Genomic DNA, 54851 nt, shown 5'->3' with positions numbered 1-54851 from the left:
CCAGCCGCCGTCGGACGGCAGGACGACGCCGTTGAGGTTCGTGCCGTCGTCGCTGAGGAGGAAGGTGATCGATGCAGCGAGCTGCTGTGCCGTGGCGACCGCCGGAATCGTCTGCAGGAAGGGCTGCAGGCGGGCTGCGCCCATCTCGGAGTCGAACCGGGTCGGGATGCCGGTGGCGACACCGCCCGGCGCGATCGCGTTCACCCGGATCCCGCTCGGGCCGTACATGAACGCGCTGCTCTTCGTCAGTCCGACGACGGCGTGCTTCGACGTCGTGTAGGCCATGCCGGCCGCGTTGCCGCGCAGTGCCGCCTCCGAGGCGATGTTGACCACCGAGCCGCGCCCTGCGGCGAGCATCGCCGGCAGGACCGCACGGGTGAGACGGAACGTCCCGGTGACGTTCACGCCCATGACACGCTCCCACACCGCGTCCGAGGTCTCGTGGAGCGGGGACATGGTGTCGGTGATGCCCGCGACGTTGGCGAGCCCGTCGATGCGGTCGCCCGCGGCCTGGACGACGCGCTGGACGTCGTCCTCGCTCGTGATGTCGCCGACGACCGTCACGACGTCGGCGTCGGGAAGTTCGTCGACCAGTGCTCCCAGACCGGCTTCGGCGATGTCGACCGCGATGACACGGCCACCTTCGCGGGCGATGCGGGACGCGGTGGCGCGGCCGATGCCGCCGCCGGCGCCGGTCACGACGACGGTCTGGCCAGCGAAGCGACCCGGCACGATGGTCTCGCCGTTGTCGTCCGATGCCCCGTCGGTGGGCATTTCCCCGCCGTTCGCGGCGAGGACGAGGGCGTCGATGGCGGCCTGGGGAAGCTGGCCGTTCGAGAGCGCGACGAGCTGCTGCAGCGGCAGGCCGCGCGCGGGGGTGAGCGTTTCGGGGTCGGTGCCGCCCTGGGCGAGGAGGCCGCGGATGAGTTCACCGCCGACGGGGTGGTCCAGCCAGGTGCCGACGGTGGAGGAGCCGGTGAGGATGACGTTGTCGTTCGACATGGTTGTGTCCTTTCTCGGGAGGCGCTCGAGAGCGCCCTCATGGACGGCGTGCGTGTGCACGCCGAGTGGTGGTCAGAATCCGACACCGGCGGCCGCGGTCGCGGTCCCGCTCTCGACGCCGTCGGGGGTGCTCGAGCGGCGCTTTCGGGCCACGCGACCGGCCAGCACGGTCAGGACGACTGCGGCGACCGCCCAGATGCCGAGCTGCAGGATCCAACGACCGGCGTTCGCGCCGTCGAAGTAGATGATGCTGCGCATCGCTTCGTAGCCACCTGCGCCGAACCAGCTGTTGTGCACGCCCTGCCAGAACGTCGGCAGCATCGACACGGGGGAACTCCCACCGCTCGAGGGGAAGTTCAGTGCGACGAGGAACAGGATCTGCCCGAAGATCGCCGCGTTGCGGAGGAACGTGTTCAGCACGATGGAGAGCAACCCGACCGTGAGTGTGTAGAGCATGCCCACCCCCAGCACTGCGGCGATCTCACCGAAGGTGCGGTCGTAGTCACCGACGAAGATGGCGAGCATCCCGAAGGCGATGACGGGGACGAGGACCGCCGCGATGGCGGCGACACCCACGGCGGCCCGGGTCGTCGCTCGGGGCATGGCCTGTGCGACGACGGTGATGGTCATGAAGCCGCCGACGGTGCAGGCGACGAGGAGGAAGAACAGCACGCTACCGCCCGGGTCGCCGCTCGTGGTGGGAGCGACGTCCGTCGCGGTGACCGATCCGCCGAGCTCGTCGGCCACCTGGGCACCGAGGTCCTGCACGGCGCCGACAGCGGTCCGGCCACCTCCGGAGGCGATGACCGTGGTCACGTTGCCGTCGTTGTCGATGAGGATCGCGCCGGCGGCGTCGCGGTCCGCCACGTCCTGCGTCGCTGCGGCGGTGCTCGTGGTGCGGGTGATCTCGAAAGCACCCTCGGCGCGGTCGTCGACCTTCGCGGCGATCTGCTTCGAGACGCTGGCCGACCCCGCCACCGTGAGTGGGAAGTCGTGCGGAGCGGGTGCGTGGAGAGCGCTGAGGTAGCAGAGGCTGAAGGTGATGATGAAGAACAGCGGCATCATCACCACGGCGATGATGCGGGTCTTCGTGGACGCTTGCCGGCGTTCATCGACGGAACCGGTGCTGACGACCTGGTCCAGGTGGTTCTCCGGCATCGTCATGAGGTCGCTGTCGCCGGTGGATTGGGGGGCGCGGTGTTCCGCGTGGGCGTTCATCGGGCAGTCTCCTCGGCGGTCAGTGCGGGCTGCGGTGCGGGCTGTTCCGTTGGTTCGACCACCAGGTGGCGGTGCTCCAGCGGTGCGGGGCGCAGCTCGGCGAGTTCGGCCTGCTGGTGTCGGTTGGTCTTGGTGAGGTGGACCACGAGGTTGACCAGCAGCAGTCCGACGGTCCAGGCGGCCAGCTGCGGCAGCCAGCGTCCGACGCCGTTGCCGCCGAAGTAGATCAGGGACCGGAACGACTCGTAGGCGCCGGCACCGAAGTAGGTGTCGTGGACGTGCTGCCAGAACGTGGGCAACATGTCGTGTGGGATGGCGCCGCCCCCCGACGGGAAGTTGAGGAAGACGACCAGGCCCATGATCGCGATGGTCGCCGCGTTCCCGAGGAACTGTTGCGCGAGGATCGCGATGTTGCCGACGGTGAACACGTAGAGCGCGTCGATCGCGAGGACGCCGACAATGGTTCCGAAGGATGCGCCGTAGTCACCGACGAAGATCGAGGCCATGGCGAACGTGAGGATCGGGGCTGCGATGGCGGACGCTCCGATGACGGCGAACCGGGTGGCGAGCTTCGCCTTCGGAGCGACCTGCATGAGCACGATGATCACGAGGTACCCCGCCAGCGACGAGTAGACGAGGAGGTAGAACAGCGACGTGCCGACGCTGTCTTCCTTCGACAGCGGGGCGACGTCGACGGTCTTCGCGGTCGTCCCCAATTGCTTCGCGACCTGATCGCCGACGGCCTGTACCGCTGAGGCGGCGGGTCGGCCGCCGCCGTTGGCGACGTAGGTGGTGACCGCGAACTGCTGCTTCTCCGCAGCGGAGGCCTTGTCGGCAGCAGTGGTGACCGGCTCGATCTTGATCGCTCCCGTCGTGTCCCGACGCTCGACGCTCCCACGTGCTTCGGTGAGGACGTCGGTCTGAGTCGCGGCGAACGCCGCTTGGTCGTCGAGCTTCGTCGTGATGTCGGTGACGACCTGCGCCGGCCCGGCGATCGTCAATGACAGGTCGTTCGGGGCTGGGTTGTGGATGGCGCTTCCGAACGCGAGCGGGAAGAAGACGACGAAGAACAGCGGCATGACGAACGCGGGCAGGACACGGAGGAGAGCGTTGCGCTCCTTCGGTTCCGCGTCGTCCTGCGGGGGGCTTGCTTGGGACATGACTCTCCTGGATCAACGATGTTGACAACAGTCAACCCTGTTGACAGCTTGTCTGTCAACATCGTTGACAAAATCCGGACGATTGCAGGACAGATGGGATGATCGAACGATGGACGACAAGGGAACGCGCCCGAGGGCGGACCGATCGGCGAAGGTCAAGGACGCCATCAGGGCCGCTGCGACGGCGATGTTCGCCGAGGAGGGCTACCACGCCACCGGTGTGCGGGACATCGCGCGGACCGCCGGTGTCGACCCGGCGATCGTCATCCGCCACTTCGGGTCGAAGGAGGGCCTGTTCCTGGAGACCATGTCGTTGCCCCCCGTGTGGCGGGAAGTGTTCGACGGGCCCGTCGACCAGGTGGGTCACGCGATCACGCGCCTGATCATGAGTGGACGAGAGGGCGGTCTCGGTCCGTACGCCGCGCTCATCCGCGCGTCCGACCGGCCAGAGGTGGCCGAGAAGCTCCGGCGAGCGTTGATCGAAGACTTCGTCATCCCGCTCGCTGCTCGTCTGGATGGGGAGGACGCCGAGCTGCGCGCCCACCTCTTCACGGCGCAGGTGCAAGGCCTGATGGACGTCCTCGCGGTGCGGCCGGACCAGTTCCTGTTGGACACTCCAGCGGACGTCATCGTTCGGTGGTACGGCGCTGCTCTGCAGCGCACGCTGACCGGTGCGCCCTGAAGCGCACGCGCAGAACGCACGGCGGAGTCAGTCACCGCCCCGAAGCGATGGTGCCGGTTCAGCCCTGTTCGGACGATGACCTCGAACCGTCTTCGGACTCGAGGTCGCGGAGGTAGGCGGTGAGGTCGAGTGGTTGCGTGTTGAGGAGCGTGATGTCCTCAGGTCGGATGGCTCGTTGCATGGCCTCGTCCTATCGGTTGATGACGCTGCGGGCACCGGCGTCGACGCCCATGGCGGCGAGGATCGTCATGAACCCCGTGAACCGGATGACTTCGGAGAGCCCCTTGAGGGTTCCCCATGCCGCGATCTGTGGCACACGGATGATCGCTCGGCGCTGCGAGGAACGGGTTGAGGCAAGTGGGGGGCGGGTGGTGACGGTCATGATCGAGTCCTTTCCAGAAGCGATACGTCGATCATCGATCGGCTGCGGATCGTGGGCGTCGTCGATCGGGACCGGCCGATGTACTGCGTTCGCAGTACACGTCACCCTGGCGGAACAGCCACACTCGGATGATGACGAGCACGGGCGACATCGCGCTGCCACGGAATCCCTGGTGGTTGCGGTGGCCGACCGTCCTCCCGATGGGTGCCACCGTCGTCGCGATCATCGCTGCCGTCATCGACAGCGTGCGCATCGTGCTGCACGGCGACACCCTGCTGCTGCTCGTCGGGGTCGTACTCGGTGCCGTGGGCGCCCTGATCGCTGGGCGCTGGCCCTGGCTCGGCCTGCTCCTCGCGGTCGCGGGTACCGCGATGACCGCCGTGCAAGCGTGGGATCCGACTGCTGAATGGACCATTGTCGTGTTCGTGCTCTTCGCGATCACGTTGCGAGGAGCTCCTCCCGTCCGCGGCATCATCGCGAGCGCGTTCCCCGTGTACCTCGTCGTGTCAGTGAACACGGGTGGGTACGTCAGCCCGGATGCGTTGGCAGCGTTCGCAGCGTGCATCGCAGGCGGAGCCGCTGGTGCTGGTATCCGCAGCGAACAGCAGTACTGGGCGAGCTTGCGGGCGCACGCCCGGGAAGCGATCGCGACACGAGATGCGGAAGCCAGTCGGCGAGTCGACGAGGAGCGCCTGCGGATCGCCCGCGACCTCCACGACGTGGTCGGCCACCAGATCGCGGTGGCGAGCATGCACCTCGGCGCAGTCGAAGTGACCGTGCACCACAAGCCGGATGCTGCCGCACGGGCAGCCGCGGAAGCACGCGAAGCCCTCCGCGCGGTGACCGGCGAAACGCAGCAGATCCTCGAGCTCCTGCGTTCCCGTGATCGAACCCCTGACCACACAGTCGCGGGCCTGGCGTCGTTGCCTGCGCTCATCGCATCGTTCGAGGGGGTCGGACTGGACATCCACAGCGACATCACCTTGCCGGCAGGTGAGGTGGCGCCCGTGACCGGGATGACCGTCTACCGCGTCACGCAAGAGGCGCTCACGAACGCCCATCGGTACGGCGCAGGCCAAGTCGCCCTCTCCATCAGCACCGACGGAGGCCACATCACGATCGACGCGCGGAACCGTCGCTCGACAGCAGACAATGGACACGGCAGCGGGTTCGGATTGATCGGCATGCGCGAACGCGTCGCCGCTGCCGGTGGCCTCCTTGACGTCGAGGACGACGAGGCGCATTTCACCGTGCGCGCCTCCATCCCGATCACGGAAGGACCACGCTGATGACGACGATCCTGCTGGTGGATGACCAGGCGATGATCCGCGTGGGACTGCGGACCATCCTCGACTCCCAGGACGACCTCACCGTCGTCGGCGAAGCCGGTGACGGCTTCGAGGCCCTGGAAGCACTCCGCACCACACCGGTCGACGTCGTCCTGCTCGACATACGGATGCCGGGCATCGACGGTGTCGAGACCACGCGTCGGATCCGCGCGACCTTCACGGCCGAGCAGACCAGGATCATCATCCTGACCACGTTCGAGCACGACGACATCGTCGTCGCCGCGCTGCGCGCCGGCGCGAACGGATTCTTGGGCAAGACCGTCGGACCGTCCGAGCTCGTCGCCGGGATCCGAGAAGTCGTGCTCGGTGGCGGTGCGCTCTCCGCGGCCGCACAAGCAGCCGTGATCAGCCAGGTGGCTGCGCAGCCTGCGCGGACAGTGGACCCCGACGTGCTCGCCCGCTTCGACGCCCTCACCCCACGGGAACGGGATGTCGTCGTGGCGATCGCGCACGGCGCCGACAACGAGGAGATCGGCCGGACGATGTTCGTCTCCCCGTTCACGGTGAAGACCCACGCCAACAGGGCCATGGCGAAACTCGGTGCCCGTGACCGAGCGCAACTGGTGTCACTCGCGTACCGGGCAGGCCTGGTCGACTGATTGTTTCTACTGCGATCGCAGTAGAGACGCCGCTTCATCGGGACGACGTCCCGCCGACCTGGTCGCCGGAGCATTGAGGAGTACCAGCCGCACGCCCTTGTGCGGCTTCCACTTCTCCACTCCGGGAGCATCATGCCCAAGGTCCTCGCCGCGATCGGACGCTTCAGCGCCCGGCACCGGCTCATCATCGTCGCCGCTTGGCTGGTGATCTTCGCCGCACTCACCGCGGTGACCGCCACCGGCATGAACACCGACGCGACCGGGTCCGCCGGCAACGACACCCCGGCCGCGAAGGCGCTCACCACCGTGCAAAACAAGTTCGACGTGGGCTCCTCGAACAACGGCGACGCGAAAACGTTGCAGCTGGTCCTCGAGACCCGCGGTGGTGCGAAGGTTACCGACCAGGCCACCGCAGCCGAGATCGCACAGGTCCTCACCGACGCGAAGAGCCTGCCGCACGTGAAGAGTGTCTCCGACCCCTTCGACCAGCAGACCCCCATGGTCTCGAAGGACCGCACCACCATCGTGTCGACCCTGACGTTCTCCGGCCTCACCGAGGCGAACCAGGAGAAGACCTACGACACCGTCCTGGACTTCGCAGCCGATCAGCGAACCGACTTCCACGCGGAGGTCGGCGGGCACCTCTTCGGCGACACCTACGCCACCTTCGGCCCCGGCGAGGTCGTCGGCGTCCTGATCGCGTTCCTGGTGCTGTTCCTCACCTTCGGCTCGCTGCTCGCAGCCGGAGCGAACATGCTCGTCGCCATCACCGGCGTCGGCATCGGCACCGTCGGGGTTCTCGCGTACTCCGCCATCAACCCGATCCAGGGCACCACGCTGACGCTTGCGACGATGCTCGGTCTCGCAGTCGGCATCGACTACTCGCTGTTCATCCTCACCCGGTTCCGATCCGAGCTCCGCGAAGGACGCACCGTCGTCGACGCCGTCGCCCGAGCGACCGGAACCGCCGGGACTGCCGTCGTCTTCGCCGGCCTCACCGTCATCATCGCCCTCGTCGGACTCGTCGTGACGAACATCGAGACGATCACCGTGATGGGCTTCGCCGGCGCGTTCAGCGTCCTCATGGCCGTGCTCATGTCCCTCACCCTGCTGCCGGTGCTCCTGAAGACCCTCGGCCTGCGCGCGCTGCCCCGCAAGCAGCGCAAGCTCCTCGCCTCCGGCCAGTCCATCCCGCAGCGCCCCGCGGACCGGAAGAGCTTCCTGAATGGTTGGGCCACCTTCGTCACCAAGCGGCCCTGGCTGGCACTCTTCGGCGCCGTCGTCGTCCTTGGCGTCATCGCCGCACCCGTACTCGACATGAAGACCGCGTCGAACATCCCCGGCGGCTCGGACCCCGCCTCGTCTGAGCGGAAGGCGTACAACCTCATCGTCGACGAGTTCGGAGGCATCCAGTCACCGCTCCTCGTCCTCGTGCAGGGCGACGACGTCACGAGCAACCTCACCGCCGTCGAGGACGAAATCACGGCCCTCGACCACGTCGAAGCCGTCGTCCCCGGCCAGGTCACCAAGTCCGACGACGCCGCGCTCTTGACCGTCATCCCGACCGGCGGCCCCATCGCCGACAGCACGAAGCAGCTCGTCACCGACATCCGCGACGAAACCACCGCCATCAGCGGTGTCAGCGTCGAGGTCACCGGTGAGACCGCGATCGGTCTCGACAACACCGCGCAGATGAACCAAGCACTGATCACCTACATCATCGTGATCGTCGCCCTGTCGTTCCTGCTCCTGATCGTGATGTTCCGATCCCTGCTCGTGCCCCTGTTCGCCACCCTCGGCTACCTGTTCTCCGTCGGTGCAGCCTTCGGCGCATCCGTCGCGATCTTCCAGTGGGGCTGGCTCGACCCGCTCATCGCCGCCCCGCAGGGCGACCCGATGCTCAGCATCCTGCCGATCATCCTCGTCGGCGTCCTGTTCGGCCTCGCGATGGACTACCAGGTCTTCCTCGTCTCCCGGATGAAAGAAGAGCACTCCCGAGGCCTCAGCCCGAAGGACGCGGTGCACTCCGGCTTCACCAAGTCCGGCACCGTCCTCGTCGCCGCAGCGACCATCATGGCCGTCGTCTTCGCCGGCTTCGCCACCAGCGAGATGGCCGTCGCCGCCTCCATCGCCGTCGGACTCCTCGTCGGCGTCCTCGCAGACGCCTTCCTGGTCCGGATGATGATCATGCCGGCACTGCTGTCCCTGTGCGGTGAAGCCGCGTGGTGGATGCCCCGCTGGATGCAGAAGATCATCCCGAACCTCGACACCGAAGGCCACGGACTCGACCGCGCCAGCGAACACGATCGAGCGACGGGCAGCATCCCCGTAGCCGCAAACTAGCTCCCCAGACGAAACGGAGCGTCACGCTGCAGCCACAGCGGGACGCTCCGTTTCCTCACCCGGAAGGGGATCGGGTATCGAAACGCTTGCGGCCGTCTCCGGAGTGGCGTTCGAGCTAGGGACTGTAATGCGGTATGCGGTTTTGGCATGCCTGTTCCAAGGTCTCCGGCCAGCCAGGGGCCTCGCCGCCTTCTCCGTGACGTTGTCTATGAGCAGACGCTCGAGGCGATCGAGAACGGCACGCTTGAGGCTGGGGAGCGCCTGAACGATGAGGAGCTCACCAGCTGGCTCGGCGTTTCGCGCACCCCGGTGCGAGAGGCGATCGCGCGACTCGAGTCGGAGGGTCTCGTGGAGATGGGCCGCGAACCGGCATACGCGCGTCGCGAGCCTCTCTGGACCTGCGCACGATCAGGCGGCCATGCTCGTCGCCGCGCTGCACGCGCGGGTGATTGAGCACGCCCACGAGGCGACCGCTGATGCACGGAAGAGGGCTGCTGCTGCTGCTGCTGCTGCTGCGAGCAAGCTCTCCGCTGATGTCGACGCGCACGACATCGAGGCGTACCGAGGTCTGCAGGACGCGGTTGCTGCGCTCATCGCAGGGTTCGATGACCCGCTCTTCACGGCGACGGAAGCGGCGGTGCGCAGCCGGTGCAGTCCATGCTGCTGCTCCGGACGCGAACATCGACTGGGACGCGGCGACTGCAACGGCGGGCGCACTCGCGAAGATCTGACCGTCGACGTTCGGCGTAGGGGACGTCCCGCGAGCCGACCCTTCAGCGCAGCGGTTTCTGCCTGACCCCGAGGTTCACCGCGGCTGCACCGAGTGCGAAGCCGAGGACCGGGTCCTCAACTAAAACTGAACAACACGAAAACGACGGCGAAGCGCATCAGCTTTGCCGTCATTTTCGTCGTTCTGACCAGTCAGCCCGGAAGGTCTCACGTCTAGTGAGAAGAATCCGGACCGCGTCGATCTGGCCTTCTCGAGCAGCGCGGGTTCGATTCCCGTCACTCGCTCCGTCGGACGTACGCTCGCCGCATGTCCTCCTCTCCCGGTTCCCCCGAACACATCGCACCCGTGGTCGTCATCGGTGCCGGGGTCGTCGGCGCTGCGACCGCGTACGCGCTCACCGCCCGCGGCGAGCGCGTCCTGCTCGTGGAACAGCACGCCCGCGGGCACCACCTCGGTTCGTCACACGGTGCGACCCGGATCTTCCGGCAGGGCTACGCCGACCCGGAGTACGTCGCGCTGACCACGCGGGCGCTCGAACTGTGGGGAGCGCTCGAGGCCGCTGCTGACGAGGAGCTCATCGTCCGCACGGGGGCCGTCGACCACGGTCGGCCCGAGGTCGTCGACGCGATCGCCGCCGCCCTCGCCGACGCGGACATCCCGCACGAGTTCCTGACCCCGGACCAGGCGGCGGCGCGCTGGCCCGGCATCGTGTTCGAGGGGCGCGTGCTGACCCACCCCTCGGCCGGGCGCATCCGGTCCGACCGGACGATCGAGGCGTTCCTCACGCTGGCCGGACGGACCGGTCTCGCCGACCTGCGGTTCGACACGCGGGTCACCGGGCTCGAGGACCACGGTGACGACGTCACCGTGGCGCTGTCCGACGGCAGCGCGGTCCGTACCGCGTCCGTGGTGGCCGCGGTGGGCTCGTGGGCCCCCACGCTGGTCGGCGGGCTGCTCGCCGGACGCGGGTCGGGCCTCCCGGCCATCCGCGTCACCCAGGAGCAGCCGGCCCACTTCCCCAGCCACCTGCCGGACGCGGCCTGGCCGAGCTTCGTGCACTGGGCCGACGGCGACGACGTGTACGGGCTGCTCACCCCGGGCGAGGGCGTCAAGGTCGGGTTCCACGGCACCGGCCCCGTCGTCGACCCGGACCACCGGGACTCCACGCCGGTGCCGGCCGAGGCCGAACGGCTGCAGGCGTACGTCGCGCGGTACGTGCCGGGGGTGGACGCGACGAAGCCGACGTTCATCAGCTGCCTGTACGACAACTCCCCCGACGAGGACTTCGTCATCGACCGGGTCGGGCCGCTCACCGTGGCGACGGGGTTCTCCGGGCACGGCTTCAAGTTCGCGCCGCTGCTCGGTGAGATGCTCGCGGACCTCGTGACGGGCGGAGTGGCGCACCCGCGCTTCGCCCTGCCTGAGCCGGTGCCCGCGCCCTGACGCACCGACGGGTCCGCCGCACGCCGCCGTGTTCGTTCGACGCCGTCATGTCGTCGAGACGCCGCCGAATCCGGAGGCGTCTCGCGGACAACGCGGCGTCCTGCGCACACGCCGGCGTCTCACATGCGCGCACACGCCGGCGTCTGGCGCGCACGCCGTCGTCTGGCGACCGGCCACTACGGTGGGAGCCGTGCGCATCATCGTGGCTCCGGACTCGTTCAAGGGCACCGCGACGGCGGCGGCCGTCGCCGGGGCCGTCCGTGCCGGCTGGCTGACCGAGCGGCCCGATGACGACGTGGTGCTCGTCCCGATGGCCGACGGCGGCGAGGGCACGCTCGACGCCTTCGAGACCGCCGTCCCCGGAGCCGTCCGGGTCCCCGTCACCGTGACCGGCCCGGGCGGCACCCGGGTCGACACACACTGGCTGCGGCTGCCCGACGGCCGCGCGGTGGTGGAGCTCGCGGCGACGAGCGGCCTCCCCCTGCTCGACGCACCGATGCCGGACACGGCGACGAGCCGCGGGTTCGGCGAGGCGATCGCCGCCGCGCTCGACGCCGGTGCCACGGGGCTCGTGCTCGGCATCGGGGGCAGCGCGTCCACCGACGGCGGGCGTCCGGTGCTCGAGGCGCTCGGACTCGACAGCGAAGGCACCGACGGCCTCCGGGCACTCCCCCCGCTCGGCGTCACCGTGCTCACCGACGTGACCTCGCCGCTGCTCGGTCCGAACGGTGCCGCCGCCGTCTTCGGCCCGCAGAAGGGCATCACACCCGACCGTGTGGCGTCCTTCGACGACCGACTCGCCGCCTGGGCCGCGCGCTTCCCCGACGTCGACCCGGACACCCCGGGCGCCGGAGCAGCTGGCGGGGTGGGGTTCGGCCTGCTGGTGTGGGGCGCCACGCTCGCCGGTGGGGCGGTAGCCGTCGCGGAGGTCCTCGGACTGCCGGCACTGCTCGGCGGTGCCGACGTCGTGATCAGCGGCGAAGGGTGCTTCGACGAGCAGAGCGCCGTCGGCAAGGTGCCCTCGGTGGTCCGTGCCCTGGCGGCTGCACACGCTCCCGGTGCCCGCTCGATGCTCGTCGCCGGCGCGATCGAGGCCGCGCTCGACGACTACTCGGCTGCCGCGTCGCTCACCGTGCTCGCGACGCAGACCACCGGCGAGCCCGACGACGCCCTCGCCGACCCGCTGCGCTTCGCCGCGATCGCCGGGCAGCGGCTCGCCCGGCTCGTCTGAGCCGGCGCGGGGCCACGCTGGGCCGCGACCCGCCTGTCGGGAGGGCACAGGGGAGTCCTGGTTGTACCTCCCACCCGCCCGCGGGCTCGCGCACACTGGATCCGGGCCGGAACCGGCCCGCACCACCCCCACGAGGAGATCATTGCGCACCGTCAACGCCTACGCGGCACCGTCAGCCACCGAGCCGCTCGTCAAGACCACCATCACCCGTCGTGACGTCGGCCCGAACGACGTCGAGATCGACATCGCCTACGCCGGCATCTGCCACTCGGACATCCACACCGTCCGCGGTGAGTGGGGCCCCATCCAGTACCCGCAGGTCGTCGGCCACGAGATCGTCGGCCACGTCTCCGCCGTCGGCGAGAACGTCACGAAGCACCAGGTCGGCGACCGCGTCGGCGTCGGCTGCATGGTCAACTCGTGCGGCGAGTGCGAGAACTGCGTCGCCGGCAACGAGCAGTACTGCCTCAAGGGCAACATCGGCACCTACGCGAGTGTCGACGCCGACGGCTCGATCACCCAGGGCGGCTACTCGCAGGCCGTCGTGGTGAACGAGGACTTCGTCCTCCGCGTCCCCGAGTCGCTCGACATCGAGAAGGTCGCGCCGCTGCTCTGCGCCGGCATCACCACGTACTCGCCCCTGCACCACTGGAACGCCGGCCCCGGCACCAAGGTCGCCGTCGTCGGCATGGGCGGGCTCGGCCACATGGCCGTCAAGATCGCCGTCGCGCTCGGCGCCGAGGTCACCGTCCTGTCGCAGACCACCTCGAAGCAGGAGGACTCGCTGCGCTACGGCGCGAAGGCCCACTACGCGACGAAGGACCCGGAGACGTTCGAGAAGCTCGCGAACTCCTTCGAGCTCATCATCAACACCGTCTCGGCGAAGATCCCGATGGGCGACTACCTCGGCCTGCTCAAGGTCGACGGCACGCTCGTCAACGTGGGCGCTCCGGCCGAGCCGCTCGAGGTGCCGGCCTTCGCGCTCATCCCGCGTCGGCTCAGCTGGGCGGGTTCCGCCATCGGTGGCATCCGCGAGACCCAGGAGATGCTCGACTTCTGCGCCGAGCACGGCATCCTGCCGGAGACCGAGCTCATCAGCGCCGACCAGGTCAACGAGGCCTACGAGCGCGTGCTGTCCTCGGACGTCCGCTACCGCTTCGTGATCGACGCGGCCACGCTGGCGTAGTCGTCACCACCTGATCGACGGAAGGCCCGGTACCAGCTGGTACCGGGCCTCCAGTCTGTCGTCTCCGGGCCGTCAGCCGACCTCGTCACCGGACGGCAGCGCGCCGCACCAGTCGACGGAGCCCGCGTCGATGCTCGCCTCGAGCGCGCCGGAGGCCGCGTCGACGATGCTCACGAGCTCGCCGGTCGCCGACTTCGTCGCGACCGCGACGAACTGGCTGTTCGGGGACGGGCAGACCGCGGTGACGCTCGCGTCGTCCGGGATCGTCACGGGCAGCCGGGAGGCACGTCCCCCGTCCACACGCACGATCCGTGCCGCGATGGTGCCGTCCGACCGCACGTCCCCCAGCACCCGCAGGTACGTGTCGTCGGACAGCTGGGCGATGCGTCCGAGGACGGCCGCATCGGTGCTCGCGGCTGGTGCCTGCAGCGCCGACTTCGACCCGTCGGTCAGGTCCAGCCGCTCGATGCCGGTGCCCGTCTCGACGACGGCCGTGGTGCCGGTGCCGACGAAGCCGTGCAGGTAGGTGGCGCTGCCGAGCCGGACCGGGTCGGCACGACCGCTCATGTCGACGAGCACCAGGTCGTCGCTGCCCGTCCGGACCAGCGCGCTCTCGGTCCGCGGCACGAAGGCCCACTGGGCGACCGTCATCGGCACGGCGCCCGTCTTCGGCTTGCCGTTCGCCGCGATCGCCGTGGGCATGTGGGTGCCCGTCATGTCGACCACGTACAGACCGGTGTTCCGGGACTGCCCGGTCGAGGTGTCGGCGTACTCGAACCCGAACGAGGCACCGTCGTCGGCGACGTGGAGCGCCGTGACGCGGCCCTCGGAGGTCGGCAGGGTGAGGTGTTCGACGGGGGCGTCGGCGTCCTGCACCCCACCGCTCAGCGCCACGATGTCGACGGACGAGCTGGCGTCCGTGCCGCTCACGACCACCAGGGAACGGCCGAGCCGGGCGTACTCCGAGATCGCGGTGCCCTCGTAGACGGTGGTGGCACCTCCGGCATCGAGGGATCGCCGGACGATGCGGTCCTTCGCCCCGGCCTGCCCCGGCACGAGTGCGAGCACGTCGGTGCTGCCGGTGCGGATCGCCGCCGTCAGGTCGGACGTGGCGCGCTGCCCGGGTGCCCGGACCCCCGCGACCGTCACGGTGTACTCGCGGTCGTACGCCAGGGGCCCGGCGAACTCGACCGCGATCGTGTTGCCGCTCGAGGTCACGGTGTGCGCCGCAGCCGGGCTGACCCGCACGTCGTCGGCGGCGACCCGCTGCAGCGCCTGGTTCGCCGTCAGGATCACCCGCTGGGCCGGACGGGTGACGAGACCGGTCGCGTCGTAGGACACGTCGCGGAGCCGCGGGCCCTGCTGCGAGCCGACGACCGCGGCGAGCGCGGCGACCACGGCGAGGACCACCACGACGGCGACGTACCGGCGGTGGAAGCGGTGGGCGACGGGGCGGCGCTCGCGGCGCTGGTCTCCGCGGCGCTGGTCTCCGCGGCGTTCAGAACTCATACGGGTCCTCGGGCTGCGCGATGTCGGTGATCTTCGCGGCCTTGACGACGATGCGGGCGTCGGCGGACTGGTCCGGGTTGGCGGCCAGGGCTCCGCGGACGGTGACCCACTGCCCCTCGTCGGGGACGGTCCCGTCGCCGTCGCCGGTCACGACGCCGAGGCCGACCGGTTGCGCGTCCACGGCGCAGCAGCTGATCACGAAGCGGGTGAGGGTGAAGGACCCGTCGTCGCCCGGCACCACGAAGCCGGACAGTTCGACCTGCTTGCCGACGAGGGCCGTGGTGTCGGTGGTCTGCCGGATCAGCGCGGCCCAGTCCTTGACGCCGTACTCCGAGGTGTCGACGCCCTCGCTGCCGAGCAGCTGCACCGCGGACTCCGAGCCGGTCGCGTTGGACAGGGTCGCGGAGTCGACGCTCCGCTGCTGGGCGGTCCGGGCGGACAGGGTCGTCGGGGGCAGGACGAGCATCGCGACGGTCACGCCGATCGTGACGACGGCGGCGGCCCCGCCGAGGGCGAGGCGGACGGCGCGACCGCGGCCGGGGCGCGGCTCGTGGGCGTCGGCGTCGGCGTCGTGCCCGTGGGCATCGGCGGCGTCGTCGTGCTCGTCGGCGTGGTGCTCGTCCGCTTCGTCGCCGTGCGTGTGGCCGTACCCGCGGGCGGTGGCCACCAGTCCGGCGATCGACGCGGGCACCCCGACGGCGGCGAGCACGACCGTGAACACCGAGTACCGCGGGTTGATGTACAGGTCGAGGTGCCCGACCAGCGCGAGCCACAGCGTGCAGAGCGCCGCGGCCAGCACCGACCCGAGACCCAGGTACGCGGCCGCGTTGCTGCGTGCATCAGACGAGGACATTCATCACCAACCCGACGGCTCCGGCGAACAGGACGCACACGACGGACAGCAGCACCAGGAAGCGGACCCGGAACGTCGTGCGCAGCAGGGCGATCATCTTGACGTCGATGATCGGCCCGATGATCAGGAAGGCCGTGATCGACCCAGGCAGGAACGTCGACGCGAACGACAGCGCGAAGAAGGCGTCGACGTTCGAGCAGAGCGACACCGTCATCGCCAGCAGCATCATCGCCGCGACGGACAGCACCGGGTTCGAGCCGACGGCCACCAGGGTCGAGCGGGGCACGGCGACCTGGATCGCCGCGGCGAGGCCGGCACCGACGAACAGCGCCGGCATCATCGTCGCCGTCTCGCCGCCGAACTGCGCGGCGCTCTGCCGCCAGCGGTGCAGGCCGCGGGGCGCTCCGACGGCCGCACGGCACCGTGCCTCGAAGGCGGGGAGCAGCAGGTCGGCCGGACGGCGGTGCGCGGCGACGATCCAGCCGACGAGGTTCGCGATGACGAACCCGCCGACGATGCGCACCGGCAGGATCCACCCCGACCAGCCGAACGCCTGCGCGGTGCTGATGATGACGAGCGGGTTGAGGATCGGGGCCGCGACGAGGAACGTGACGGCCTCGGCGGGGGTGAACCCGCGCATCATCAGGCCGCGGGCGAGGGGCACGTTGCCGCACTCGCACACCGGGAACAGCATGCCGATCAGGGAGATCACGGCGCGACGGCCGAAGGCGTTCTGCGGCAGGACCTTCTCGAGCGCGCCGACCGGCACCCAGACCTCGACGACGATCGACAGCACGATGCCGAGGACCACGAACGGCAGGGACTCGACGACGACGCTGATCGCCAGCGTGAGGAAGTCCTGCACGACGTCCGGCAGCCCGGTCGACCCGATGCTCGGGGAGAACAGCCGGATGCCGAGCAGGATCACGACGGCGAGCAGCACCAGGCCGGGGCCGGTGAGGCTCCGGGTGCGCTGCGGCGGCCGCGTGGTCGTCGTCACCGGGACAGGATAGGTGACGCGTCCTGCCCGCGGCTGCACGCGAGGCCTCGCACGGTGCGAGGGGGGGCCGCGCGATCAGCCCGCGGTGACGCCGTCCAGGTGTCGGTCGAGCACGTCGATCGCCCAGTCGCCGGACTCCCCCGGAGCCAGCCGGACGACCTGCATCGCGAGCCCGTCCAGGAGCGCGTGCAGGCGGCAGGCCTCGTACTCCCGGTCGTCCGCCGGCACGCCGAGCAGCCGGAGGATCTCCTCGCACCACGTCCGCATCGCCGCGACGGTCCGGTCGAGCGTCGGCCGGAGCGCGACGTCGGTGAGCGCGGCGTTGCCGAGTGCCAGGTACACCTCGAGCTCGATGACCCGCTCCTCGTCGAGGGGCAGCAGCTCGAGCACGATCCGGCGTGCGCGTCGGGCCGGTGCCAGGTCAGCCGGGATGGCGTCGATGCGCTCCCGCGTCCGGTCGAACACGAGGGCGATGGTGTGCTCGCGGACGCTCGCCTGGGTCGGGAACGTGTAGCGGACCGTGCTCGGCGGCAGTCCGGCCTCGGCGGCGACGTTCCGCACGCTGAGCGCCCCGAGGCCGTCGCGGGCGAGGACCCGGCACGCCGCCTCGGACACGGTGCGGCGCCGTTCGTCGACGTCCATGCTCCTGGCCACGACGCCATACTCGCACAGTCGTACGAACTCGTGCTACCGTCGGTGTCGTTGTCGCACAGTCGTACGACAACGAGAACGAACGACTCCCGCAGGAAAGGACATCGTCATGGCATGGGCAATCCTCGTGCTCAGCGGCGTGCTCGAGGCCGTCTGGGCCACCGCCCTCAGCGCCTCGAACGGCTTCAAGAAGGTCGTCCCCACGATCGTGTTCGTCGCCGGGATGGCCCTGAGCATGGTGGGGCTGGCGTTCGCGATGAAGAGCATCCCGGTCGGCACCGCCTACGCCGTGTGGGTCGGCATCGGGGCGTCCCTGACCGTGGTCGTCGCGATCCTCCGCCGGCAGGAGGCCGCGTCCTTCGCTCGCCTCGCCCTGGTCTTCGGCCTGGTGGCGTGCGTCATCGGCCTCAAGGTGGTGAGCTGACGTGGCGTGGATCGTCCTGTTCGTCAGCGCCGCGCTCGAGACCGTCTGGGCGACCGCCCTCGGCGAGAGCGACGGCTTCACCGAGCCCCGACCGACGATCGTGTTCGCCGTCACGATCGTGATCAGCCTGGTCGCGTTCGGCTACGTCCTCAAGCACATCCCGATCAGCACGGCGTACGCGGTGTGGACCGGCACCGGCGCCGCCCTCACGGTGCTGTGGGGCATGGCCACCGGCGCGGAGCCCGTCACTGTGCTGCGCCTGCTGTTCATCGCCGGCATCGTCGGGTGCGTCGTGGGCCTCAAGCTCGTGCCGGCCCGCCCCGTCGCGGAGCCCGCTGCCGAGCTCACGCGCTGAGCGACAGCTCACGCACCAGCGACCCCATGAGGTGTCGCTGACCCCGTGACGTCGGCGCAGGCCCGAGAACGCGCGCCGAGACGGACGGGAGGCCCGGTGCCAGCTGGCACCGGGCCTCCCGTCCGCTCGTGGTGGCGCTCACGGCACGCGTCAGACGGACGCGCCCGTCCACTCGTCCTCGGCGGCGACGTGGTCGCTGCCGACGGTGCCGGCCGCCATCGCGGCAGCGGCACGTGCCGCGTGCGACGGCGGGTCCGACGGGACGTCGGCGGGGCGACCCTCGTCGTTCAGCTTGCGCAGCTCCGGCACGATGTCCGTCGCCAGGATGTCGATCTGCTCGAGCACCGTCTTGAGCGGCAGGCCGGCGTGGTCGATGAGGAACAGCTGGCGCTGGTAGTAACCGACGTGGTCCTTCATCGCGGCGTACCGGTCGATGACCTGCTGCGGCGAACCGACGGTGAGCGGGGTCTGGGCGGTGAAGTCCTCCATCGAGGGGCCGTGGCCGTAGACCGGAGCGTTGTCGAAGTAGGGCCGGAACTCGTTGATCGCGTCCTGTGAGTTCTTCCGCGCGAAGAACTGCCCACCGAGCCCGACGATCGCCTGGTCGGCGCGGCCGTGCCCGTAGTGCTCGAAGCGCTGGCGGTACAGGCCGACCATCTGCTCGGTGTGCTGGATCGGCCAGAAGATGTTGTTGTGGAAGAAGCCGTCACCGTAGTACGCGGCCTGCTCGGCGATCTCCGGCGTGCGGATCGAGCCGTGCCAGACGAACGGCGGGACACCGTCGAGCGGACGCGGGGTCGAGGTGAAGCCCTGCAGCGGCGTGCGGAACTTGCCCTGCCAGTTGACGACGTCGTTCTCCCACAGCTGGCGGACGAGTGCGTAGTTCTCGATCGCCAGGTTGACGCCCTGGCGGATGTCCTGCCCGAACCACGGGTAGACGGGGCCGGTGTTGCCGCGGCCCATCATCAGGTCCATGCGGCCGTCGGAGACGACCTGGAGCATCGCGTACTCCTCGGCGATCCGCACCGGGTCGTTGGTGGTGATCAGGGTCGTCGACGTGGACAGGGTGATGTCCTTCGTCTTCGCCGCCAGGTAGGCGAGCAGCGTGGTCGGCGACGACGCCACGAACGGCGGGTTGTGGTGCTCACCGGTCGCGAAGACGTCGAGCCCGGCCTGGTCGGCGTGCTCGGCGATCGTCAGGATGTCGCGGACGCGCTGGGTGTCGTCCGGCGTCGTGCCGGTCGTGGGGTCGGTCGTGACGTCACTGACCGTGAAGATGCCGAACTGCATGATGCGCCGCCTTTCGCGATTTCGATGCGTTTGCATCGACTCGCTGGGTACAACGTAGCGCACGCGTCAGCATTCCCGCCAGGCTCACGCCCGTCGGTCGGGCGGCCTGGAGGCCCGACTCGCCTCCCCCGGGTCAGCGGGCGGCCGGCAGCGTGGCCGGGTCGGTGCGCGCGGCGTGGTGCATCCCGTCGAGGAACCACACGATGGTCACGACCGCCAGGACGCTCGCACTGGACGCCAACCGTCCCGCCACCAGGATCGCAGCGTGGTCGTGCGCGCCGTCGCCGGTCAGGCCGACCACGAGCGCCGCGACACCGATCGCCAGCGTGACCCCGGTCGCGACGAGGAGCACGACGCTCACCACCCGCCGCGGCCCCCGCCGGCCGTCTCGGTCGCCCCGGAGCCCGCGGTCGACCCGGGGCCCGACCGCGCGGACGATCCCGAGCCAGAACATCGCGATCGCGCAGGCACCGATGATGTCGCTGACCCGGTGCCACCCGTAGACCACGGTCTGGTTCGCCACGAAGACCGCGTACCCGGCACCGACGATGGTCACCAGCGGGCGGAACCGACGAGGGGTGACCATCAGGACCGCGAACAGCGCCGCCAGCGCGATCGTCGCGTGCCCGGACGGGAACGAGTTCGGCGTCGTCGACTGAGCGATCTCCGGGCGCACGGCGATACGCTTGACGAGCGTCGAGGTGGCCGCCGACGCGAGCACCACGACCCCCGCGCCGAGCCCCACCGAGAGCCGCCGTCTGGCGAACGCCACGGCGACGATCACGACGACGAGCAACAGGATCACCGGCACCGAGATGACGTTGAGCGCAGTGTCCGAACTGAACAGGTCGGACTCCCGGACCCCGCCGAGCGCGGCGTCCTCCGCTTTCTGACCGACCGGGGTCAGCACCGCGACCCCGTAGACGAGAGGCACGATCACGAACCCCAGAGCCGCCAGCGCAGCCCACCGCACCCGTCGCGAGACCCACGGTCCGCGCGACTCGGATGCACTGCGCTCGGGTGTCAAGGTCACCGGGCTGGTCCTCCTCGGGGTGGTCGTCGTCGGGCTCGTCGCACGACTGGCGGCGGCGCTGCGATTGGGTCGGTCGGGGTCCGACACGATACCGTTGGAGCACCGGCCGGAGGCTGGGAACCGCACCCCCGTCGGCCGTGCACTGCGCGCTGACACGAGGGGATCGGTGATCCCCGCCGGGCCGTCGCACCACGCGGGACCGACGCACGTCGCGTCGGCAGTGTACGAGGAGGAAACCGAAGTGGCCATCAAGGAACCGGGCATCATCGCCTCGCCGAACCGGGGTCTCGCACTCACGGCCGGCAGCGTCCTCGCACTCTGGGGCGTCCTGGGCTTCTTCTTCGCCGCCGACGGCGACCCTGGCTTCTTCAACCGCCAGGGCGGCATGCTGTGGAACGCATTCGGCGTGAACCCGGCGCTCTGCCTGGTGTGGGTGCTGCTCGCCGCAGTACTGCTCATCACCGGCCTCGGCAACACCGTCGGATCGCGCAACGGCAACCTGCTCGTCGGGGCCCTGCTCGTCGTCTTCGCGGTGTACGGCTTCGTCTTCGTCGACACCTCGGCCAACGTCTTCGCCCTGAACACCACGGACAACGTGTTCCACGCGATCGTCGGTGTGCTCCTGCTGCTCACCGCGCTCGGTGCCGACAAGGAGAACCTCCGCGCCCTGCGTGCGGCGCGCGCCTGACGCACCCGCTCGACCGCGCTCCCCGACGCCCGTCTGCCGCTCCGGCAGGCGGGCGTCGTCGTGTGTGCCGGGGGTCCGGCGGTGTGTCGTCCGGTCACGACTCCCCGCTCAGGTCCGCCGGCCGGTCACGAACCGTCGGCCGTGGGACCGCGGAGCGACGAAACACGACCGCTCGAGGCGGGGCCGACGGGGAGTCGTGACCGCTCCACCGCGCCGTGGGGGGCGCTCGAACGGCGGCGTGGGCAGCCGCAGGTCGGACGCCTCAGTAGGCGTCGGGCTGCTTCTTCGGGGCCTCGAGCTCGGTGGCGACGATGCGGGGTGCCTCGGACATGAAGCGCCGGACGTCCAGGTCCACGATGATGTCCTGCGGCCGGAGCGGACGGGTGAGGAACAACCCCTCGAGCGAGGTCAGCCGCGACAGCGCCACGTAGGTCTGGCCCGCGCTGAACACCCGGTTGCCGAGGTCGACCACGGCCCGGTCGTAGGTGCTGCCCTGCGACTTGTGGATGGTCACGGCCCAGGCGAGCCGGAGCGGGAACTGCTGGAACTCCCCGACGGTGTCCTTCTTGAGTTCCTTCTTGTCCGCGTCGTACGAGTACTTGAACTTCTCCCACACCGACGGTTGAACCTCGAACGACTCACCGTCGACGTCGACCCACACGGTGTCGCGGATGGCCGTCACGATGCCCAGGGTGCCGTTCACCCAGCGCTGGTCGGCGTCGTTGCGCAGGAACATCACGTGCGCGCCGGGCTTCAGCTCGAGGGCTTCGTCGGCCGGGAAGTTCCGTCCGCCGAAGTCGCCGTTGACGTCGGCCTTGGCGGTCTTCACCTTGCCGGGCAGCCGCTCGAGGGCCGCCTTGTTGATCCGGGCGACCGTGTCGTTGCGGGTCGCCAGGGTGATGGCGTCGTCCGGGGCCGGACGTGCCCCGGCGGTGTTGAGCTGTTCGGCGATGTCCGCGGTGACCCGACCGTGCCGGACGGCGGTGAGCATCGCGGCGAAGGCGTCGTCGCGCTGCCGGTGCACCGTGGCGAGCTCGATGATGTTGAGCTCGGCCTCGAGCCACACCTTGGCGTCGAAGAACCACATCGACCGGTAGTGGTCGGTGAAGTAGGCGCGCTCGTCGGCGTCGCCGGGTACCGGGGGCAGCTGGTACGGGTCGCCGAACATCACGACCTGGACGCCGCCGAACGCCTCGAACTGCCGACCACGGGCCTTGCGGAGCGACCGGTCCATGCCGTCGAGCAGGTCAGCGTTGACCATCGACACCTCGTCGATGACCAGGGTGTCGATCGTGTTGAGGAGCTTGCGGGTGTCCGGGCCCTGCCGCAGCTCGGCGTCGGCGATGAGCCCGATCGGCAGCCGGAACAGGGAGTGGATCGTCTGGCCGCCGACGTTGAGCGCGGCGACCCCCGTCGGGGCGCAGATGACGACCTGCTTCTCGGTGTTCCAGGACAGGTGGTTGAGCAGCGTCGACTTGCCCGTGCCGGCCCGGCCGGTGATGAACACGTGGTCGCGGGTGTGCTCGATGTACTCGAAGACCGCGCGCTGTTCGTCGCTCAGCTCGATGCTCATCGGGCGTCCGCCCCGGGCGAGGGTTCGAGGTCGTCGCTGCCGTCGTCGAAGTCCAGGTCGTCCTGGTCGACACGGGCAGCGGCGCCGGCGGCGACGGTCTCACCGTTGGCAGCCGCGTCAACGGCGTCGACCGGGTCTCCCCCGTCACGCCGCAGCCGCACGAGCGCCACCACGACCACGACCACCAGGAGCAGCACCCCGGTGATGATCAGCACGAGGCCGGCCCGGGCCTGGTCGACGAGCGGATCCGGCCCCCACGTGCGGCCCATCGCGCCGAACCACGAGGCCTGCAGCAGCCCGAGCGGCCCGCGCATGGCGACCCCGAGGGAGACCGTGCCGGCCGCGATCACCACGGCCCCGACGATCCGGACGACCGCGGCAGCCGTGGTCGGACGACGGTGCCCGGCGGGGATCGGTGTGCAGAGCGTCGGGACGGCCAGCAGCCCGACCAGCAGGAACAGGGCGTCGCTGACGGTGCGGCCGGTGGGGTCGCTCACCGACCACCGGACGGCATCGGTGGCGAAGAAGGCCCACCACAGGGCCGCCGCGAGCAGGAACGCGGGGAACGGCTGCGCCAGGTACCGCACGGACGGGTGCTCGACGATGACGTCGGTCCACTCACGCACGCCCGTGCTGTCGTCGCCCCGGGGGTGCACGGCGACGCGGATCAGTGCGACGGGTGCCGCCGCCCACACTAGGGCGGGGACCACCAGGCCGAGCAGCACGTGGGCACCGACGTTCGCCGAGACGAGGAACCGGTCGTACTGGTGCAGCGAGCCCGAGGTCGCGACCACGAGGGACACGACCGCCAGGGCCGCGGCGATCGAGCGACGCGCCGGCCACCGCACGCCGCTCCGCCGCAGTCGCACGACGCCGGCCGCGTAGGTCGCAGCGAGCAGCACGGCGGCCATCAGCCAGAACAGGTCGATGTTCCACTGGGTCAGCCAGCCCCACGCACCGGGCGCGTGCGGCAGCAGGTCGTCGGTCAGGAGCTCCGCCGGGCTCGGGTCGGTGGTCTTGCTCAGGGCGATCTGGCCGACCGGCGTGGCGGTCCGTCCGAGTGCCGCGGCGAACCCCGACGCCACACCCATCACCGCGAGCTCGACGACGATGAGGGTCCAGAAGGGCCGCTGCCGACCGGGCGAGGTGGTCAGCGCACGGATGGCCCGACGGCGCTGCACCGCGCCGAGGACCCCCATGGCGACGATCGCACCGATCTTCACCAGGACGAGCGTGCCGTACGGGGTGAACAGGTTCGACAGCGCCCCGACGCGGATCTGCGCCGACGCGGTGCCCGAGACGGCGACGAGCACGAAGCAGCCGAGGGCGATGCTCGAGTACCGGGCCACCACCGCGGCCAGCCGGTCACCGGGCAGCACACCGCGCAGCAGCACGAGCATGACGAGCCCACCGACCCACAGCGCCGCACCGACCAGGTGCAGCCCCAGTGCCGTCACGGCGGCGTCGTGGCTGGCGGTGCCGGCGGCGTGGCCCTGCTGCGCGAGCGGGACGAGGCCGATCATCGAGACGCCGGCGGTCAGGGCGACCATGCCCCGCGAACGGACGGCGAAGCAGAGCACCGTGACGGCCGCGGCGACGAGGACGGTCACGAGCCAGGCGAGCCCGAGCTCCGTGCCGGTGAGGAAGACCCCCATCGACTGCCCGAACTGCTCGTCGATGCTGATGCGCGAACCGGCGACGCTGAGGAACGTGCAGAACGTGGCGACGGCCGACGCGACCGTCCAGACGCCACTGGCCCCGGCGGCGACGTCGATCGCGCGGTTCCACTCGGGGCCGGAGCGCGACAGGCCGATGGTCGCCAGCACGAGCCCACCGATCGTGGTGGCCGCGGACAGGTCGACGACGAGTCGGGCGATCGGCAGTCCGAAGCGGACGACGGGTCCCGGGTCGGCGATGAGTGCGGGGTTCGCGCCCCCGCCGATGACGAGTGCCGTGAGCAGCGCCACGAACCCGACGAGCAGGAGCACGGCGGGACCGGCGATGCGCGCGATCCGATTCACCCGTCAAGCCTAGGCGGTGCCCACCCGGCCGACGGACGGGGCAGGCCGATCTGTGCAGACCGGCACGGGCCTCCAGGCAGGACGCGCGCACCTGGCGCACGCACGCGGGCTCGCCCGAGCAGACGTCCACGGACGCACCGGGGAACGACGAAAGGGACGGCCGAAGCCGTCCCTCCCGATGCGTGGAACAGTCTTACTTGACCGCAGCCTTGAGCTTCGAGCCGGCGCTGACCTTGACCGAGTCGCTCGCGGCGATCTCGATGGCGTCACCCGTCTGCGGGTTGCGGCCGGTGCGGGCGGCGCGGTGCGTCTTCTCGAAGGCGATCCAACCGGGGATCGTGACCTTCGTGCCGTCCGCGACGGACGACGAGACGACGCTGAAGAGCGCGTCGACGACGCCGTTGACGGTGGCCTGGCTCTGGCCGGACTCAGCGGCGACGGCAGCGACGAGCTCGGTGCGGTTCAGTGACTTGTCAGCCATGGATGTCCTCCTCGGACTTCTTGCAGTATCGGTCGGACGCACGTGTCGTCCGGCGCCCGGAGCGGTTGCCCCGTGCCACGGTGCCAGTGGGCCGAGGGCCCGGCGGAACCGGAGTTGAACCTACCAGCCGCCGGGGGTGAAAACCGCCGACTCGCCCGGATTTCCGGGGTTGTCGGGGCTCCGAGGGGGTGCTGGAGGGGCAGATGTGACGAATGACGGCTCGCATGTACCCCGTACACAGCGAACGCCCCGCCACCAGGAGGTGACGGGGCGTCGTGTACTGCGAGTGCTTACCAGGAGCTCTTCGTGATGCCGGGGAGCTCGCCGCGGTGGGCCATGTCACGGAAGCGGACACGGCTGATGCCGAACTCACCGAGGTGGCCACGGGGGCGGCCGTCGATGGCGTCGCGGTTGCGGTACCGGATGGGCGATGCGTCGCGGGGCAGCTTCTGCAGGCCCACGCGGGCGGCCTCACGCGACTCGTCGGTGCCGTTCGGGTCCACGAGGGCCTTCTTCAGCTCGAGACGACGCTCGGCGTAGCGCGCGATGATGACGGCACGCTGGTTGTTCTTCGCGATCTTGCTCTTCTTCGCCATGCTTAGCGCTCCTCACGGAAGTCGACGTGCTTGCGGATCACCGGGTCGTACTTCTTCAGCACGAGTCGGTCGGGGTTGTTCCGACGGTTCTTCTTGGTCACGTAGGTGAACCCGGTGCCCGCCGTCGAGCGGAGCTTGATGATCGGACGGATGTCCTGACCCTTTTTCGCCATCAGATCTTCTCCCCACGGGCGAGGAGATCCTTGACGACGGACTCGATGCCACGTGCGTCGATCACCTTGATGCCCTTCGCGCTGAGCGTGAGCGTGACGTTACGACGAAGCGAGGGCACGTAGTACGTCTTCTTCTGCACGTTCGGGTCGAAGCGACGCTTCGTCCGGCGGTGCGAGTGCGAGATGTTGTGACCGAAGCCGGGAACGGCGCCGGTCACCTGGCACACTGCTGCCATGGTTTCCTCCTGAGGTACCGTGCGACCGGACGGCCGCACCCAAGTTCACTTGCCTGGTGCACACGCGCACTGCCACCGGGGTGGCCGTGCGAGGGGGTTGTGTGCACCGCCCAGGTCCGCATCACCTGTCGAAGGAGAGCCGGACACCGCGCGACCGCGGCGTTCGCGACGGTCGGAGGGCTTGGAACAACGGGTCCGCCGCGCGGACGCGGAGAACCAGGGGTCCACGTTACGCGAGGACCGGGCGTGTCGCAAGCCGGGCCTCCAGGCCTGGAGGCCCGTGGCGGCCGGACAGGGCCCCTCACGCACCAGCGTGGTCGCCCTCACCGCCCGCACGACGGCGCGGGAGCCCGACCGGTGCCATGAGCAGGTACCGCTCCCGCCGGATCCAGTACAGGCCCGTCTCCCGCCGCTCCGCCCGGGTGGCGAACCGGTAGTGGAACATCCGCGCACGGACCCAGCGCGGCGGTTCCCCGTCGAACGGGTCGTGGGCGAGCAGCCGCAGCGTGGGCCGGTCGGCCTCGAGCAGCCGCACGACGAACACCCGGAACCACCGGTCGTCGGCGCCGAGGGCCAGGAACCACATCAGCCAGTCGAGCCGCAGGTGGTACGGCGCGAACTGGCCGGGCCGACGCCTCGGGTCGCCCGGCTTGCCGCGGAACTCGTACGGTTGCCAGTCCTCGTCGGACGGGTCCTCGGCCAGGGTCCCCTCGACGACGACCTCGTCGCGCTGCTGCGTCACGCTGCCGAAGGCACCGTAGGCGTTCGCCAGGTGCCACCGGTTGAACGAGGCGTTCATCAGCTGCCGCCGAGACACCAGGTTCTTCGCGGCCGGCCAGGACAACCACGCGAGCAGCACCCCGACGGCGACCGTCACCGCGACGAAGGAGACCGGCGTCGCGGTCGGCCCGGCGTCGACGGAGTCGTGCAGCCAGGGCAGCACCGCCGCCACCGACCGGTCGTCGATCGCGGCGAAGGTCAGGACGAGGGTGATCCAGTTCAGCCAGGCGAAGTTGCCGGAGACCACCAGCCAGAGCTGGGTGAGCAGGACGAGGGCGGCGGCGATCGACGCCACGGGCTGCGGCGCGAAGAGGAAGAACGGCACGACCAGCTGCACGAAGTGGCTGCCGAGCGTCTCGAACCGGTGCACGGGGCGGGGCAGCAGGTGGGCCGTCCGCGACATCGGGTTCGGCATCGGCTGCGTCTCGTGGTGGTAGTACAGCGCCGTCAGGTCGCGCCAGGAGCGGTCCCCGCGCATCTTGATCATGCCGGCACCGAACTCGAGCCGGAACACCAGCCAGCGCAGCGCGACGAGCACGACGATCGGCGGCGCGACGTCGTCGGAGCCGAGGAACGCGACGGTGAACAGCGCCTCGACCAGCAGGGACTCCCACCCGAAGGCCCAGAAGGTCTGCCCGACGTCGGAGATCGACAGGTACGCCAGCCAGAGCAGCAGGAAGCACAGCATCGGCACCCACCACGGGGCCCGTTGCGGGACCCCGACGACCAGGGCGAAGGACACCACCGCTCCCCCGCCGGCGAGCAGCCGCAACCGGTTGTCGGTGTAGCGCCACCACCGCCAGACCACCGGCAGTCGGCGGGCGTACGGGCGCTCCATGAACCGGGGCACCGGGAGCAGGCCGTGTTCCCCGACGAGCACCGGGAACTGGGCGAGGGCGGACAGGAAGGCGAGGCAGGCGATCGCCGCGACGCCGCGCTGCACCACGAACCGGGCGACGTCGTAGTCGGACGCGCCCGCCCACTGCGTCCAGGCTGCGAGGTCCACGGGCGGGACGCTACGCCGGGCGGGCTGCGGCTCGTCTCGGCGTCTCGGCGTCTCATCGGACGCGTCGCCTACGGCGCCTGCGTCGGTTTGGGCGCCAGCGCCTGCACCATCAGCTCCCCGAGCTGCTGCGGCGCCGTGAACATCGGCCAGTGGCCGGTCTCGAGCCCGACGATGGAGAGTTCCTCGGTCGCGACGAGCTCGGCCGCCCAGGCCTGGTGGTCCGCCACCATCGCCAGCAGCTCGGCGGCGGGGATCTCGCAGGTGATGATCGTCGCGGGGATCGTGTGCCGTGCCGCGTCGGCGTAGTGGAACCGGTCCGACGGCACCGAGGCCGGCTCGGGGATCGCCCGGTGCTCGACGTCCTGCCGGACCTCGGGCGTCATGCCCCGGACGGTGGCGGGTTCCCAGATGTCCCACGACGGCAGCGGCACGACCCCGTCGACCACGGGCAGCTCGTCGTTGACGCACCCGCCCTCGGGCCCCGGGAACGTGTCGACGTAGAGCAGGTGCGCGACGAGCGACGGGCGCTGGTCGGCGGCCATGTACGCGATCGGCCCCGCACCCGAGTGTCCGGCGAGCACGACGGGTTCGTCCGCGGACGCGACGTCGTCCAGGATCGCGACCAATGCGGCGACCTGCTCGTCGAGCGTGTCGCCGTCGCGCGTCACCGCCTGCACCGAGTGCCCGGCCTCGCGGAGCACCGGGGCGACGTCGTCCCACGCGCTCGCGTCGAGCCAGAACCCGGGGACCAGGATGACGTGCATGCGGGGCAGGTTACTCGTCGGTGGCGGCGGTCGCGCGGGCTGCCGTGCAGACGGCGCACTCGCCGAAGATGTCGACGACGTGGCTGGCGTTGGTGAACCCGTTGGCGGCGGCGACGTCCTGCGCCCACTGCTCCACCGGGTCCGCCTCGATCTCGACGGTCCGGCCGCAGTTCCGGCAGATCAGGTGGTGGTGGTGCGCGTCCGTCGTGCACGCCCGGTACAGCGATTCGCCGTCCTGCTGCAACGAGTCGGCGTCGCCCTCGGTGGCCAGGTCGGCGAGCGCCCGGTAGACCGTGGCCAGACCGATGGTCGAGCCCTCGTCCCGCAGGTGCTGGTGCAGCGCCTGCGCACTGACGAACCCCTCGGTGGAGTCGAGGGCACCGCGCACCGCTTCGCGCTGCCACGTGTTCCGCTTGGTCTTCTGCACGGCGTTCATGCTGACACCTCTTCCTTCCGACCGGCTGTCGACGTCGTCCCTGCCTGGAGGCCCGGCTCGCCCCCGCCACGCTGGTTCCGGCCGGCGACGCGGTTGCGTCCCCGCCTGTCGCGTCGCGACCCGATGATCCGGCAGACCACCCAGATCGCGAACGAGATCGTCGTCACGTACGGGCTGATCGGCAGGCCGCCACCCAGTGCGAGCAGGATGCCACCGACGACCGACGTCACCGCGAACACCGTCGACAGCACCGGCACGACGACCGGGTGCGAGCTGAGGCGCAGGGCGGCCGCCGCCGGGGTGACGAGCAGGGACAGCACGAGCAACGCACCGACGATCTGCACCGACACGGCGGTGGCCAGTCCGAGCACGAGCATGAACACGATCGCGAGGGTGCGCACCGGGATCCCCGCCGCCGCAGCGACGTCGGGGTCGACCGAGGCGAACATCAGCGGGCGCCAGATGACGAGCAGCGTCGCCACGACGATCGCGGCGACCACGATCAGGAAGGTCAGCTGCGGGTTGTCGACCGAGACGATCTGCCCGGTGAGCAACCCGAACTTGTTGGCGGCCCGGCCCTTGTAGAGCGCCAGGCAGAGGATGCCGAGCCCGAGTCCGAACGGCATGAGGACGGCGATGATCGAGTTGCGTTCCCGGGCACGCGACCCGAGGACGCCGATGAGCAGGGCGGCGATCACCGACCCGACGAGTGAGCCGGAGACGACGTTCACCCCGAGCAGCAGCGAGGCACTGGCCCCGGCGAACGAGAGCTCCGAGATGCCGTGCACGGCGAACGGCATGTTCCGGGCGACGACGAACGGGCCGATGAGCCCGCCGACGATGCCGAGCACCGCGCCGGCCCAGATCGAGTTCTGCACCAGCGCGAGGAGCTGGCCGTAGTCCTGGAACGAGAAGACGGTCGACAGCACGTCCATCAGATCCGCCCCTCGTCCGGCTGGTCGGCGTGCGGGTCGACCTCGCCCGGGTGGTGCTCGTGGGCCTCGTTCGCCCCGACGATGACGATGCGCCCCATGGTGCGGACGACGTCGACGGGCGTGCCGTACAGGTCGCTCAGGACGTCGGCTCGCAGGACCTCGTCCGGTGAACCGATCCGGAACCGACCCCCGGCGATGTAGAGCACCCGGTCGACGACGTCGAGGATCGGGTTCACGTCGTGCGTCACGAAGAGCACGGCGGCCTCGCGCTGCCGGCGCTCGCGGTCGATGAGCTCGGTGATCCCGCGCTGGTGCCGCAGGTCGAGCGAGATGAGGGGTTCGTCGCACAGCAGCAGGGCGGGGTCGGCGGCGATGGCCTGCCCGACGCGGGTGCGCTGCTGCTCGCCGCCGGAGAGCTCGGCGACGGGGGCGTCCGCGAAGGCGGTGGCGCCGACCTCGTCGAGGACCCGGTCGATGCGCATCCGGTCCGACTTCGACGCGCGTCGGATGCCCCACCGGTGCCCGGTCACGCCCTGGGCGATCATGTCCCGCGCGCGCAGGGGCGTCCCCGCCTCCATCAGACGCTGCTGCGGGATGTAGCCGATCTTCCGGTGGCCGCGGTGCACCGGCTGCCCGAGGAACGACATCGTGCCGCTCGTCAGCCGCTGCTGCCCGAGGACGGTACGGAGCAGTGAGGTCTTGCCGGCGCCGTTCGGGCCGAGGACCGCGACGAACTCCCCCGGCGCGAGGTCGAGGTCGAGGCCTGCCCAGAGCTTCCGGGCGCCGTAGGACAACCCGGCATCGCGGAGCGCGAGGACGGGACGAGCCGCAGCCCGGTCGTCCACCGTGGTGGTCGCCGGGCCGTGGGTCGCCGCTGCTGCGGTCGAGGTCGTCACTTCTGGAGCGCTGCCTTCACCGCGTCGATGTTCGCCTGCTGCCACGAGACGTAATCCTGCCCCTTGGGGAGCGTCTCCGTGACACCGACGACGGGGACGTCGTTCTGCTCGGCCGCCTTCTGGACCTGTTCGGTCTCGGGGCTCGACGCCTGGTTGTTGTAGGCGAGCAGCTGCACGCGCTTGCCGGTGAACAGCGCGAGGGTGTCGCGGAGGGCCGCCGGCGGGACGTCGTCGCCTTCCTCGATGGCCTCGGAGAAGTCCGGCGGGGTCTCGTTCTCGAGCCCCATCGCGTCGAACAGGTACCCGGGCACCGGCTCGGTGTACGCCACCTTGTCGCCGGAGTCCTGCTTCTTGACGGCGTCGGTCTGGGACTCGAGGTCCTCGAGCTTGGTGGTGAGCGTGGCGGCGTTCTTCTCGAAGGCGTCCTTGCCGCTCTCGTCGAGCGCGCCGAGGTCCTTCGTGACCGCCTCGACCAGCTTCACCATCGTCGGGTAGCTGTAGAAGACGTGCTCGTTGAACTCGGCGTTCCCGCCCTCGTCGAGGCCGGAGAGCTTCACGACGTTGATCGTGTCGGCCTTGGTGTCCGAGGCGTTCGCGAGCGTCGTCATGAAGTCGTCGTACCCGCCACCGTTCTCGATGAGCAGGTCGGCCTTGGAAACGGAGAGCTGCGTGCGGGCGCTCGACTCGAACGAGTGCGGGTCCTGCGACGGGTCGCTCAGGATGCTCGTCACGGTGACGGCGTCGCCACCGATGGTCTTCACGATCGAGCCGTAGACGTTGGTGGAGGCGACGACGTTGATCGTGCCGTCACCGCTGGCCTCCCCCGAGGCGGACGAGGTGGCGCACCCGGTCAGGGCGAGCGCGGCGGCGCCGGCGACGAGCGGGAGGGCGAGGAGGCGGTTGTGCATGGCACGACGCTAACGCCTACTGATAACGATTGTCAAAACCGCTATGAGCGCTCTCAGCGCGACCGGGAGACGGACGGGAGGCCCGGTGCCAGCTGGCACCGGGCCTCCCGTTCGAACGACGCTCGCGTCTACGGCTTGGTGGCCGCGTCGATCGTGTTCTCGGCGATCGTGTCCTCTTCACGCCCGGGGGTGCGGAGGTTCCACTTCTTGATCACGAAACTGAACAGGAAGTAGTAGACGACCGCGTAGCCGAGGCCGATCGGGATGAGCCAGATCGCCCCGTCCGCCTTGCCGAAGTTCAGCACGTAGTCGATCGCACCGGCCGAGAACGAGAATCCGTCGTGGATCCCGAGGGCGTTCACCAGGGCGAGCGAGGTGCCCGTGAGCACCGCGTGGATGACGTACAGCGGGAACGCCACGAACATGAACGAGTACTCGAGCGGCTCGGTGATGCCGGTCACGAATGAGGTGAGGGCGGCGGAGAGCATGATGCCGCCGACGAGCTTGCGGTTCTGCGGCTTCGCGTTGCGCCAGATCGCCAGGGCACCGGCGGGCAGCGCGAACATCATGATCGGGAAGAAGCCGGTCATGAACGTGCCGGCCGTCGGGTCGCCAGCGAGGAACCGGTTCACGTCGCCGTGCACGGCGAGGCCGTCCGCGCCGGTGAAGCTGCCGAGCTGGAACCACGGGAAGAAGTTGAGCAGCTGGTGCAGGCCGACGGGGATGAGCATGCGGTTCGCGAACCCGAAGATGCCACCACCGATGACGGCGTTGTCCGCGACGGCCTGACCGGCTGCGGTGAGCGCGATGTCGAAGTAGCGGTACACGAAGGACATCAGGACCGCGATCACGAGACCGGCGGCTGCGGTCATGATCGGCACCAGACGGCGACCCGAGAAGAACCCGAGGAAGTCGGGCATCTTCGTGCGGTGGAACTTCTCCCACAGCACGGCGGAGACGAGACCCATCACGATGCCGCCGAGGACACCGAAGTTGATGGTGGCAGGGTTGCCGGCGGCGTCCTTCACCCCGTCGAGCACGATCGGCGACATGGCGGCGAACACCTGGTACATGACCATGTAGCCGACGACGGCCGCGAGCGCGGTCGTGCCGTCGGACTTCTTGGCCCAGCCGATCGCGATGCCGACCGCGAAGAGCAGCGGAAGCCATGTGAACACGGCCTGTCCGGCGGCCGCGATGATGGTCGCGCCCTGCTCGAAGCCGGGGATCGCACCGAGCATGTCGGACTGGCCGAGGCGGAGCAGGATGCCCGCGGCAGGCATGACCGCGATCGGCAGGAGCAGGCTCCGTCCGAGTCGCTGGGCGTTCGCGAAGAACCTGGACTGCTTCTTCTTCGGCTTCTTCTCCGGCACATCCGTGGCAGTGGTGGCGCTCATCGGAGGTCCTCTCGTCATTGGGTGGAGCTGTCGGGGTGAGTTGAGTCGTGCAGCCAGCGCAGGTAACCTCGGCGGTGTCGCCAGGTCCGGTCCTGTCCGGTCATGACCAGTTCCGTAGTCTGATCCGCGAGCGGTCCGGTGTCAACCTGCGACGCAAACCCTTAACGAGGAGGAAACGATGGCCGACATCAAGGCAGCCGACATCATCGCCGCACTCGGCGGTGCCGAGAACATCGAAGAGGTCGAGGGCTGCATCACGCGCCTCCGCGTCGAGGTCGAGGACGGGGACCTGGTCGACAAGGCTGCCCTGCAGGCCGCCGGGGCCCAGGCCGTCGTCGGTGGTGGCACCGGCTGGCAGGTCATCGTCGGCACGGTCGCCGACAACCTCGCGCAGGACATCCAGGACGAACTGTGACCGTCGTCCGCACCCCGTTCGGCGGCCCGGTCGTCGCCCTCGCCGACGTGCCCGACCCGGTGTTCGCCGGGCAGCTCGTCGGTGCCGGCGTCGCGGTCGACCCGACGGGCGTCGAGGGCGCGGTCACCGCGGTGGCCCCGGTCGACGGCACCATCGTGAAGCTGCACCCGCACGCGTTCGCGCTGCAGGGCACCGCGGGCACGGACATCTTGGTGCACGTCGGCATCGACACCGTGAAGCTCTCCGGCGAGGGCTTCGAGCTCCTCGCGACCGAGGGCGACACCGTCACCGCCGGTGACCCCGTCGTCCGGTTCACCCCCTCGGTGATCTCGGCAGCCGGGTACTCGCCGATCTGCCCGGTCGTCGTGCTCGGTTCGACGCCGGACAGCGTCGACCAGGGGACGGTGGGCACCACGGTGCTCGACGGCGACACCCTCTTCGAGGTCTGAGGGGTCTTCCTCGCCAGAGCGACTGTGTGCTGCGGAACACCCGCAGCACACAGTCGCTTTCGCGTTGCTGGGCGGACTACGCGACCGCGGGGGTCGCGGTGACCTCCATCTGCACCCGGTAGCGGTCCGAGCGGTACCAGCTCCGGGTGTGCTCCACGGGGCGCTCCCCCGCGTACGACACCCGGTCGAACTCGAGCACCGGCGCTCCGGTCTTCGTCCCGAGCAACGTCGCGACGTCGTCGGCCGCCGGGTTCGCCGCGACGGTCTGCTGCGCGCGGTCGATCGGGGTGCCGTACTCCGTGGCGATGATCGAGTACACCGACCCGGAAAGGTCGTGGTCGAGCAGGCCCGGGAACGCGTCGGCCACGAGCCAGGCGTCGTCGATCGAGACCGGGGCGCCGTCGGCCATCCGCAGGCGCTTCACGTGGAAGGCCGGCACGTCCGGATCGATCCGCAGGGCCGCGGCGGTGTCGGCCGGCGGCACGCGTTCCTCGCGCACGAGCACCACGGTCGTCGGCTCGTGCCCCATCGCCCGCATCTCCTCGGTGAACGAGGCGAGGTGCAGCGTCGACTGCACCGGCCGGTGCGCGACGAAGGTGCCCTTGCCGCGGACGCGCTCGAGGTACCCCTCGTTGACGAGCTGCCCGAGCGCTTCACGCACGGTGATCCGGGAGACGCCGTACTCGGCGATGAGCTGGCGTTCGGACGGGATCGCGGCGCCGGGAGCCAGCCGTGTGGTGACGAGGTCGAGCAGGATGCGCCGCAACTGCTGGTGCTTCGGTTCGGCACCCTCGGTGATGCGGCTCGTCATGCGTCCCTCGTGCTCCGTTGCTGGTCCTGGGCGGTGGTCATGCGCGGACATGACCAGTTCCCATCACAGTAGCGAGTCAGGCCGGGAAGACCAACGTCGGTCGTCGCGGTCGCCATGGCGCATGCATTTCACATTCTTGACATCAGTGGTGCGCCGCTGCCACGATCGGTCGAGCCTCGGGCGGTCTCGAGCGACCGCCCGCTCCCGCTCGCCGCAAGGGGGACCATGAACATCCGATCGGTGACGCTCGCCTACTTCGTGCCGCCCCTCCTGGCCTCCGTTCTGGGCTTCATCGGCCTGGCGCAGGTCAGCGAAGCCGGCATCGTGGGCGCCTCGTCCGTGGTGACCGCTGCCGCCGGCGCTGAGACCAGATCGAACCAGCGGGTCGCGATCGCACTCGAGCAGGTCGCCGAGGCCGAGCACGCGACGATCGCCCGGGTGGTGGCGGACCGTGAAGCTCCGACGACGCGCCGCGTGGCGCTCGTCACCGACGCTCCCTCGAGCCGCGGAGCCGGCTGGCTCCTCGACGGGTACGAGGACTTCACGAGATCGATGGTCACCACCGTCCGTCCGATGTCGGAACTCGACCAGTTCGACCCGACCGGCTCGTACTCGGTCTTCGGGGACGACGATGCGCGGCGAGCCGTCGTGAGCGCACTGGCAGACGCCGGGTACGAGGTCAGCGAGGAGCGCGTGCCGCTCCTGCAACGCATCGGCGTCACCGACGGCTTGGATCAGACCCTGGCCCTGGTCGGAGCACTGGTCTCGGGATGCGTGGCGCTCTGCCTGATGACGACCGTCGGGGCCCCTCGCCGCAGCGCAGTCCGCCGACTGCACGGAGACTCCACAGCCGCCATCGTGATCCAGGAGCTGGCTGAGCTCCGGACCGCCATGCTCGTCACCGTCATCGGGGTACCCGTCGCAGCCACCGGGCTCTGGTTCTACAACGGGCTCACTTCGGCGGCGACCCTCGCCGCCGCGATCTCCGTGTTCTGCGTGGGGCTGCTCGCACCGGTCGTCGTCGCGCACACGATCGGCACGGTGGTCGCGTGTCGACAGCCGTTGGCCGCCGCACTGCGGGGCGCTCGACCAGCGGGCGCGCTCCTGCTCGTCGCACAGATCGCACGGGTGCCCGCGCTCCTGTTGCTCGTCGCGGCCGTCTTCGAACTGACCGGGGCAGTGACCACCGCACGACAGGGAACGGCAGAACGGGATCTTCGGGCGGCCGGTGACACCGTCCAGCTGTGGGTCACCCCGGATCCCCGCCCGGTCGAGGAGCAGGCCTACTGGGACCGCATCGGCGATTTCGCCGGTGGGGCGCTCGCGCGGCGTGATGCGTTCCTCGCCGCCGCGGTCGAGGTGTCGAGCGGCCGAGGGAAGTCGACGGTTCCTGCGCTCGTCGTCGACCAGGGCTACCTCGATCTGCAGGACGTCCGTTCCGCGGACGGGGCCCGCATCACCACCGACGGCGCGGAAATCGCCGTGTGGATGCCTGCCGACAGTGAGCTCTCCCGCGATCGGCTCGTCGAGGGTCTGACCGACTGGCAGTTGCGGGATGCACCCGACGCCCTCCTCGAGCACGTCACCGGTGGCACGCTGGCCCGCCAGCAGGTCTACTCGTACCCGGACGACGCGTCGTCGCGCGCGTGGCTCGACGACGCCGTGATCGTGGTCGTCCCCACGCCGGTCGACGTCTTCTCGGCCGATGAACTCGGATCGTGGTTGTCGACCGGAGACGTCGTCTTCACGTCCCGTGCTGCCGCCGAGCGGTCGATCGGCGCGTCGGGCATCCGCACCGAGTTCAGCGCGGTCGTCGCGGTGGGTCAGTCTGCGGCGGAACAGGCACGGCACGCAGCGACGACCGTGGCGGTCGGGACGGGCACCCTGGTCAGCACCCTCGCAGTCAGCGTCATGCTCGGGATGGTCGCCACGCTCGCGCACCGACGCCGTCACGGCCGTGCGCTGTTCGCGAAGTTCACCAGTGGCGTCTCGCCCGTCCGCACCGATGCTGGCCTGCTGACGATCGAAGCCGGTCTGGTCTCGATCTCCGCCATCGCCGTCGTCAACACCTGGTGGTCGCAACGCCCGGACGGGAGCGGGCTCAGATCGGCGCTCGACCCGGTGGCGCAGTCAGCCGGAGTCGCCGGGGCGATCGCACTCGTGGCGCTCGCGGCGGTGAGCGCCACGAGCCTCGTCGTCATGGCCGTCACGGCGCGGAGCACTGCACGCAACCGAGGGAGCGGATCACGATGATCGAGGTACGGAACGCATCGAAGCGTCGCGGAGGCCGCGCGCTGTGGCACGACCTGTCGTTCGAGGTGGCGGGGGGAGAGATCGTCGGCTTGGTCGGGCCGAGCGGCTGCGGGAAGTCGACGCTGCTCGACTGCATCGGGCACATCGATGCGCTCGACCTCGGCACGATCCGGATCAACGGAGAGTCAGCGGGTTCGAACGGGCGACGGGCTCGACTGATCCGGCGGCGCCACCTCGGGTACCTGTTCCAGGACTTCGGATTGGTGCCGGACATGACGGTCCAGTCGAACCTCGACGTGGTTCGCCTGCCAGACGGACGGCGGAGACACCGAGGCCTCCGGACGGGCGAGGCCCTGGACCGTGTCGGTCTGGCCGGACGCGGAACCGACCGGGTCCACGAACTCAGCGGCGGCGAGCAGCAACGGGTCGCGATGGCGCGACTCCTGGTGAAGCGTCCGTCGGTCATCCTCGCCGATGAACCGACGAGTGCCCTCGACGAGGACAACGCGGCGATGGTGCTCGACCTGCTGGGCGAGCTGGCGGCTGACGGAGCGGCCGTCCTGATCGCGACACATTCGTCGTCGGTCGAAGCGCGCGCCGCACGGAGCATCAGGCTCAGCGGACCCGCTGGCTGACGGGTCAGGCGTTGGCGACGAGCCAGGCGAACTGCTCGTCGGAGAGCAGCCGATCGGTCCAGACCTGCCCCTCGACCCCGGCGGCCGCTCGGTTCTGCGGGGCGGGAGCCCCCTGCCACACCAGCGACAGCCCGGCACGACGCAGCACGGCTGCAGAAGCGGGGTTGTTCGTGAGCACGCGGCCGGTCACCGGGACGTCCGGAGCGGTGTCGGCGGCGGCACGGGCGGCAGCGAGGGCGATCTCGGACGCGAAGCCCTGCCCCCAGACGGTCGGCGACAGGCGGTACCCGAGGTTCCAGACCCCACCGGCGGTCATGTCGACCCCGCCCACACCGACGAAGGCGTGGTCGGAGGCGCTGCGGACCGCCCAGGACCCGAGGCCGTGGCGTGCACGACCGCCGATCTTGCGCTGCACCATGTCCACGCTCGAGCTCCGCGCCACGTGCCGGCCGGTGGGCAGGTGCTGCCACGTGCGGGCGTCCGAGAAGAGCGCGTGCACGTCGTCGATGTCGGCAGGGGTCAGCGGGGTGAGCAGGAGGCGATCCGTTCGGATCTCCTGCGAGGGGGTCAGGAGCTGGTGGACCATGCACCGATCATGCCGCCGACCCCCGACATCCGTGTGAACACCACGCGACGTTTGCGGAAGCCCGCAGGAGACCGGCAGCAGGCCGGACGGCGCTAGTCGAGCAGGAGCGCGGGCTCCTCGAGCACTGAGGCGACGTCGTGCACGAAGCGGGACGCCACGTCACCGTCGACGACCCGGTGGTCGAACGACGCACCGATGGTCGTCACCATGCGTGAGCGGACCTCGCCGTCGACGACCCACGGCTTCGGCTTGATCGTGCCCATCGCGACGATCGCGACCTCGCCCGGGTTGAGGATCGGGGTCCCGGTGTCCATGCCGAACACACCGATGTTCGTGATCGACACCGTCCCGTTCGCCATCTGCTTCGGCGTGGTCTTGCCGTCGCGGGCGGTCAGGGTGAGCTCCTCGAGCGCCTGTGCCAGCTCGAGCAGCGACATGTCCTGCGCGTCCTTGATGTTCGGCACGATGAGCCCACGCGGGGTCGCCGCGGCGATGCCGAGGTTCACGAAGTGGTGGACGATGATCTCGCGGTCGGTCCAGGTCGAGTTCACCGAACGGTTCCGGCGGACGGCCCAGATGACGGCCTTCGCGACGATGAGCAGCGGCGAGACCTTGACGCCGGCGAACGTCGGCGAGGCCTTGAGCCGCTTGACGAACTCCATCGTGTGGGTCGCGTCGACGTCGACGAACAGCGACACGTGGGGTGCCGTGAACGCGGATGTCGTCATCGCGGTGGCGATGGCCTTGCGGACGCCCTTGACCGGGATCGTCTCGCTGCGGACCTCGCCCCACTCGGGCGTCTCGATGTTCCGGAAGACGCTGGCTTGCTTCGCGTGCCGGATGACGTCGTCACGGGTGACCTCGCCGGCCAGACCGGTCGCGACGATCTCGGTCAGTTCGACGCCGAGGTCCTTCGCGAGCTTCCGGATCGGCGGCTTCGCCAGCACGTTGGTCGCGGTGCTCTGTTTGTGCGCGGAGCCCGTGCCGAGGGCGCTGATCGCCTCGGCGGTGCTCTCCTCGCCCGGGTCGACGGAGGCTTCAGCAGCCGCGGCGGTGTCCAGACTGGAGGCGCGGCTCGCCTCGGCCGCGAGCGCTGCGGCCCGGCGGGCGCCCGGCTTGCGACGGGAGGGCGACGAGGTCGCCGAGCCGTAGCCGACGAGGACGGCGCCGGAGGACTCGTCCGTGCCCTGGACGGAGGCGTCGACCGCGACCGGCTGGACCGGCGCCGCCGGCGCGGCGGCAGCAGCCGGAGCAGGCGCAACCGGTGCGGGGGCAGCGGCACGTGCAGGCACCGCCGCGGGAGCGGGAGGGGTCTGCGCGACCGGGGCCGACGGTGCTGCGGGTGCCGGCGGGGTGGACGCGACCACGGGCGAGACCGGGGCGGTCTCGGCGACGGGCACCGCGCCTCCCGACTGTTCCGCAGGGGGCGTGAGGGCCGCTCCGGACGCGACCGTGGCGTCCGAGTCGACGCGGATGATCGGCTTGCCGACCTCGACCGTGTCACCCTCGGACACGAGCAGGCCGGTGACGGTGCCGGCGAACGGCGACGGCAGCTCGACGAGCGACTTCGCGGTCTCGATCTCGACGAGCACCTGGTCGACGGCGATCTCGTCCCCGATCGCGACGCGCCACTGCACGATCTCGGCCTCGGTGAGACCTTCACCCACGTCGGGCAGGGGGAATTCGGCGGCGGCCACTACGGCTCCTTCGCGGATCTGGTCGAGCTCGGTCGGACGGGTCAGTAGGCGAGGGCGCGGTCGACGGCCTCGAGGATGCGGTCGGCATCCGGCAGGTGCAGGTGCTCGAGCTTCGAGACCGGGAACGGCACGTCGAAGCCGGACACCCGCAGCGGCGGTGCCTGCATCGTGTAGAACGCCCGCTCGGCGACGGTCGCGGCGATCTCGCTGCCGACACTGACGAAGCCGGATGCCTCTTGTGCGATGACCAGGCGACCGGTCTTGCGGACGGAGGCGAGCAGCGGCTCCCAGTCGATCGGCGAGATCGAGCGGAGGTCGATGACCTCGCAGCTGGTGCCCTCGGCCTCGGCGATGTCCGCCGCCTGCATCAGGGTGGCGACCATGGCACCGTGCCCGACGAGCGTGACCTCGGTGCCGGTGCGGGCGACGCGGGTGGTGTGCATCGGGACGTGGCCGTCGACGAGGTCCACCTGGCCCTTGGGCCAGTAGCGGGACTTCGGCTCGAGGAAGATCACCGGGTCCTTCGACGCGATGGCTTCCTGGATCATCCAGTAGGCGTCGTTCGGCGTGCTCGGGCTGACGACCCGCAGGCCCGGGGTGTGCGCGAAGTACGTCTCCGGGGACTCCTGGTGGTGCTCCACGGCGCCGATGTGGCCGCCGTAGGGGATGCGGATGACGACGGGCAGCGACATGTGTGCCGGCAGGCGGTTCGCCATCTTCGCGAGCTGCGAGGTGATCTGGTCGAAGCCGGGCCACACGAAGCCGTCGAACTGGATCTCGACGACCGGGCGGTAGCCGCGCAGGGCGAGGCCGATCGCGGTGCCGATGATGCCGGCCTCGGCGAGCGGGGTGTCCCGCACGCGCTCGGCGCCGAAGCGGTCCTGCAGGCCCTCGGTGATGCGGAAGACGCCGCCCAGCTGGCCGATGTCCTCGCCCATCAGCAGGACCTTGTCGTCCGCTTCCATGGCCGCGGCGAGCCCGGCGTTGAGGGCCTTGGCCATCGGCAGGGTCGGGGTGGGGTCGCTCGGGACCTCGCCGGCGCCCGGGTGGGAGCGCAGCGTGTAGTCGAAGAGCTGCTCGGTGGTGCTCATGCGTGGGCGCCCCCTTCGAAGCCGGCCTCGTACTGGGCGAGCCAGGCCTTCTGCTCGGCGATCCGCGGGTGCGGTTCGCGGTACACGTTGTCGAACATGACGTCGACGGACGGTGCGGTCAGGGCGACGGTGCGGCGTCGGACGTCGGCGGCGATGTCCTCGCCCTCTTCGTCGAACGCGGCGAACTGCTCGTCCGTCGCACCCTTCGAGCGCAGGTACGCCTCGGACCGGACGATCGGGTCGCGGAGGACCCATTCCTCGAGCTCGCCGTCGGCGCGGTACCGGCTCGGGTCGTCCGAGCTGGTGTGTGCACCGATGCGGTAGGTGTCGGCCTCGATGAAGGCCGGGCCCTGTCCGCTGCGGGCGTGCTCGGTCGCGACGACCGACGCCGTGTAGGACGCGAGGATGTCGTTGCCGTCGATCAGGACACTCGGGATCCCGAAGCCGCGCGGGCGGTCGACGAGCGGCGTCGGGGACTGCACCGACACCGGCACCGAGATGGCCCAGTGGTTGTTCTGCAGGAAGAAGACGACCGGGGCCTTGGTCGACGCGGAGAACACGAAGGCCTCGTTCACGTCGCCCTGGCTGGTGGCGCCGTCGCCGAAGTAGACGATCGAGCAGGCGTCGCGGTCCGGGTCGCCCGTGCCGATGTCGCCGTCGAGCTTCTGTCCGAGCGCGTACCCGGTGGCGTGCAGGGTCTGCGAGCCGATCACCAGGGTGGAGATGTGGGTGTTGCCGCGCTGGTCCGGGTCCCACCCGCCGTGGGTCTGCCCGCGGTACATCGCGATGATCTCCATCGGCTCGACGCCGCGGTGCATGGTGACGGCGTGCTCGCGGTAGGACGGGAACACGTGGTCCTGGGCGCGGAGGGCGAAGGCCGAGCCGGTCTGCGCGGCCTCTTGCCCGTGGCTGGGCACCCACAGGCCGAGCTGGCCGGTGCGCTGGAGGTTGTGGCCGGCGTGGTCGAACCGACGGGTCAGCACCATGCGGCGGTGCATCGCCAGCAGGGTCTCGTCGGGGATCGCCCGCGCGGCGGCGGCGAACTCGGCGTTCTCGTCGGTCTCCACGAACCGACCCTCGGGGTCGAGGAGCCGGACGGTGGTCGTCGCGGGAGCCGCGGCGCGGAATGACATGCGGGCCAGCGTAGCGCCAGGCACTAGTCGGCCACCTGGAGGTCCCCCACAAGTGAGCGGGCTGTTTGGAGGAGCGTTTCCACAGCTTCGTGCTCGCCGATCGAGATGCGGATGCCCTCTGGCGGGAAGGCCCGGACGATGATGCCGGCGTCCTCGAACGCGGCCGCCGCGGTGGCCGTCCGCTCGCCCGTCGGCAGCCAGAGGAAGTTGCCCTGGGCGTCGGGGACGTCCCAGCCCTGTGCCCGGAGCTCGACGACGATCCGGTCGCGCAGGGTCGCGATCTCGGTCACACGTTCGAGCAGCTCGGCCTCGCGTTCCAGGCTGGCGAGCGCAGCCGCCTGGCCCTGAGCGGTCACGGACAGTGGGATGGCGCAGGCCCGGACGGCGTCGAGCACGTAGTCCGGACCGAGCGCGTAGCCCACCCGGAGCCCGGCGAGCCCGTACGCCTTCGAGAAGGTGCGGAGGACCACGAGGTTGGGGTGCGCGGCGAGCAACGGGTGGCCGTGCACGGCGGCCTCGTCGGTCACGAACTCGGCGTATGCCTCGTCGAGCACGACCAGCACCGACTGCGGCACCGCGGCCATGAACGCGTCGAACTCCGCGGCGGTCACGATCGGCCCCGTCGGGTTGTTCGGCGAGCAGACGAGCACCATGCGGGTGCGCTCGGTGACGGCCGCGGCCATCGCGTCGAGGTCGTGCCCGCCGTCGGGTCGGTTCGGCACCTGCACGCTGGTGGCACCGGCGACCGTGACGACCCCGGGGTACGCCTCGAACGAGCGCCACGCGTAGACGATCTCGTCGCCGGGGCCGGAGGTCGCGCGGGCGAGCTCGTGCAGGATCGCGACACTGCCCGGGGCGACGTGCACCTGCTCGGCGGTCAGCCCGAAGCGGTTGGCCAGCACGGCGCGCAGGGCGAGGGCGGTGGCGTCGGGGTAGCGGTTGTACGAGGTCTGGGCCTGCACGGCCTCGACGACCCCGGGGAGCGGCGGGAACGGGTTCTCGTTGCTCGACAGCTTGAAGGCGGAGTCGGACGCCTGTCGCCCCTGCTTGTACGCGGGGAGGACGGCCACCTCGGGCCGGATGTGCACACGCTGCTCGCTCACGGGTTCAGGCTACCGGCAGGCCCACGGCACCCACGAGGGGAAGCGAGGGCATCATGGGCGCATGCGATTCCTCGTCCGCCTCGTCGTCAACGCCCTCGCGCTCTGGCTCACCACGCTCATCGTCAGCGGCGTCTCCGTCACGCCGTTCGGTGACGGCGGTACCACGGCGACCGTCCTCACCTTCCTGCTCGTGGCGTTCGTCTTCGGTCTCGTGAACGCGGTGATCGGCACGGTCATCCGGATCGTGGCGTTCCCGATCTACATCCTCACGCTCGGGCTCATCTCGTTCGTCGTGAACGCGATCCTGCTGCTCATCGTCGCGGGCATCTCGGAGGCGTTCGGCTTCGGGCTCGAGGTCGACTCCTTCGGCTGGGGCATCGTCGGCGCCTTCGTGCTCGCGGTCTTCGCGTGGCTCATCGGGCTCTTCGCCCGCCCGGTGCTCAACCGCCAGCGGGCGTGACCCCGGCGGACCTCGCGGAGGACCCCGCCCTGCGTCATGATGTGGTCATGACCCAGGACGTCGACGCCCCGTTCCGCGTCTCGTTCGTCTGCAGCGGCAACATCTGCCGCTCCCCCATGGCCGGTGTCGTGTTCGCGCAGATCGCCGCGGACGCCGGTCTGGCCGACCGGTTCCAGGTGGAGTCGGCCGGCACCGGTGACTGGCACGTCGGCGAACCCGCCGACGAGCGCACGATCGCAGCGCTGGCGGCGCGCGGATACGATGGCAGCAGGCATCGCGCCCGTCAGTTCGACCCGGACCGGTTCCCGGACCTCGACCTGGTGGTCGCACTCGACCGCTCCCACGAGCGCATCCTGCGTTCGTGGGCCCCGACCATGGACGACTCCGCCAAGGTGACGCTCCTGTTGCGGTACGACGCCGCCTGGCCCCAGCAGGCCGACGTGCCGGACCCGTACTACGCGGACCGGCACGAGTTCGACCGAGTGCTCTCGACCGTCGAACGGGCCTGCCGGGCGCTCTTCCACCAGCTCGAGCCGGCAGTCCGTCAGGGAGCCCCATGACCCCCCTTCCCCCGCAGCCGATCAGCCCGCTCGACGGGCGCTACTACCCGATCGTGCACACGGTGGGCGAGCACCTCTCCGAGGCCGGCCTCAACCGCGCGCGCATCGTGGTCGAGGTCGAGTGGCTCATCTTCCTGACCGACCACGCGATGTTCACCACCTCGCCGCTCAGCGTCGACGACAAGGCCGCACTGCGCGCGATCGCCTCGACCTTCGGCCAAGACCAGATCGCGGAGCTCGCCGAGATCGAGGCGACGACCCGTCACGACGTCAAGGCCGTCGAGTACTTCGTGCGCCGACGGCTGTCCGAGCTCGGGCTCGACGCGATCGCCGAGCTCACCCACTTCGCCGCCACGAGCGAGGACGTCAACAACCTGTCCTACGCACTCACCGTGCGGGACACCGTCGACCAGGTCTGGCTGCCCGGCTTCCGCGCCGTGCTCGAGAAGCTCCGGACGCTCGCCGTCGAGCTGAAGAGCGTGCCGATGCTCTCGCACACCCACGGTCAGCCGGCCACCCCGACGACGCTCGGCAAGGAGCTCGCGGTCGTCGTCTACCGGCTCGAGCGCGTGCTCGCCCAGATCGAGGGCGGCGAGTACCTCGGCAAGTTCTCCGGCGCGACCGGCACCTTCTCGGCACACCTCGCCGCGGACCCCGAGGCCGACTGGCCCGCGCTGTCCCGCGAGTTCGTCGAGGGCCTCGGCCTGACGTGGAACCCGCTCACCACGCAGATCGAGTCGCACGACTGGCAGGCCGAGCTCTACGACCGGGTGCGTCACGCCAACCGGATCCTGCACAACCTGGCGACCGACGTGTGGACCTACATCTCGATGGGGTACTTCACGCAGATCCCCGTCGCCGGTGCCACCGGGTCGTCGACGATGCCGCACAAGATCAACCCGATCAAGTTCGAGAACGCCGAGGCGAACCTCGAGATCTCGTCGGCGCTCTTCTCGACGCTGTCCGAGACCCTCGTGACGAGCCGCCTGCAGCGCGACCTGACCGACTCCACCACGCAGCGGAACATCGGCGTCGCGTTCGGGCACTCGTTGCTCGCGCTCGACAACCTGCGCCGCGGTCTCGGCGAGATCGCCGTGAACGAGGCCAAGCTCGCCGACGACCTCGACCACAACTGGGAGGTCCTCGCCGAGGCCATCCAGACGGTCATCCGTGCCGAGGTCACCGCCGGGCAGTCGAACATCGAGGACCCCTACGCGATGCTCAAGGAGCTCACGCGGGGCAAGCGGGTGAGCCAGCAGGACCTCATCGTGTTCGTGAACCGTCTGGACATCTCCGACGGTGCTAAGGCACGGCTGACGAACCTGACGCCGGCGACCTACACGGGTCTGGCGGACGAGCTGGTCGACCACCTCGACGTCTGAGCGCGGAGCGCGCGCTCCGGGTCCGGCAGCAGCGCCCAGGCGGCCGGGAGGCTCGGTGCGGCCCCGCCGCCGACCGCACCCCCGTCAGGTGGTGACGTCCAGGGCGACGGCGACCAGCGCCTCCAGGACGGTGCGCACCACGGGCCGGACGGCACGGTCGGGGCGGACCAGTGCCTCGATGCGGCGCCCTGCGCGCACGTCGGCCAGCTCGGCCAGTTGGAAACGCCCGGCGGCCCGCGTGCCCGACGTGTACCGCGGGACGAGTGCGATGCCGTGCCCTGCCGCCACCAGGTTCTCGATGACCGGCAGGTGGATCGTGCGGAACGCGACGCTCGGCGGGATGTCCGTCGCCGCGGCCATCGCGTGCAGCACACGGTCGATCGGGTAGCCCTCGGGCACACCGATCCAGCGTTCCCCGACGACCTCGTCGATGCCCACGCGTGCGCGGCCGACCAGGGCGTGCCCGGGCGGCAGGGCCACGTCGAGCGGTTCGCGCAGGAGCGGCACGGTGTCGACCGATCCCTGGTCGGCCGGGCGCACGCCGTCCGACCGGTGCCCGACGACCACGTCGTGGTCGGCGGCGAGCGGTGCGAACTCCCCCTCGCTGACGTCCACGTCGACCAGGGTCAGCGCGATGCCGGGGTGCGCCTGCATCCGCGTGAGCACGCCGGGCAGCAGCAGTTCGGCGGCGGACGGGAAGATCGCCAGCGACACCGGTCCGGTCGTGCCACCGAGGTGTTCCTGCCAGGCGGCGTCCACCCGCGCGATGGCGGTCGCGACCCCGGACGCCAGGCCGGCGAGGACCTGGCCGTGCGGGGTCAGCCGGACGCCACGCCCGACGCGTTCGACCAGCGGGACCCCGACCTGCCGCTGCAGCGTCTGCAGCTGCTGGGAGACGGCGCTCGGTGTGCGGTGGGTGGCCTCGGCGACGGCCGTGACACTGCCACGCTCGGCGAGCTCGCGGAGCACCGCCAGCAGCTGCACGTCGAAGTCGACCATGCAGGGACCCTACATCGTGCTTCGTGAAGGTTTCGATGGACCTACAACGTGGGGGCCGGGACGATGAGGAGCATGACCGCTCGTGACCGTCTCCTCGCCGTCGTCGTGGCCGTGGTCTGGGGACTGAACTTCCCTGCGACGGCACTCGCGCTCGAGCACTTCCCGCCGTTCCTGCTCGCAGCGCTGCGGTTCACGATCCTGGCGGTCCCGACGCTGCTGTTCGTGCCGCGGCCGCGGATCCCGTTCGGGCGACTGCTGCTCGTCGGTCTGGGGCTCGGCGTGCTGCAGTTCTCGTTCCTGTACCTGAGCATGGCGTCCGGCATGCCGTCGGGGCTGGCCTCGCTCGTGCTGCAGGCCTCCGCGCCCTTCACCGTGGTGCTGGCCGGGGTGTTCCTGCGCGAGCGGCTGACCGGCCGGCAGGTCGTCGGGGTGACCGTCGCCGTCGCCGCCCTGGCCGCGATCGCCCTGCACCGCTCCCAGACCGCCGCGCTGCTGCCCGTCGTGCTCGCGCTGTGCGGTGCCCTCGGGTGGGCGATCGGCAACGTCGCGACCCGGCGGGCGGGGGCCGCGAACCCGCTGCACCTGACCCTCTGGTGGGCGGTCGTGCCGCCCGTGCCGATGGCCGTGCTGTCGCTCGTGGTCGAGGGACCGGACCGCATCGGTACCGCCCTCGGCACCGCGTTCACGCCGGCGGCGCTGCCCGCCGACCTGGGCCTGCTCTACATCGTGGTCGTCGCGACCCTGGTGGGCTACGGCATCTGGTCACGGCTGCTGGCGACCTACCCCTCGAGCACGGTCGCGCCGTTCTCGATGCTCGTGCCGGTGGTCGGGGTGCTCGCGTCGTGGGCGGCCTTCGGCGAGGTGCCCGACCTGGTCGAGGTGCTCGCCGGCGCGGTCGTCGTGGCCGCCGTGCTGTGGTCGTCGCGTCCGGCGCGGGACCGCGGCCCGGGCCCAGACCCGGCGCCGGACCCGGCCCCGGTCGACGGCGTCCCGGTACCGGCGCTCAGCCCCGGTGCTGGCGGCGCTCCGCGATGATCCCGGCGAGCGCCCCACGCAGGTGCGGGTACCGGAACTCGAAGCCTGCCTCGGTCAACCGGGTCGGCACCACCCACCGGCTCTTCAGCACGAGTTCGGTCTCGGTGCGGATCGCGAACGAACCGAGTTCGAGCATCCACCGCCAGGTCGGCACCCCGAACCGGCGTCCGACGGCGTCGCGGATGGTCGCCATCACGGTGCGGTTGTCGGACGGGTTCGGGCTCGAGAGGTTGACCGGCCCCTCGATCTCCGGGTGGTCGCGGAGGAACCGGATCGACCCGAGGACGTCGGCGATGTGCACCCAGCTGAACCGCTGCCGACCGTGCGTGGGCCGGTGGTGGTGGTACGTGCCGGCGCGGAGCCGGGAGCGCGTCGGCACCCACGGCCCGTCGTACTGCGGCCCGCCGAGGCCGGCCTGCGCGAGCCGGAGGAGCGGCAGCAGGGCGCTGCCGTCGCCGAACACGATCGCCATCCGGAGTGCCACACGACGGGTACCGGGCAGGTCGGCGCCGAAGAAGGCGTCCTCCCACGCGCGGGCCACGGAGACCGAGAACCCCTCGCCGATCTCGCCGGTGGCTTCGTCCTGCGGGCGGTCGTCGGCGTGCCGGTAGATCGTCGCGGTCGAGGCGTTCATCCACAGCGGCGTCGGGTGCTCCGACGTCCGGATGGCCTCGGCGAGCTCGAGCGTGGTGTCCACCCGTGAGCGCATGATCTCCGCACGGTTGCGTCGGCCGTAGCGGCAGTTGACGCTCTTGCCCGCCATGTTCACGACCATGGCTGCACCGTCGACGAGTTCCCGGATGCGCAGGGTGTTGCCCCACACCGCGTCGCCGGTCCGGCCGATGGTGACGACCCGGTAGCCCTCTTCCGCGAAGGCGTCCCGCAGGTACCGCCCCACGAAGCCGCTCGCTCCCGCGATCACGACCTTCTGCTGCTCGACCATCAACGTCCCCCTTCAGGACCGGCATCGGGCACGACGGCGTACCGGAACGCCCCCTCGTACCGGTACAGCGTGCCGAGCACCGGCGCGGTGAGCACCAGGGACACGCGCTGCAGGTCGGCTTCGTCATCGAATCGTTCTGTGAGCGTCACGCGCGGGCTCAGGGCGGCCGGGAGGCGCAGATCGCGTCCCAGCGCACGGAACGTCACGCGCGTGGAGACCAGGCGCAGGGCGCCCGCGTCCGGGCCGTCCGCGTCGACCTGCGCCCGGAGTCGGGCGCTGACGCGCCCACGGCGACCGAGGTGGTCGACCAGGCCGTCGTGTTCGGCGGTGATGGCGTCCACCATCGTGCGGGATCCGGAGCGGAAGTGGAAGGTGCGGTGCGCGCGGACGGCGGGGCGGGCCTCCAGGCCGGTGCCGGATCCGCGACGGACGCGAGCCGGCAGGTTCTCGACCGTGAAGGGGACGTCCCGCTCCCAGACCGGGAACAGCACGGCGTCGCGTGCGAACACGGCGAGCAGGGGCCACAGCCATCGGCGCGGGGTGCCGACGACGCTGAACACGCCCTCGCCGGAGCCGACGTGCCCGGGCGGGACGGCACCGAAGTACGTCCGAAGTCGGGGGTGCAGCCGGGCCAGCACCTCGGGTGGTGTGGACAGCTCGTAGGGCGACCGGCTCACGCTGACGATCCTGGCATGTCGTCAGTGCGGATCCCTACGATGTCGCACATGGGACACGACCACGGGCACGGCGTCGGGCACGCCTCGGAGCGCGCCCTGCTCGTCGCGTTCTGCATCTCGGCGGGCATCCTGCTCGCCGAGGTCGTGGGCGCCGTGGTCACGGGTTCGCTCGCGCTGCTCGTCGACGCCGGGCACATGGTCGTCGACACCGGCGGACTCGGCATCGGACTCGTCGCGACGCGGCTCGCCCGCCGGTCGCCGACCGCCCAGCGCACCTGGGGCTTCCAGCGGGCCGAGGTCCTCGGCGCCACGGCGCAGGCCGCGATCCTGCTCGCCGTCGGCGTCTACGTGATCATCTCAGCGGTCCAGCGACTCGTCGTGCCGGAGGAGATCCACTCCGGGCCGCTGCTCGTCTTCGGCATCGTCGGACTCGTCGGCAACCTGGTGGCCTACGCGGTGCTGCTCCGGGCCTCGGGCGAGGGGTTCACCTCGCGCGCCGCCCGGCTCGAGGTCCTCAACGACACCCTCGGGTCGGTCGCCGTCATCATCGCCGCGATCGTGCTCATGCTGACGGGGTGGGAGCGGGCGGACTCCGTCGCCGCGATCCTGATCGGCCTGCTCATCCTGCCGCGGGCGATCCGGCTGCTGCGCGAGACCGCGAACGTGCTGCTCGAGTCGACGCCGCCGGGGCTCGACCTCGACGACGTGCGTGGCCACATCCTCGAGCTCGACCACGTCATCGCGGTGCACGACCTGCACGCGACGCTCGTGGCGACCGGCGTGCCGAACCTGACCGCGCACGTCGTCGTCGACGACCACTGCTTCTCGACGGCGCACGCCCCGGCGATCCTCGACGAACTGCAGCGGTGCGTGGCGGAGCACTTCGACGTGCCGGTGGAGCACTCGACGTTCCAGTTGGAGCCGTCGTCACACCGGCGGCACGAGTACGAGGTGCACGCGTAGGTCGGCGCTCGGCCGTCAAGCCCCGGTTTCGCGACGATCCACCAGGTGATCGACGCGTGGTCTGTCGCAGAACGGGTGGACAGCGCCGGGGTCAGCAGTCGTCGGTGCGCGTGGGGTACGCCGTGATCACCCGGTCGGTGGTGGCCGAGACGATCACCTTGACGAAGGGCTCGTCGTCGGGGCGTGAACCGTCGTCGAACCGGACGGGTGCGGCGTAGCAGACCTTGCCGTCGCCGGCGTCGAGCGGGAACCCGGGGCGCGGGTCCTCGAGCGCCGTCTGCACCGCCGTGAGCATGGCGTCGTCCCAGTCGCGCGAGCCGTGCCCGGTGACGACGTCCTGCCAGTCCGCGGTGTGCCGCACCCGGATGTGCTCGTAGCCCTGGGCAGCGGTGCCGCACTGCAGCGTGACACGACCCAGCGCCTGGGTGTCGTACTGCGCAACGGCAGCCTGGGTCGTGCTGTCGCACCGTGCGAGGGCGGCGGACCCGGGCATGTCCGGCCCCGTGCGGGTGATCGTGACGGTGCTGTCACCCGAGGGCGATGCAGCACCGGTCGTCTCACCGACGGTCGAGCCGCCGATGGTCGGGTCGTCAGCGCCCTGCCGTGCCGTCAGGAACAGCCCGCCGGCGAGGAGACCGGCGGCCACCACAGCCGCGATCCCCGTGATCACGGGACGGTTGCGGTTCCGGGGCACGCACCCAGTATGCCGGGAGTGCGACCGTACGACGGAACCAGGTTCCGGACACGGCACCGCGCGATCGCGTGGTTCGGTGTCCGGAACCTGGTTCCGGGATGCGACGCGCGGGCGCCAGGCCCGCCACCCGTCAGGCGCGCGCGGCCAGCCGGGTGCCGGCGACGACGGCCAGGACGGCGACGAGGACGACGTACCCGATCAGGACGGGGAGCGTCGGGATCACCAGCAGCGCCGCGCCGACGGCCACGACCGGCACGGTGAGCCCGGCGTAGGCGATGAGGAACGTGGCGGCGAGCACGCCCCCACGGCGCTCCGGACCGACCAGTGCTGCGGTGCTGCCGATCGCGGCGCGGAACAGCAGGCCGACGCCGGCGCCCGCGACGACCCCGCCGCCGATGAACCCGGCGACCTGCAGCAGGACCGCGGCGACGGCGAGGACGACCAGCCCGACGACCAGCAGCACCATGCCCAGCCGGATCTGCACACGCTGCGACAGTCGGGCGAAGACGATCTGCGACAGCGCGCTCGCGGCGAAGACCCCGAAGGTCGTGGCCCCGGCGGCCAGGCGGTCGGTGACGTGGAAGGTGGTGCCGAGGAAGCTCGGCGCGACCGAGGTGAAGAGCCCCTGCACGGCGAGTGCGGCGAACGCGGCTGCACCGGCCGCCCAGAACGCGGCGCCCTGACCCTCGGGAGCCTGCATGCGCTGCGGGCGGTAGGCCACGGGCTGCTCGGGGCGGTCGACCGTCTCCGGTGCGGCGAGCACCAGCACGAACGCGACGGCCAGCGCGATCACGAACACCACGTAGGGGACCATGAGGGGCTGCCCGACGAACTCGGCGAGCGCTCCGCCGACCAGGGCGCCGAGCGACAGCCCACCGAGGTTCACCGCCCCGGCGGCGACGCTCGCCCCCTTCGCGGAGTCGCTCGACCCGGTCGCACGGACCCGGAGCTCGCCGAGGTGCGCCGTCGCGGTCGCCGTCAGCGTTCCGACACCGAGGCCGGTCACGAGCCGGGCGACGATGAGGCCGGTGACGTCGTTCCAGAGCAGGAACAGCACGGCGGCGACGAGCTCGAGGGCGATCGACACCAGGATGAGCGGGCGCCGCCCGTGCACGTCGCTGAGGTGTCCCGCCAGGTACAGCGACCCGACGACCCCGACGCCGTACGCCGCGAAGATCACCGTCGTGGTGAAGGTCGGGAACCCGTCGCGGGCCTGGTAGATGACGTAGAGGGGCGCGGGGACGGTCGCGAAGGCCATCACCGCGAGGAACGCGAAGGCGACGACCCAGAAGCCGAAACCGTGGCGCCGACGGGTGTGGACACGGCGTCCGCGCGGGGCGACGACACGGTCGCTCGCGGATGCAGCAGCGGCGGCGGTGGTGGTGGCGGGGACGGTGCCCGTCGGGGTGTCGGTGACGGTTGACATGCTCCGATGATCGCGCTCGGGGTGCATCGAGTCCAACGGATGCGCTTGATGTGCACGATCGATCTGCTCGATACTCGGACGATGGAGACCCGACTGCTCGAACAGTTCGTCACCGTCGCCGCCGAGGGCAGCGTCACCCGCGCCGCGGAACGACTCTGGGCGGCGCAGTCCACGGTGTCCGCGGGCGTCGCCTCACTCGAGCGCAGCTTCGGGGTGCGGCTCTTCGACCGCACCGGCCGACAGCTCGTCCTGACCCCCGCCGGCGAGGACCTGCTCCCCCACGCCCGCGCGGTGCTCGAGTCCCTCGACCGGATGCGCGACCTGGCCACCGCCGACGACGCCGAGCTGCGGGGACGGGTGCGGCTCGGCATCTTCACGAGCATGGACATCGTCGACCTGACGGGCGTGCTGCAGCGGTTCCGACGGCAGCACCCGCTCGTCGCCGTGGAGCTGATGACCTCGCCGTCGGGGACGACCGGGCTCGTGCAGGACCTGGTCGCCGGGCGGCTCGACATCGCCTACACGGGCCTGCCCACCGTGCCCGCCGGCGTCGTCGTGGAGCCGTTGCGGGAGATGCCGTTCCGGGTGTTCACCGCGTCGGACCACCCGCTCGCCGGCCGGTCGTCGGTGTCGCTCGCCGAACTCGCCGATGAACCCTTCGTCGACACGGCGCACGGGTTCGGCAACCGGATCATCCTCGACGGGGCACTCGAGCGGCTCGGCATCCGGCGGCGCATCGTCGCGGAGATGAACGACATGCCCGCCGTGATCCGGTTCGCCTCGGCCGGGCTCGGCGTCGGGGTCGTGCCGGACTCGGGGGTGCGGTACGACGGTGCGGTGCTCGACCTGGAGGACGAGGTCGACCCGCTCCGCATCGGTCTCGCGGTCCGGACGTCCCCGGAGCCGAGCCGTGCGGTCCGGACGCTGGCACGCGACATCGTGGCGGCGCGGGTGGGGTGACGCGGGGCGTGGTCGGTGTGCTCCGTGAGCAGGAACGGTCGCGTCACGGTGCGCGAGGCGACCGTTCCTGCTCGCGATCCGGCCACCGACGGACTGGAGGCACGGGTCGGGTCCGTCACGTGCCTCCAGGCCGTCAGTCCCCCCAGATCTCCCCGACGACGGCGTCCAGCAGACCGTTCGTCGGGAAGTTCGCCTGCCGGATCACGATGAAGGTGTCGTCGCGCAGGAAGAAGGTGGAGACCTGGTCGACCGGGCCGGTCTGGGCCCGGACGGACGACTGGCACACCCGGCCGCCGTCACGGTCCTCGCACTGGAGCGGACTGGTCGCGAGCACGTCCGCGGCACCGGGTCCGGCCGTCCCGATGGTCATGGTCAGCCCGCTGACGTCCGCTCGAGGGTCGGCCCACCGGCAGATGATCTCCGACTCCCCGTCCGCCCAGGTGACGTCTTCACCATCGCCGCCGGCCGTCCCGTCCTTCGCTTTCGAGATCTCGGTCAGCGGATTCTCCCCGAAGAGCCGCGTGTAGTCCTCCGCCGGCACCATGTCGCGACAGGTCGCCGGGATCGTCGCCACGGTGGGGGTCCGGGTGGGCTTCGGGATCGGGGCGCCCGTGATCGGGGCGGAGCTCGGCGTGGTCGCGGAGGGCGAGGGCTCGGGCTGCTGGGTCCGGGTGGGAGCGGCGACCGGGTCGGCGTTCTGCTGCGACAGGGTCAGGGCCACGGCGCCGGTCGCGGTGCCGAGTGCCAGCAGGGCGACGACGCCGATCACGACCCCCGAGCGACCACGACGTCGCTTCGGGCGGGGCGTGGCGCGTTCGAGGACGTTCTGCTTCATCGAGACGAGCATGCGCTGCAGCTCGTCTCCCTGGGGAGGTTCAGTGTTCATCGTGCATCACCGCCTTCTTGAGTCGACGTCGGTTGCGGGAGACCCGCTGGGTGACCGCCCCGACCGTGAGCCCGAGGAGCTCCGCGGCCTCGGCGTAGGAGTACCCCTCGAGGAGGCAGAGCTCGCAGATGCGGCGGTCGAGGTCGGGGAGCGCGGCGATCTCGGCACGGACCCAGCGCAGGGTCTCGCGGGCCTCGTCGTGGGCGGCGGGCGAGGCGAGGTGCTCGGGGAGTTCGTCCGCGCGACGACGGGCCTGCTTGCGGCCGGTGTTGAAGGCGTGGTTGCGGCAGACGACGAGCAGCCACGGCAGCACGGTGTCCGCCGGCAGCTCGAGGGTCGCCGCCCGCTGCCAGAGCGTGAGGA

Annotated in this window: 59 protein-coding genes (2 of these 59 cut by a window edge); 22 read left to right on the top strand and 37 right to left on the bottom strand. The window is 70.6% G+C overall.

The window, feature by feature from the left end; all coding sequences use genetic code 11:
- From DEI85_RS01945 to DEI85_RS01935, 3 genes are all read right to left on the bottom strand, one after another.
- Positions 1–1002, bottom strand: partial view of an SDR family NAD(P)-dependent oxidoreductase gene (locus DEI85_RS01945; RefSeq protein ID WP_111123531.1) — the 5' portion only. 12 nt of this gene lie to the left of the window's left edge; the window shows 1002 of its 1014 coding nt (coding positions 1–1002); it begins with the start codon at positions 1000–1002; the stop codon falls past the left edge of the window.
- 72 nt (positions 1003–1074) lie between these two features.
- Complete coding sequence (locus DEI85_RS01940) at positions 1075–2220, bottom strand: hypothetical protein (protein WP_111123532.1); 1146 nt, start codon at positions 2218–2220, stop codon at positions 1075–1077.
- Entirely contained in the window at positions 2217–3380 is a 1164-nt protein-coding gene (locus tag DEI85_RS01935) for an ABC transporter permease (RefSeq protein ID WP_110858692.1), read from the bottom strand. The genes DEI85_RS01940 and DEI85_RS01935 overlap by 4 nt, the downstream gene beginning before the upstream one ends.
- A gap of 109 nt (positions 3381–3489) precedes the next feature.
- Between DEI85_RS01935 and DEI85_RS01930 the strand changes: the two genes are divergently transcribed.
- On the top strand, positions 3490–4062 hold the full coding sequence (locus tag DEI85_RS01930; RefSeq protein WP_110858691.1) for a TetR/AcrR family transcriptional regulator: 573 nt from the start codon (positions 3490–3492) through the stop codon (positions 4060–4062).
- Positions 4063–4120: 58 nt separating this feature from the next.
- On the opposite strand, the gene DEI85_RS01925 is transcribed toward DEI85_RS01930, so the two are convergent.
- Positions 4121–4243: a hypothetical protein gene (locus DEI85_RS01925; RefSeq protein ID WP_258369763.1), complete on the bottom strand. Its 123-nt coding sequence runs from the start codon at positions 4241–4243 to the stop codon at positions 4121–4123.
- Positions 4244–4252: 9 nt separating this feature from the next.
- Positions 4253–4444, bottom strand: coding sequence for a hypothetical protein (locus DEI85_RS01920; RefSeq protein ID WP_110858690.1), 192 nt, complete (start codon positions 4442–4444; stop codon positions 4253–4255).
- Between the two features lie 200 nt (positions 4445–4644).
- Here DEI85_RS01920 and DEI85_RS01915 point away from each other — a divergent pair, with 200 nt between their 5' ends.
- From DEI85_RS01915 to DEI85_RS01880, 8 genes are all read left to right on the top strand, one after another.
- The gene (locus tag DEI85_RS01915; RefSeq protein WP_181436367.1) at positions 4645–5733 is read left to right on the top strand and encodes a sensor histidine kinase; all 1089 of its coding nucleotides are present in this window, start codon (positions 4645–4647) and stop codon (positions 5731–5733) included.
- Positions 5733–6392 (top strand): response regulator transcription factor, encoded by a 660-nt coding sequence (locus tag DEI85_RS01910; RefSeq protein WP_110858688.1) that lies wholly within the window; start codon positions 5733–5735, stop codon positions 6390–6392. The genes DEI85_RS01915 and DEI85_RS01910 overlap by 1 nt, the downstream gene beginning before the upstream one ends.
- A 132-nt stretch (positions 6393–6524) precedes the next feature.
- Positions 6525–8735: an MMPL family transporter gene (locus tag DEI85_RS01905; protein WP_111123534.1), complete on the top strand. Its 2211-nt coding sequence runs from the start codon at positions 6525–6527 to the stop codon at positions 8733–8735.
- Between the two features lie 147 nt (positions 8736–8882).
- Positions 8883–9188, top strand: coding sequence for a GntR family transcriptional regulator (locus DEI85_RS01900; RefSeq protein WP_111123535.1), 306 nt, complete (start codon positions 8883–8885; stop codon positions 9186–9188).
- Positions 9154–9531: a hypothetical protein gene (locus DEI85_RS01895; protein ID WP_181430064.1), complete on the top strand. Its 378-nt coding sequence runs from the start codon at positions 9154–9156 to the stop codon at positions 9529–9531. The genes DEI85_RS01900 and DEI85_RS01895 overlap by 35 nt, the downstream gene beginning before the upstream one ends.
- A 240-nt stretch (positions 9532–9771) precedes the next feature.
- Positions 9772–10908 carry an FAD-dependent oxidoreductase gene (locus DEI85_RS01890; protein WP_111123536.1) on the top strand — a complete coding sequence of 379 codons (1137 nt, stop codon included), beginning with the start codon at positions 9772–9774 and terminating at the stop codon, positions 10906–10908.
- A 190-nt stretch (positions 10909–11098) separates the two neighbouring features.
- Positions 11099–12139, top strand: a complete 1041-nt coding sequence (locus DEI85_RS01885; RefSeq protein ID WP_111123537.1) for a glycerate kinase — start codon at positions 11099–11101, stop codon at positions 12137–12139.
- 142 nt (positions 12140–12281) lie between these two features.
- A complete protein-coding gene (locus DEI85_RS01880; protein WP_110858684.1) occupies positions 12282–13325 on the top strand; it encodes an NAD(P)-dependent alcohol dehydrogenase in 1044 nt (347 codons plus the stop codon).
- A 72-nt stretch (positions 13326–13397) separates the two neighbouring features.
- Here DEI85_RS01880 and DEI85_RS01875 read toward each other — a convergent pair whose 3' ends face one another.
- The 4 genes from DEI85_RS01875 to DEI85_RS01860 all read right to left on the bottom strand — a co-directional run bounded on the left by DEI85_RS01875 (position 13398) and on the right by DEI85_RS01860 (position 17341).
- On the bottom strand, positions 13398–14834 hold the full coding sequence (locus tag DEI85_RS01875; RefSeq protein WP_110858683.1) for a hypothetical protein: 1437 nt from the start codon (positions 14832–14834) through the stop codon (positions 13398–13400).
- Positions 14824–15687 (bottom strand): TIGR03943 family putative permease subunit, encoded by an 864-nt coding sequence (locus tag DEI85_RS01870; protein ID WP_111123539.1) that lies wholly within the window; start codon positions 15685–15687, stop codon positions 14824–14826. Before DEI85_RS01870 ends, DEI85_RS01875 begins: the two co-directional genes overlap by 11 nt.
- Positions 15674–16687, bottom strand: a complete 1014-nt coding sequence (locus DEI85_RS01865) for a permease (protein ID WP_110858681.1) — start codon at positions 16685–16687, stop codon at positions 15674–15676. The genes DEI85_RS01870 and DEI85_RS01865 overlap by 14 nt, the downstream gene beginning before the upstream one ends.
- A gap of 75 nt (positions 16688–16762) precedes the next feature.
- Positions 16763–17341, bottom strand: a complete 579-nt coding sequence (locus DEI85_RS01860) for a TetR/AcrR family transcriptional regulator (RefSeq protein ID WP_258369761.1) — start codon at positions 17339–17341, stop codon at positions 16763–16765.
- 106 nt (positions 17342–17447) lie between these two features.
- Between DEI85_RS01860 and DEI85_RS01855 the strand changes: the two genes are divergently transcribed.
- On the top strand, positions 17448–17762 hold the full coding sequence (locus DEI85_RS01855) for a DMT family transporter (RefSeq protein ID WP_027464946.1): 315 nt from the start codon (positions 17448–17450) through the stop codon (positions 17760–17762).
- Position 17763: 1 nt separating this feature from the next.
- Complete coding sequence (locus DEI85_RS01850; RefSeq protein ID WP_111090148.1) at positions 17764–18117, top strand: DMT family transporter; 354 nt, start codon at positions 17764–17766, stop codon at positions 18115–18117.
- A 150-nt stretch (positions 18118–18267) separates the two neighbouring features.
- On the opposite strand, the gene DEI85_RS01845 is transcribed toward DEI85_RS01850, so the two are convergent.
- Both DEI85_RS01845 and DEI85_RS01840 read right to left on the bottom strand, forming a co-directional pair.
- Entirely contained in the window at positions 18268–19407 is a 1140-nt protein-coding gene (locus DEI85_RS01845; RefSeq protein WP_111123540.1) for a CE1758 family FMN-dependent luciferase-like monooxygenase, read from the bottom strand.
- Positions 19408–19540: 133 nt separating this feature from the next.
- Positions 19541–20440 carry a phosphatase PAP2 family protein gene (locus DEI85_RS01840; protein ID WP_181436369.1) on the bottom strand — a complete coding sequence of 300 codons (900 nt, stop codon included), beginning with the start codon at positions 20438–20440 and terminating at the stop codon, positions 19541–19543.
- A gap of 241 nt (positions 20441–20681) precedes the next feature.
- Between DEI85_RS01840 and DEI85_RS01835 the strand changes: the two genes are divergently transcribed.
- Positions 20682–21128, top strand: a complete 447-nt coding sequence (locus DEI85_RS01835) for a DUF4383 domain-containing protein (protein ID WP_181419938.1) — start codon at positions 20682–20684, stop codon at positions 21126–21128.
- Between the two features lie 262 nt (positions 21129–21390).
- On the opposite strand, the gene DEI85_RS01830 is transcribed toward DEI85_RS01835, so the two are convergent.
- From DEI85_RS01830 to DEI85_RS01770, 13 genes are all read right to left on the bottom strand, one after another.
- Positions 21391–22701: an ATP-dependent DNA helicase gene (locus DEI85_RS01830; protein WP_111123541.1), complete on the bottom strand. Its 1311-nt coding sequence runs from the start codon at positions 22699–22701 to the stop codon at positions 21391–21393.
- Positions 22698–24722, bottom strand: a complete 2025-nt coding sequence (locus DEI85_RS01825; RefSeq protein WP_111123542.1) for a bifunctional copper resistance protein CopD/cytochrome c oxidase assembly protein — start codon at positions 24720–24722, stop codon at positions 22698–22700. The genes DEI85_RS01830 and DEI85_RS01825 overlap by 4 nt, the downstream gene beginning before the upstream one ends.
- Before the next feature lie 193 nt (positions 24723–24915).
- A complete protein-coding gene (locus DEI85_RS01820; RefSeq protein WP_017886454.1) occupies positions 24916–25203 on the bottom strand; it encodes an HU family DNA-binding protein in 288 nt (95 codons plus the stop codon).
- 290 nt (positions 25204–25493) lie between these two features.
- Positions 25494–25799: a 30S ribosomal protein S14 gene (gene rpsN, locus DEI85_RS01815; protein ID WP_017886455.1), complete on the bottom strand. Its 306-nt coding sequence runs from the start codon at positions 25797–25799 to the stop codon at positions 25494–25496.
- 2 nt (positions 25800–25801) lie between these two features.
- Complete coding sequence (gene rpmG, locus DEI85_RS01810; RefSeq protein ID WP_017886456.1) at positions 25802–25972, bottom strand: 50S ribosomal protein L33; 171 nt, start codon at positions 25970–25972, stop codon at positions 25802–25804.
- Entirely contained in the window at positions 25972–26208 is a 237-nt protein-coding gene (gene rpmB, locus DEI85_RS01805) for a 50S ribosomal protein L28 (RefSeq protein ID WP_027464952.1), read from the bottom strand. The genes rpmG and rpmB overlap by 1 nt, the downstream gene beginning before the upstream one ends.
- A 301-nt stretch (positions 26209–26509) precedes the next feature.
- Complete coding sequence (locus DEI85_RS01800; protein WP_110858675.1) at positions 26510–27994, bottom strand: lipase maturation factor family protein; 1485 nt, start codon at positions 27992–27994, stop codon at positions 26510–26512.
- A 68-nt stretch (positions 27995–28062) separates the two neighbouring features.
- Positions 28063–28758, bottom strand: a complete 696-nt coding sequence (locus DEI85_RS01795; RefSeq protein WP_111123543.1) for an alpha/beta fold hydrolase — start codon at positions 28756–28758, stop codon at positions 28063–28065.
- A 10-nt stretch (positions 28759–28768) separates the two neighbouring features.
- Positions 28769–29194, bottom strand: coding sequence for a Fur family transcriptional regulator (locus tag DEI85_RS01790; RefSeq protein ID WP_027464954.1), 426 nt, complete (start codon positions 29192–29194; stop codon positions 28769–28771).
- A complete protein-coding gene (locus tag DEI85_RS01785) occupies positions 29191–30129 on the bottom strand; it encodes a metal ABC transporter permease (RefSeq protein WP_111123544.1) in 939 nt (312 codons plus the stop codon). The genes DEI85_RS01790 and DEI85_RS01785 overlap by 4 nt, the downstream gene beginning before the upstream one ends.
- Positions 30129–30974 carry a metal ABC transporter ATP-binding protein gene (locus DEI85_RS01780; RefSeq protein WP_110858928.1) on the bottom strand — a complete coding sequence of 282 codons (846 nt, stop codon included), beginning with the start codon at positions 30972–30974 and terminating at the stop codon, positions 30129–30131. The genes DEI85_RS01785 and DEI85_RS01780 overlap by 1 nt, the downstream gene beginning before the upstream one ends.
- A gap of 47 nt (positions 30975–31021) precedes the next feature.
- Positions 31022–31933, bottom strand: coding sequence for a metal ABC transporter solute-binding protein, Zn/Mn family (locus DEI85_RS01775; protein WP_111123545.1), 912 nt, complete (start codon positions 31931–31933; stop codon positions 31022–31024).
- 128 nt (positions 31934–32061) lie between these two features.
- A complete protein-coding gene (locus DEI85_RS01770; protein WP_110858671.1) occupies positions 32062–33330 on the bottom strand; it encodes a PTS transporter subunit EIIC in 1269 nt (422 codons plus the stop codon).
- Positions 33331–33508: 178 nt separating this feature from the next.
- On the opposite strand from DEI85_RS01770, the gene DEI85_RS01765 reads away from it, so the two are divergent.
- Positions 33509–33745, top strand: coding sequence for a PTS sugar transporter subunit IIB (locus DEI85_RS01765; RefSeq protein ID WP_017886464.1), 237 nt, complete (start codon positions 33509–33511; stop codon positions 33743–33745).
- Positions 33742–34194: a PTS sugar transporter subunit IIA gene (locus DEI85_RS01760; RefSeq protein WP_110858670.1), complete on the top strand. Its 453-nt coding sequence runs from the start codon at positions 33742–33744 to the stop codon at positions 34192–34194. Before DEI85_RS01765 ends, DEI85_RS01760 begins: the two co-directional genes overlap by 4 nt.
- Before the next feature lie 76 nt (positions 34195–34270).
- On the opposite strand, the gene DEI85_RS01755 is transcribed toward DEI85_RS01760, so the two are convergent.
- Positions 34271–35005, bottom strand: coding sequence for a GntR family transcriptional regulator (locus DEI85_RS01755; RefSeq protein ID WP_017886466.1), 735 nt, complete (start codon positions 35003–35005; stop codon positions 34271–34273).
- Between the two features lie 225 nt (positions 35006–35230).
- Between DEI85_RS01755 and DEI85_RS01750 the strand changes: the two genes are divergently transcribed.
- A complete protein-coding gene (locus DEI85_RS01750) occupies positions 35231–37258 on the top strand; it encodes a bacteriocin-associated integral membrane family protein (RefSeq protein ID WP_111123546.1) in 2028 nt (675 codons plus the stop codon).
- Positions 37255–37893 carry an ABC transporter ATP-binding protein gene (locus tag DEI85_RS01745; RefSeq protein WP_111123547.1) on the top strand — a complete coding sequence of 213 codons (639 nt, stop codon included), beginning with the start codon at positions 37255–37257 and terminating at the stop codon, positions 37891–37893. The genes DEI85_RS01750 and DEI85_RS01745 overlap by 4 nt, the downstream gene beginning before the upstream one ends.
- Positions 37894–37897: 4 nt before the next feature.
- Here the strand turns inward: DEI85_RS01745 and DEI85_RS01740 are convergent, their stop codons facing one another.
- The 5 genes from DEI85_RS01740 to DEI85_RS01720 all read right to left on the bottom strand — a co-directional run bounded on the left by DEI85_RS01740 (position 37898) and on the right by DEI85_RS01720 (position 43503).
- Positions 37898–38479 carry a GNAT family N-acetyltransferase gene (locus DEI85_RS01740; RefSeq protein WP_111123548.1) on the bottom strand — a complete coding sequence of 194 codons (582 nt, stop codon included), beginning with the start codon at positions 38477–38479 and terminating at the stop codon, positions 37898–37900.
- Positions 38480–38571: 92 nt separating this feature from the next.
- Positions 38572–40176 carry a dihydrolipoamide acetyltransferase family protein gene (locus DEI85_RS01735; protein ID WP_111123549.1) on the bottom strand — a complete coding sequence of 535 codons (1605 nt, stop codon included), beginning with the start codon at positions 40174–40176 and terminating at the stop codon, positions 38572–38574.
- Between the two features lie 41 nt (positions 40177–40217).
- On the bottom strand, positions 40218–41177 hold the full coding sequence (locus DEI85_RS01730; RefSeq protein WP_111123571.1) for an alpha-ketoacid dehydrogenase subunit beta: 960 nt from the start codon (positions 41175–41177) through the stop codon (positions 40218–40220).
- Positions 41178–41263: 86 nt separating this feature from the next.
- Positions 41264–42400 (bottom strand): thiamine pyrophosphate-dependent dehydrogenase E1 component subunit alpha, encoded by a 1137-nt coding sequence (locus DEI85_RS01725; protein WP_111123550.1) that lies wholly within the window; start codon positions 42398–42400, stop codon positions 41264–41266.
- A 23-nt stretch (positions 42401–42423) separates the two neighbouring features.
- On the bottom strand, positions 42424–43503 hold the full coding sequence (locus DEI85_RS01720; protein ID WP_111123551.1) for a histidinol-phosphate transaminase: 1080 nt from the start codon (positions 43501–43503) through the stop codon (positions 42424–42426).
- Between the two features lie 61 nt (positions 43504–43564).
- Here DEI85_RS01720 and DEI85_RS01715 point away from each other — a divergent pair, with 61 nt between their 5' ends.
- From DEI85_RS01715 to purB, 3 genes are read left to right on the top strand one after another with little or no spacing between them, the layout of a single operon-like run.
- Positions 43565–43963, top strand: a complete 399-nt coding sequence (locus DEI85_RS01715) for a phage holin family protein (protein WP_110858664.1) — start codon at positions 43565–43567, stop codon at positions 43961–43963.
- A gap of 47 nt (positions 43964–44010) precedes the next feature.
- A complete protein-coding gene (locus DEI85_RS01710; protein WP_017886476.1) occupies positions 44011–44523 on the top strand; it encodes a low molecular weight protein-tyrosine-phosphatase in 513 nt (170 codons plus the stop codon).
- Positions 44520–45905: an adenylosuccinate lyase gene (purB, locus tag DEI85_RS01705; RefSeq protein ID WP_111123552.1), complete on the top strand. Its 1386-nt coding sequence runs from the start codon at positions 44520–44522 to the stop codon at positions 45903–45905. Before DEI85_RS01710 ends, purB begins: the two co-directional genes overlap by 4 nt.
- Positions 45906–45989: 84 nt before the next feature.
- Here the strand turns inward: purB and DEI85_RS01700 are convergent, their stop codons facing one another.
- Complete coding sequence (locus DEI85_RS01700; protein ID WP_111123553.1) at positions 45990–46904, bottom strand: LysR family transcriptional regulator; 915 nt, start codon at positions 46902–46904, stop codon at positions 45990–45992.
- 72 nt (positions 46905–46976) lie between these two features.
- Between DEI85_RS01700 and DEI85_RS01695 the strand changes: the two genes are divergently transcribed.
- Complete coding sequence (locus DEI85_RS01695; RefSeq protein WP_110858661.1) at positions 46977–47939, top strand: EamA family transporter; 963 nt, start codon at positions 46977–46979, stop codon at positions 47937–47939.
- Here the strand turns inward: DEI85_RS01695 and DEI85_RS01690 are convergent.
- The gene (locus tag DEI85_RS01690; RefSeq protein WP_110858660.1) at positions 47908–48882 is read right to left on the bottom strand and encodes an epimerase; all 975 of its coding nucleotides are present in this window, start codon (positions 48880–48882) and stop codon (positions 47908–47910) included. The genes DEI85_RS01695 and DEI85_RS01690 overlap by 32 nt on opposite strands.
- Entirely contained in the window at positions 48882–49559 is a 678-nt protein-coding gene (locus DEI85_RS01685; RefSeq protein WP_110858659.1) for a DUF4166 domain-containing protein, read from the bottom strand. Before DEI85_RS01685 ends, DEI85_RS01690 begins: the two co-directional genes overlap by 1 nt.
- 48 nt (positions 49560–49607) lie before the next feature.
- Here DEI85_RS01685 and DEI85_RS01680 point away from each other — a divergent pair, with 48 nt between their 5' ends.
- A complete protein-coding gene (locus tag DEI85_RS01680) occupies positions 49608–50522 on the top strand; it encodes a cation diffusion facilitator family transporter (protein ID WP_110858658.1) in 915 nt (304 codons plus the stop codon).
- 91 nt (positions 50523–50613) lie between these two features.
- Here the strand turns inward: DEI85_RS01680 and DEI85_RS01675 are convergent, their stop codons facing one another.
- On the bottom strand, positions 50614–51216 hold the full coding sequence (locus tag DEI85_RS01675; protein WP_111123554.1) for a hypothetical protein: 603 nt from the start codon (positions 51214–51216) through the stop codon (positions 50614–50616).
- Positions 51217–51346: 130 nt separating this feature from the next.
- Positions 51347–52642 (bottom strand): MFS transporter, encoded by a 1296-nt coding sequence (locus DEI85_RS01670; RefSeq protein ID WP_111123555.1) that lies wholly within the window; start codon positions 52640–52642, stop codon positions 51347–51349.
- Positions 52643–52723: 81 nt separating this feature from the next.
- On the opposite strand from DEI85_RS01670, the gene DEI85_RS01665 reads away from it, so the two are divergent.
- Positions 52724–53602, top strand: a complete 879-nt coding sequence (locus DEI85_RS01665; RefSeq protein ID WP_181419936.1) for a LysR family transcriptional regulator — start codon at positions 52724–52726, stop codon at positions 53600–53602.
- A 133-nt stretch (positions 53603–53735) separates the two neighbouring features.
- On the opposite strand, the gene DEI85_RS01660 is transcribed toward DEI85_RS01665, so the two are convergent.
- Both DEI85_RS01660 and DEI85_RS01655 read right to left on the bottom strand, forming a co-directional pair.
- Entirely contained in the window at positions 53736–54488 is a 753-nt protein-coding gene (locus tag DEI85_RS01660; RefSeq protein WP_146244735.1) for a superantigen-like protein SSL4, read from the bottom strand.
- A protein-coding gene (locus tag DEI85_RS01655; protein ID WP_111123572.1) for an RNA polymerase sigma factor crosses the window boundary here: on the bottom strand, positions 54478–54851 show its 3' portion. The gene runs 166 nt beyond the window's last position; the window shows 374 of its 540 coding nt (coding positions 167–540); the start codon falls outside the window, past its right edge; it ends in the stop codon at positions 54478–54480. Before DEI85_RS01655 ends, DEI85_RS01660 begins: the two co-directional genes overlap by 11 nt.

The sequence above is a fragment of the Curtobacterium sp. MCBD17_026 genome (assembly GCF_003234895.2).
GTDB classification, from domain to species: Bacteria; Actinomycetota; Actinomycetes; order Actinomycetales; family Microbacteriaceae; genus Curtobacterium; species Curtobacterium flaccumfaciens.
The sequence above is the reverse complement of the archived record's forward strand: the minus strand, read 5'-3'. Positions and strand labels throughout refer to the sequence as shown.

Coding starts and splice junctions, on each gene's coding strand:
- DEI85_RS01750 (WP_111123546.1), top strand. CDS start 35,231: ATGAACATCCGATCGGTGACGCTCGCCTACTTCGTGCCGCCCCTCCTG.
- DEI85_RS01900 (WP_111123535.1), top strand. CDS start 8,883: ATGCCTGTTCCAAGGTCTCCGGCCAGCCAGGGGCCTCGCCGCCTTCTC.
- DEI85_RS01925 (WP_258369763.1), bottom strand. CDS start 4,243: ATGCAACGAGCCATCCGACCTGAGGACATCACGCTCCTCAACACGCAA.
- DEI85_RS01730 (WP_111123571.1), bottom strand. CDS start 41,177: ATGGCCAAGGCCCTCAACGCCGGGCTCGCCGCGGCCATGGAAGCGGAC.
- purB (WP_111123552.1), top strand. CDS start 44,520: ATGACCCCCCTTCCCCCGCAGCCGATCAGCCCGCTCGACGGGCGCTAC.
- DEI85_RS01790 (WP_027464954.1), bottom strand. CDS start 29,194: ATGAACGCCGTGCAGAAGACCAAGCGGAACACGTGGCAGCGCGAAGCG.
- DEI85_RS01795 (WP_111123543.1), bottom strand. CDS start 28,758: ATGCACGTCATCCTGGTCCCCGGGTTCTGGCTCGACGCGAGCGCGTGG.
- DEI85_RS01910 (WP_110858688.1), top strand. CDS start 5,733: ATGACGACGATCCTGCTGGTGGATGACCAGGCGATGATCCGCGTGGGA.
- DEI85_RS01755 (WP_017886466.1), bottom strand. CDS start 35,005: ATGACGAGCCGCATCACCGAGGGTGCCGAACCGAAGCACCAGCAGTTG.
- DEI85_RS01940 (WP_111123532.1), bottom strand. CDS start 2,220: ATGAACGCCCACGCGGAACACCGCGCCCCCCAATCCACCGGCGACAGC.
- DEI85_RS01765 (WP_017886464.1), top strand. CDS start 33,509: ATGGCCGACATCAAGGCAGCCGACATCATCGCCGCACTCGGCGGTGCC.
- DEI85_RS01920 (WP_110858690.1), bottom strand. CDS start 4,444: ATGACCGTCACCACCCGCCCCCCACTTGCCTCAACCCGTTCCTCGCAG.
- DEI85_RS01680 (WP_110858658.1), top strand. CDS start 49,608: ATGGGACACGACCACGGGCACGGCGTCGGGCACGCCTCGGAGCGCGCC.
- rpmB (WP_027464952.1), bottom strand. CDS start 26,208: ATGGCAGCAGTGTGCCAGGTGACCGGCGCCGTTCCCGGCTTCGGTCAC.
- DEI85_RS01745 (WP_111123547.1), top strand. CDS start 37,255: ATGATCGAGGTACGGAACGCATCGAAGCGTCGCGGAGGCCGCGCGCTG.
- DEI85_RS01710 (WP_017886476.1), top strand. CDS start 44,011: ATGACCCAGGACGTCGACGCCCCGTTCCGCGTCTCGTTCGTCTGCAGC.
- DEI85_RS01845 (WP_111123540.1), bottom strand. CDS start 19,407: ATGCAGTTCGGCATCTTCACGGTCAGTGACGTCACGACCGACCCCACG.
- DEI85_RS01785 (WP_111123544.1), bottom strand. CDS start 30,129: ATGGACGTGCTGTCGACCGTCTTCTCGTTCCAGGACTACGGCCAGCTC.
- DEI85_RS01725 (WP_111123550.1), bottom strand. CDS start 42,400: ATGTCATTCCGCGCCGCGGCTCCCGCGACGACCACCGTCCGGCTCCTC.
- DEI85_RS01660 (WP_146244735.1), bottom strand. CDS start 54,488: ATGAACACTGAACCTCCCCAGGGAGACGAGCTGCAGCGCATGCTCGTC.
- rpsN (WP_017886455.1), bottom strand. CDS start 25,799: ATGGCGAAGAAGAGCAAGATCGCGAAGAACAACCAGCGTGCCGTCATC.
- DEI85_RS01820 (WP_017886454.1), bottom strand. CDS start 25,203: ATGGCTGACAAGTCACTGAACCGCACCGAGCTCGTCGCTGCCGTCGCC.
- DEI85_RS01855 (WP_027464946.1), top strand. CDS start 17,448: ATGGCATGGGCAATCCTCGTGCTCAGCGGCGTGCTCGAGGCCGTCTGG.
- DEI85_RS01895 (WP_181430064.1), top strand. CDS start 9,154: ATGCTCGTCGCCGCGCTGCACGCGCGGGTGATTGAGCACGCCCACGAG.
- DEI85_RS01890 (WP_111123536.1), top strand. CDS start 9,772: ATGTCCTCCTCTCCCGGTTCCCCCGAACACATCGCACCCGTGGTCGTC.
- DEI85_RS01695 (WP_110858661.1), top strand. CDS start 46,977: ATGACCGCTCGTGACCGTCTCCTCGCCGTCGTCGTGGCCGTGGTCTGG.
- DEI85_RS01915 (WP_181436367.1), top strand. CDS start 4,645: ATGGGTGCCACCGTCGTCGCGATCATCGCTGCCGTCATCGACAGCGTG.
- DEI85_RS01715 (WP_110858664.1), top strand. CDS start 43,565: ATGCGATTCCTCGTCCGCCTCGTCGTCAACGCCCTCGCGCTCTGGCTC.
- DEI85_RS01665 (WP_181419936.1), top strand. CDS start 52,724: ATGGAGACCCGACTGCTCGAACAGTTCGTCACCGTCGCCGCCGAGGGC.
- DEI85_RS01905 (WP_111123534.1), top strand. CDS start 6,525: ATGCCCAAGGTCCTCGCCGCGATCGGACGCTTCAGCGCCCGGCACCGG.
- DEI85_RS01700 (WP_111123553.1), bottom strand. CDS start 46,904: ATGGTCGACTTCGACGTGCAGCTGCTGGCGGTGCTCCGCGAGCTCGCC.
- DEI85_RS01870 (WP_111123539.1), bottom strand. CDS start 15,687: ATGTCCTCGTCTGATGCACGCAGCAACGCGGCCGCGTACCTGGGTCTC.
- DEI85_RS01670 (WP_111123555.1), bottom strand. CDS start 52,642: ATGTCAACCGTCACCGACACCCCGACGGGCACCGTCCCCGCCACCACC.
- DEI85_RS01775 (WP_111123545.1), bottom strand. CDS start 31,933: ATGCACAACCGCCTCCTCGCCCTCCCGCTCGTCGCCGGCGCCGCCGCG.
- DEI85_RS01770 (WP_110858671.1), bottom strand. CDS start 33,330: ATGAGCGCCACCACTGCCACGGATGTGCCGGAGAAGAAGCCGAAGAAG.
- DEI85_RS01875 (WP_110858683.1), bottom strand. CDS start 14,834: ATGAGTTCTGAACGCCGCGGAGACCAGCGCCGCGGAGACCAGCGCCGC.
- DEI85_RS01830 (WP_111123541.1), bottom strand. CDS start 22,701: ATGAGCATCGAGCTGAGCGACGAACAGCGCGCGGTCTTCGAGTACATC.
- DEI85_RS01930 (WP_110858691.1), top strand. CDS start 3,490: ATGGACGACAAGGGAACGCGCCCGAGGGCGGACCGATCGGCGAAGGTC.
- rpmG (WP_017886456.1), bottom strand. CDS start 25,972: ATGGCGAAAAAGGGTCAGGACATCCGTCCGATCATCAAGCTCCGCTCG.
- DEI85_RS01690 (WP_110858660.1), bottom strand. CDS start 48,882: ATGGTCGAGCAGCAGAAGGTCGTGATCGCGGGAGCGAGCGGCTTCGTG.
- DEI85_RS01740 (WP_111123548.1), bottom strand. CDS start 38,479: ATGGTCCACCAGCTCCTGACCCCCTCGCAGGAGATCCGAACGGATCGC.
- DEI85_RS01935 (WP_110858692.1), bottom strand. CDS start 3,380: ATGTCCCAAGCAAGCCCCCCGCAGGACGACGCGGAACCGAAGGAGCGC.